Annotated in this window: 55 protein-coding genes (1 of these 55 running past the window's edge); 23 read left to right on the top strand and 32 right to left on the bottom strand. The window is 70.5% G+C overall.

Translation table 11 applies throughout. The features are described from left to right. The first annotated feature begins 64 nt into the window (after positions 1–64). The 4 genes from AQJ84_RS33975 to AQJ84_RS33990 all read left to right on the top strand — a co-directional run bounded on the left by AQJ84_RS33975 (position 65) and on the right by AQJ84_RS33990 (position 3,401). The gene (locus AQJ84_RS33975; RefSeq protein ID WP_157874989.1) at positions 65–1,297 is read left to right on the top strand and encodes a hypothetical protein; all 1,233 of its coding nucleotides are present in this window, start codon (positions 65–67) and stop codon (positions 1,295–1,297) included. 12 nt (positions 1,298–1,309) lie between these two features. Further along, positions 1,310–2,170 carry an immunity 49 family protein gene (locus AQJ84_RS33980; protein WP_030041961.1) on the top strand — a complete coding sequence of 287 codons (861 nt, stop codon included), beginning with the start codon at positions 1,310–1,312 and terminating at the stop codon, positions 2,168–2,170. A gap of 89 nt (positions 2,171–2,259) precedes the next feature. After that, complete coding sequence (locus AQJ84_RS33985; RefSeq protein ID WP_030041960.1) at positions 2,260–3,051, top strand: immunity 49 family protein; 792 nt, start codon at positions 2,260–2,262, stop codon at positions 3,049–3,051. After that, a complete protein-coding gene (locus AQJ84_RS33990) occupies positions 3,048–3,401 on the top strand; it encodes a toxin-antitoxin system YwqK family antitoxin (RefSeq protein ID WP_030041959.1) in 354 nt (117 codons plus the stop codon). The genes AQJ84_RS33985 and AQJ84_RS33990 overlap by 4 nt, the downstream gene beginning before the upstream one ends. Positions 3,402–3,544: 143 nt before the next feature. On the opposite strand, the gene AQJ84_RS33995 is transcribed toward AQJ84_RS33990, so the two are convergent. The 7 genes from AQJ84_RS33995 to AQJ84_RS34025 form a co-directional block, all read right to left on the bottom strand. Continuing rightward, complete coding sequence (locus tag AQJ84_RS33995; RefSeq protein WP_030041958.1) at positions 3,545–6,169, bottom strand: SpoIIE family protein phosphatase; 2,625 nt, start codon at positions 6,167–6,169, stop codon at positions 3,545–3,547. Positions 6,170–6,421: 252 nt separating this feature from the next. Then, positions 6,422–6,883: an ATP-binding protein gene (locus AQJ84_RS34000; RefSeq protein WP_051870049.1), complete on the bottom strand. Its 462-nt coding sequence runs from the start codon at positions 6,881–6,883 to the stop codon at positions 6,422–6,424. 466 nt (positions 6,884–7,349) lie between these two features. Continuing rightward, positions 7,350–7,760 (bottom strand): (deoxy)nucleoside triphosphate pyrophosphohydrolase, encoded by a 411-nt coding sequence (locus AQJ84_RS34005; RefSeq protein ID WP_053192153.1) that lies wholly within the window; start codon positions 7,758–7,760, stop codon positions 7,350–7,352. Between the two features lie 45 nt (positions 7,761–7,805). Then, positions 7,806–7,997 carry an SPOR domain-containing protein gene (locus AQJ84_RS34010; RefSeq protein WP_030041955.1) on the bottom strand — a complete coding sequence of 64 codons (192 nt, stop codon included), beginning with the start codon at positions 7,995–7,997 and terminating at the stop codon, positions 7,806–7,808. A 387-nt stretch (positions 7,998–8,384) separates the two neighbouring features. Continuing rightward, a complete protein-coding gene (locus tag AQJ84_RS34015; protein ID WP_030041954.1) occupies positions 8,385–9,137 on the bottom strand; it encodes a GntR family transcriptional regulator in 753 nt (250 codons plus the stop codon). A gap of 147 nt (positions 9,138–9,284) precedes the next feature. Continuing rightward, positions 9,285–10,499: a DUF4190 domain-containing protein gene (locus AQJ84_RS34020; RefSeq protein ID WP_030041953.1), complete on the bottom strand. Its 1,215-nt coding sequence runs from the start codon at positions 10,497–10,499 to the stop codon at positions 9,285–9,287. Positions 10,500–10,956: 457 nt separating this feature from the next. Beyond that, on the bottom strand, positions 10,957–13,167 hold the full coding sequence (locus tag AQJ84_RS34025; RefSeq protein ID WP_079022707.1) for a DEAD/DEAH box helicase: 2,211 nt from the start codon (positions 13,165–13,167) through the stop codon (positions 10,957–10,959). Positions 13,168–13,317: 150 nt separating this feature from the next. Between AQJ84_RS34025 and AQJ84_RS34030 the strand changes: the two genes are divergently transcribed. After that, positions 13,318–13,737 carry a Uma2 family endonuclease gene (locus AQJ84_RS34030; RefSeq protein ID WP_030041950.1) on the top strand — a complete coding sequence of 140 codons (420 nt, stop codon included), beginning with the start codon at positions 13,318–13,320 and terminating at the stop codon, positions 13,735–13,737. Positions 13,738–13,822: 85 nt separating this feature from the next. On the opposite strand, the gene ychF is transcribed toward AQJ84_RS34030, so the two are convergent. Continuing rightward, positions 13,823–14,911 (bottom strand): redox-regulated ATPase YchF, encoded by a 1,089-nt coding sequence (gene ychF / locus AQJ84_RS34035; protein WP_030041949.1) that lies wholly within the window; start codon positions 14,909–14,911, stop codon positions 13,823–13,825. A 222-nt stretch (positions 14,912–15,133) separates the two neighbouring features. Here ychF and AQJ84_RS34040 point away from each other — a divergent pair, with 222 nt between their 5' ends. Continuing rightward, positions 15,134–15,718 carry a DUF6542 domain-containing protein gene (locus AQJ84_RS34040; RefSeq protein ID WP_030041948.1) on the top strand — a complete coding sequence of 195 codons (585 nt, stop codon included), beginning with the start codon at positions 15,134–15,136 and terminating at the stop codon, positions 15,716–15,718. Between the two features lie 240 nt (positions 15,719–15,958). On the opposite strand, the gene ppgK is transcribed toward AQJ84_RS34040, so the two are convergent. Both ppgK and AQJ84_RS34050 read right to left on the bottom strand, forming a co-directional pair. Further along, positions 15,959–16,705 (bottom strand): polyphosphate--glucose phosphotransferase, encoded by a 747-nt coding sequence (ppgK, locus tag AQJ84_RS34045; RefSeq protein ID WP_030041947.1) that lies wholly within the window; start codon positions 16,703–16,705, stop codon positions 15,959–15,961. Between the two features lie 29 nt (positions 16,706–16,734). Next, entirely contained in the window at positions 16,735–17,745 is a 1,011-nt protein-coding gene (locus AQJ84_RS34050) for a 4-hydroxy-3-methylbut-2-enyl diphosphate reductase (protein ID WP_078632084.1), read from the bottom strand. 224 nt (positions 17,746–17,969) lie between these two features. On the opposite strand from AQJ84_RS34050, the gene xseA reads away from it, so the two are divergent. The 3 genes from xseA to AQJ84_RS34065 all read left to right on the top strand — a co-directional run bounded on the left by xseA (position 17,970) and on the right by AQJ84_RS34065 (position 20,209). Beyond that, positions 17,970–19,178 (top strand): exodeoxyribonuclease VII large subunit, encoded by a 1,209-nt coding sequence (gene xseA, locus AQJ84_RS34055; RefSeq protein ID WP_030041945.1) that lies wholly within the window; start codon positions 17,970–17,972, stop codon positions 19,176–19,178. Positions 19,179–19,187: 9 nt separating this feature from the next. Next, positions 19,188–19,421: an exodeoxyribonuclease VII small subunit gene (locus tag AQJ84_RS34060; RefSeq protein ID WP_030041944.1), complete on the top strand. Its 234-nt coding sequence runs from the start codon at positions 19,188–19,190 to the stop codon at positions 19,419–19,421. Between the two features lie 197 nt (positions 19,422–19,618). After that, on the top strand, positions 19,619–20,209 hold the full coding sequence (locus AQJ84_RS34065) for a malonic semialdehyde reductase (RefSeq protein ID WP_030041943.1): 591 nt from the start codon (positions 19,619–19,621) through the stop codon (positions 20,207–20,209). A 139-nt stretch (positions 20,210–20,348) separates the two neighbouring features. On the opposite strand, the gene AQJ84_RS34070 is transcribed toward AQJ84_RS34065, so the two are convergent. Beyond that, entirely contained in the window at positions 20,349–20,870 is a 522-nt protein-coding gene (locus tag AQJ84_RS34070; RefSeq protein WP_030041942.1) for a DUF4245 domain-containing protein, read from the bottom strand. 126 nt (positions 20,871–20,996) lie between these two features. On the opposite strand from AQJ84_RS34070, the gene glpX reads away from it, so the two are divergent. Next, positions 20,997–22,031, top strand: a complete 1,035-nt coding sequence (gene glpX, locus AQJ84_RS34075; RefSeq protein WP_030041941.1) for a class II fructose-bisphosphatase — start codon at positions 20,997–20,999, stop codon at positions 22,029–22,031. Between the two features lie 112 nt (positions 22,032–22,143). Here the strand turns inward: glpX and AQJ84_RS34080 are convergent, their stop codons facing one another. Both AQJ84_RS34080 and AQJ84_RS34085 read right to left on the bottom strand, forming a co-directional pair. Then, a complete protein-coding gene (locus AQJ84_RS34080; protein ID WP_030041940.1) occupies positions 22,144–22,521 on the bottom strand; it encodes a WhiB family transcriptional regulator in 378 nt (125 codons plus the stop codon). 173 nt (positions 22,522–22,694) lie between these two features. Next, a complete protein-coding gene (locus tag AQJ84_RS34085; RefSeq protein WP_030041939.1) occupies positions 22,695–23,387 on the bottom strand; it encodes a DUF1707 SHOCT-like domain-containing protein in 693 nt (230 codons plus the stop codon). A 165-nt stretch (positions 23,388–23,552) separates the two neighbouring features. On the opposite strand from AQJ84_RS34085, the gene AQJ84_RS34090 reads away from it, so the two are divergent. From AQJ84_RS34090 to AQJ84_RS34105, 4 genes are all read left to right on the top strand, one after another. Next, positions 23,553–25,220 carry a fumarate hydratase gene (locus AQJ84_RS34090; protein WP_030041938.1) on the top strand — a complete coding sequence of 556 codons (1,668 nt, stop codon included), beginning with the start codon at positions 23,553–23,555 and terminating at the stop codon, positions 25,218–25,220. 155 nt (positions 25,221–25,375) lie between these two features. Continuing rightward, positions 25,376–26,788, top strand: coding sequence for a class II fumarate hydratase (locus tag AQJ84_RS34095; RefSeq protein ID WP_030041937.1), 1,413 nt, complete (start codon positions 25,376–25,378; stop codon positions 26,786–26,788). An 83-nt stretch (positions 26,789–26,871) separates the two neighbouring features. Next, positions 26,872–27,561, top strand: coding sequence for a cytidylyl-2-hydroxypropylphosphonate hydrolase (fomD, locus tag AQJ84_RS34100; protein ID WP_030041936.1), 690 nt, complete (start codon positions 26,872–26,874; stop codon positions 27,559–27,561). A gap of 295 nt (positions 27,562–27,856) precedes the next feature. Further along, positions 27,857–29,995, top strand: coding sequence for a SpoIIE family protein phosphatase (locus tag AQJ84_RS34105; RefSeq protein WP_053192151.1), 2,139 nt, complete (start codon positions 27,857–27,859; stop codon positions 29,993–29,995). A gap of 81 nt (positions 29,996–30,076) precedes the next feature. On the opposite strand, the gene AQJ84_RS34110 is transcribed toward AQJ84_RS34105, so the two are convergent. Further along, positions 30,077–32,359 carry a transglycosylase domain-containing protein gene (locus tag AQJ84_RS34110; protein WP_053192149.1) on the bottom strand — a complete coding sequence of 761 codons (2,283 nt, stop codon included), beginning with the start codon at positions 32,357–32,359 and terminating at the stop codon, positions 30,077–30,079. A gap of 233 nt (positions 32,360–32,592) precedes the next feature. Between AQJ84_RS34110 and AQJ84_RS34115 the strand changes: the two genes are divergently transcribed. The 5 genes from AQJ84_RS34115 to AQJ84_RS34135 all read left to right on the top strand — a co-directional run bounded on the left by AQJ84_RS34115 (position 32,593) and on the right by AQJ84_RS34135 (position 37,571). Then, positions 32,593–33,543, top strand: coding sequence for an SPFH domain-containing protein (locus AQJ84_RS34115; RefSeq protein ID WP_030041932.1), 951 nt, complete (start codon positions 32,593–32,595; stop codon positions 33,541–33,543). Continuing rightward, complete coding sequence (locus AQJ84_RS34120) at positions 33,540–33,782, top strand: hypothetical protein (protein WP_030041931.1); 243 nt, start codon at positions 33,540–33,542, stop codon at positions 33,780–33,782. The genes AQJ84_RS34115 and AQJ84_RS34120 overlap by 4 nt, the downstream gene beginning before the upstream one ends. Positions 33,783–34,027: 245 nt before the next feature. Then, positions 34,028–34,552, top strand: coding sequence for a PadR family transcriptional regulator (locus AQJ84_RS34125; RefSeq protein WP_030041930.1), 525 nt, complete (start codon positions 34,028–34,030; stop codon positions 34,550–34,552). Then, on the top strand, positions 34,549–35,238 hold the full coding sequence (locus AQJ84_RS34130; RefSeq protein WP_030041929.1) for an ABC transporter ATP-binding protein: 690 nt from the start codon (positions 34,549–34,551) through the stop codon (positions 35,236–35,238). The genes AQJ84_RS34125 and AQJ84_RS34130 overlap by 4 nt, the downstream gene beginning before the upstream one ends. Continuing rightward, a complete protein-coding gene (locus AQJ84_RS34135; protein WP_053192147.1) occupies positions 35,235–37,571 on the top strand; it encodes an ABC transporter permease in 2,337 nt (778 codons plus the stop codon). The genes AQJ84_RS34130 and AQJ84_RS34135 overlap by 4 nt, the downstream gene beginning before the upstream one ends. Before the next feature lie 46 nt (positions 37,572–37,617). Here AQJ84_RS34135 and AQJ84_RS34140 read toward each other — a convergent pair whose 3' ends face one another. The 4 genes from AQJ84_RS34140 to AQJ84_RS34155 form a co-directional block, all read right to left on the bottom strand. Beyond that, positions 37,618–38,046, bottom strand: coding sequence for a hypothetical protein (locus AQJ84_RS34140; protein WP_030041928.1), 429 nt, complete (start codon positions 38,044–38,046; stop codon positions 37,618–37,620). Between the two features lie 4 nt (positions 38,047–38,050). Further along, on the bottom strand, positions 38,051–38,473 hold the full coding sequence (locus AQJ84_RS34145) for a roadblock/LC7 domain-containing protein (RefSeq protein ID WP_053192145.1): 423 nt from the start codon (positions 38,471–38,473) through the stop codon (positions 38,051–38,053). 51 nt (positions 38,474–38,524) lie between these two features. Then, the gene (locus AQJ84_RS34150) at positions 38,525–39,355 is read right to left on the bottom strand and encodes a hypothetical protein (RefSeq protein ID WP_053192143.1); all 831 of its coding nucleotides are present in this window, start codon (positions 39,353–39,355) and stop codon (positions 38,525–38,527) included. Between the two features lie 170 nt (positions 39,356–39,525). Continuing rightward, positions 39,526–40,479 carry a hydrogen peroxide-inducible genes activator gene (locus AQJ84_RS34155; protein WP_078632080.1) on the bottom strand — a complete coding sequence of 318 codons (954 nt, stop codon included), beginning with the start codon at positions 40,477–40,479 and terminating at the stop codon, positions 39,526–39,528. 135 nt (positions 40,480–40,614) lie between these two features. Between AQJ84_RS34155 and AQJ84_RS34160 the strand changes: the two genes are divergently transcribed. Both AQJ84_RS34160 and AQJ84_RS34165 read left to right on the top strand, forming a co-directional pair. Next, on the top strand, positions 40,615–41,169 hold the full coding sequence (locus AQJ84_RS34160) for a peroxiredoxin (RefSeq protein WP_030041924.1): 555 nt from the start codon (positions 40,615–40,617) through the stop codon (positions 41,167–41,169). Positions 41,170–41,175: 6 nt separating this feature from the next. Beyond that, a complete protein-coding gene (locus AQJ84_RS34165) occupies positions 41,176–41,709 on the top strand; it encodes an alkyl hydroperoxide reductase (RefSeq protein WP_030041923.1) in 534 nt (177 codons plus the stop codon). A 119-nt stretch (positions 41,710–41,828) separates the two neighbouring features. Here the strand turns inward: AQJ84_RS34165 and AQJ84_RS34170 are convergent, their stop codons facing one another. From AQJ84_RS34170 to AQJ84_RS34185, 4 genes are all read right to left on the bottom strand, one after another. Then, positions 41,829–43,151 carry an AI-2E family transporter gene (locus AQJ84_RS34170; protein ID WP_037803391.1) on the bottom strand — a complete coding sequence of 441 codons (1,323 nt, stop codon included), beginning with the start codon at positions 43,149–43,151 and terminating at the stop codon, positions 41,829–41,831. A 122-nt stretch (positions 43,152–43,273) separates the two neighbouring features. Then, positions 43,274–43,960 carry an aggregation-promoting factor C-terminal-like domain-containing protein gene (locus AQJ84_RS34175; RefSeq protein ID WP_225889227.1) on the bottom strand — a complete coding sequence of 229 codons (687 nt, stop codon included), beginning with the start codon at positions 43,958–43,960 and terminating at the stop codon, positions 43,274–43,276. A gap of 419 nt (positions 43,961–44,379) precedes the next feature. Then, the gene (locus AQJ84_RS34180) at positions 44,380–45,705 is read right to left on the bottom strand and encodes a PhoH family protein (protein ID WP_030041920.1); all 1,326 of its coding nucleotides are present in this window, start codon (positions 45,703–45,705) and stop codon (positions 44,380–44,382) included. A 327-nt stretch (positions 45,706–46,032) separates the two neighbouring features. Next, positions 46,033–46,806 (bottom strand): isoprenyl transferase, encoded by a 774-nt coding sequence (locus AQJ84_RS34185; protein WP_053192140.1) that lies wholly within the window; start codon positions 46,804–46,806, stop codon positions 46,033–46,035. A gap of 736 nt (positions 46,807–47,542) precedes the next feature. Between AQJ84_RS34185 and AQJ84_RS34190 the strand changes: the two genes are divergently transcribed. Then, entirely contained in the window at positions 47,543–48,694 is a 1,152-nt protein-coding gene (locus AQJ84_RS34190; protein ID WP_030041918.1) for a winged helix DNA-binding domain-containing protein, read from the top strand. Positions 48,695–48,697: 3 nt separating this feature from the next. Here the strand turns inward: AQJ84_RS34190 and AQJ84_RS34195 are convergent, their stop codons facing one another. Together AQJ84_RS34195 and AQJ84_RS34200 are read right to left on the bottom strand one after the other, a co-directional pair. After that, positions 48,698–49,534: a class I SAM-dependent methyltransferase gene (locus tag AQJ84_RS34195; protein WP_051870047.1), complete on the bottom strand. Its 837-nt coding sequence runs from the start codon at positions 49,532–49,534 to the stop codon at positions 48,698–48,700. Between the two features lie 79 nt (positions 49,535–49,613). Further along, positions 49,614–50,189 (bottom strand): dihydrofolate reductase family protein, encoded by a 576-nt coding sequence (locus AQJ84_RS34200; RefSeq protein WP_030041916.1) that lies wholly within the window; start codon positions 50,187–50,189, stop codon positions 49,614–49,616. A 103-nt stretch (positions 50,190–50,292) separates the two neighbouring features. Between AQJ84_RS34200 and AQJ84_RS34205 the strand changes: the two genes are divergently transcribed. Next, on the top strand, positions 50,293–50,691 hold the full coding sequence (locus AQJ84_RS34205) for a DUF192 domain-containing protein (protein WP_030041915.1): 399 nt from the start codon (positions 50,293–50,295) through the stop codon (positions 50,689–50,691). A 15-nt stretch (positions 50,692–50,706) separates the two neighbouring features. Here the strand turns inward: AQJ84_RS34205 and AQJ84_RS34210 are convergent, their stop codons facing one another. The 8 genes from AQJ84_RS34210 to AQJ84_RS34245 form a co-directional block, all read right to left on the bottom strand. Further along, the gene (locus tag AQJ84_RS34210) at positions 50,707–51,339 is read right to left on the bottom strand and encodes an OmpA family protein (RefSeq protein WP_030041914.1); all 633 of its coding nucleotides are present in this window, start codon (positions 51,337–51,339) and stop codon (positions 50,707–50,709) included. Between the two features lie 8 nt (positions 51,340–51,347). Beyond that, positions 51,348–51,926, bottom strand: a complete 579-nt coding sequence (locus tag AQJ84_RS34215) for a hypothetical protein (protein ID WP_030041913.1) — start codon at positions 51,924–51,926, stop codon at positions 51,348–51,350. A gap of 34 nt (positions 51,927–51,960) precedes the next feature. Beyond that, positions 51,961–52,563 (bottom strand): pilus assembly protein TadG-related protein, encoded by a 603-nt coding sequence (locus tag AQJ84_RS34220; RefSeq protein ID WP_030041912.1) that lies wholly within the window; start codon positions 52,561–52,563, stop codon positions 51,961–51,963. Continuing rightward, positions 52,560–52,757, bottom strand: coding sequence for a Flp family type IVb pilin (locus AQJ84_RS34225; RefSeq protein WP_030041911.1), 198 nt, complete (start codon positions 52,755–52,757; stop codon positions 52,560–52,562). The genes AQJ84_RS34220 and AQJ84_RS34225 overlap by 4 nt, the downstream gene beginning before the upstream one ends. Positions 52,758–52,863: 106 nt before the next feature. Continuing rightward, positions 52,864–53,628, bottom strand: coding sequence for a response regulator transcription factor (locus AQJ84_RS34230; protein ID WP_030041910.1), 765 nt, complete (start codon positions 53,626–53,628; stop codon positions 52,864–52,866). 14 nt (positions 53,629–53,642) lie between these two features. Further along, positions 53,643–55,013 carry a sensor histidine kinase gene (locus tag AQJ84_RS34235; protein ID WP_030041909.1) on the bottom strand — a complete coding sequence of 457 codons (1,371 nt, stop codon included), beginning with the start codon at positions 55,011–55,013 and terminating at the stop codon, positions 53,643–53,645. Between the two features lie 17 nt (positions 55,014–55,030). Continuing rightward, positions 55,031–55,918 carry a DUF5936 domain-containing protein gene (locus tag AQJ84_RS34240; RefSeq protein ID WP_030041908.1) on the bottom strand — a complete coding sequence of 296 codons (888 nt, stop codon included), beginning with the start codon at positions 55,916–55,918 and terminating at the stop codon, positions 55,031–55,033. A 21-nt stretch (positions 55,919–55,939) separates the two neighbouring features. Then, on the bottom strand, positions 55,940–56,651 hold the 3' portion of the coding sequence (locus AQJ84_RS34245; protein ID WP_030041907.1) for a type II secretion system F family protein. It continues 233 nt past the right edge of the window; only the last 712 of its 945 coding nucleotides appear in the window; its start codon lies beyond the right edge, outside the window; its stop codon occupies positions 55,940–55,942.

Below are 56,651 nucleotides of genomic sequence, written 5' to 3' on the forward strand. Positions count from 1 at the left end.
CCGCCCCGACACCACACCTGGCGGCACCGCGGGCCACACACCCGGCGGCACCGCGGGCGACCACATGCCCACGAACGACCTCAACAGCCCACTCCGCAACGGCAACGGCGACACACCGTCAACGGCCGGGACCCACACCGACGGCCCGGGCACGGCCGGCACCCACACCGACGGGCCCGGTACAGGCGGCACCCACACCGACGGCCCGAGCACGGGCGGCACCCACACCGACGGCCCCGGCACGGGCGGCGGCTCCCACGAGCCCCCGTCGACCGGCGGCGCGCACCCGGGGGGCGGCCTGGACGACCTCGGCGGCGCAGGCGACGACGCGCTCGGTGACGCAGGCACGCACGCTGATGGCACACCGCCTCCCGGCCACGCGTCGAGTCCCGAACGGCCCCCCTTCATGCGGGACGGCGACAACCCGTACGGGCCGAGGGGTTCGCTCACCCCGGAGCAGATCAAGGAAATTCAGGTCTACCGCGCGAATCACGAGCCGGGTTACTTCAAGGACCACTACTACTCCGACGGTCGTCGACTCGACACGAAGATTCCTGACGAGAGCGGCTTCGTGCCGGTTCAGATGGACGTCGATCCCGTCACCAAGGTCAAGACGGCGGCGTCCGACGCACCACCCCCCATTCCCGCGAAGTACGTCGACAGCGCCGAACTCAGTCGGGGCCGGCACGAGGTACTGAGCCCGGACACACTCCAGAGGCTGGACGAGGCGGCAGCCCACCGGAGAAGCTCGATCGACTACTCCATGAGCGCCGAGCGACACAGGGATGTCCTCGGCGGCCTGGACGACGCCGACTCGGCGCTGCGCGAGGCCGGCAACGAGTACAAGTCCGCGATGACCGAACGCACGAAGGCGGCCGAAGCCTATGGGGAGGCGATCGCGGAGCATCAGTTCATTCCCGAGCACTACCCGAACGCCACCAAGGAAACGCTGCACGGGCCCGCCAACGGAAATGACCAGTTCGATCAGTTGTGGCGCCGCGAGGACGGCGGGTTCGTCGTCATCGAGGCCAAGTCCAATGTCGCGACCACCATGGGCAAAAGGGATATTCCTCATCCCGACGGCAAGAGAAGCGCCATGCAAGGCTCCAGGGAGTACTTCATGGACATCCTCAAGCAGATGGAAAGCAGGGGCCGAAAGCACCCCAGTGAGGCCCTGCTAGCCAGCGAGTTGAAGATTGCTCTCGCCGAAGGCAAGTTGGACTACGTCCTCATCAAGGGGAAGGCTGACGGAGGCCGGTACGCTGGCTACGAGAAGTACGAGTTCGACATTGGGTGACGGGAGAGTTCTGTGACGGTGAGGGTAACTCGGCATGGCAGCCCCGGACCTGATGACGAGGCATACGCCACGGCCCTGGGCGAAGGACTGACGCGGACGATTGCCGTCCTGGAGCGCTCGCCACGCATGTTCGACGGGGCGATGGGGGGAGCGGACTCCTACCTACGCGCGTGCCTGGCGGTCAATCCCGACGCCTCACGCCTCCGCACGTGGGAGGCCACGGTGACGGCCATGCAGGTCAGCACTGCGGCCTTCGCCGCAGCCATCCGTACCGAGGGCGCGCTTGAGTTCCGCATCGCAGATCAGATGCGGACCATTCAGGCGACCGGTCCGCAGTACTACGCGAATGCCGGAAATTGGCTCTCGGCGTTCTGGCTGTCGATCGTGTGCCGTGAGCAGGCTCGAATGACGCAGCTGTGCGAAATCCCGCTTGATTTTCTGCGCTCTTCCGGGGTGGAGTACGACGAGTACGTCTATCACTGGATCGATGCCCTGCAGACGTACTGGTTGGAGCGTCCGGGACTGGGCGAAAAACTCGTCACCGCTATCGAGATGTCCTCTCCGGAGGTTGCACGAATCGCCGACCGGGAAGCCCTGGACAAGATTCTCTATCAGCCGATCGATCTCTTCCAGCGCTTCCTTCGCAAGGACCACGACGGATTCAACCAGGCTCTGGCCCAGGCCCTGGAACTCCACAAGTCGTTCTGGACGGCGTCCGAGGCCCGTGAAGAAGCCGTCGAGGGCTACCTCGCGCTCGGCCCGCTTGCCATCGCCTGCCTTGCCCATGACGCCGGTTTCCCGATCGACGTCGAATCCGACTACATCCCCAGCCAGCTGCTGAACCGCGCCTGGGTCGGCGAATTCCCGACGTGAGCCGGCCAGGTCACGTTCTGCCGGGTTCCGAGGCCGACGTCTTCTCCCGCCCTCCCCTTCCCACGGGTAACGCGGAAGAAGGCCTCGCCGTGCTCCAGGAGAACGCGCTGGAGCTGATCGACGGTCTTGAGGAGCGCTCAACCAGGCTGGGCGACGCTCAGCGCCTCACACTCACCCTGGCCCAGTCGCGTTGTCTGCTGGACCCACGGGGGGCGATCTTCCCGACGTGGGACGCCTGGGTGAACGCGATGCAGGTCGGCTCCGCCGTGTTCGCCGCCGCGACCACGTCCGAGGAGCGGGTGCAGTGCCGTATCGCGCACAAGGACCGCACGCTCCACGCGACCGGCCCGCAGTGGTACGTGACCCCGGGCGCCTGGATCAGCGCCTTCTACCTGGCCGTGGTGTGCCGGGAACGGGACAGGATCACGGCCCTGTGCCAGGTGCCCCTGTCCCTGCTGCGGGAGAACGGTGAGCGCTTCGAGGGATACCACTACGCCTGGATCGAGACGCTCCAGACCTATTGGCTCGGCGGGCAGGACCTTGTTCCGAAACTGGTGGCCGCCGTCCACGGCACCGAGCCGGAATCCGTCGCGGATCCGGAGACGGTGGGCAAGCTGCTGTACCCGCCGACGGAGATGTTCCACCGCTTCATCCGCAAGGACAACGCCGGTTTCAACCGGGCGCTCGCCAACGCCCTCCAGTGGCACAAGGAGTACTGGACCGAGGAGAGCCGAGCCTTCCAGGCCTCCGGCTTCGTCGCTCTCGCTCCCCTCGCCATCGCCTGCATGGCCCACGACGCCGGCATTCCCGTCGAGGTCGAGTCCGACTACCTGCCCGCGACGCTCGTCGGACGCAACTGGTGCGGCGAGTTCCCCACGTGACGCGGGGCGACGCGCAGCGCATCACTGTCGACGACCCTGAGGTCGACATGGACCTGGCGCAGCGACTGCTGTATCGGGGTCGGCCGTTCACGGGCGAAGTCGAGGAGTATCTGGGCGGTGTCCGCGTCAGCCTGGAGTCCTATGTCGACGGGCTGCCGGACGGTCCTGGCCGGGAGTGGTACGAGGACGGGTCACCCGAGTCGGAGATGACCGTGCGCAAGGGGCGTGCTGTCGGAGTCGCCAAGAGGTGGCATCCGAACGGTGTGCTTGCTTCCGAGCGGGTGTTCTCCGAGGACAACGGGGCGTTGCTCGCCGTTCGGGAGTGGGACGAAGACGGCCTGCCGACATAGACCCGGCGCCGGGACTGAACCTCGAACCGACACCGACTGCGGCACCGGTGCACGGACTCTCGTGCTCCGGTGTCCGGCGCGGACCCCACGCCGCGCTGAGCAGGCCCGCCCACAGTGACGGCCGAGGCCGAGCACGGCGGGCCTCAGAACAGACTCAGCAACGCCTCCGCCGGATCCACCATCCCGTTCTCCCCGTCCGGCAGCGGCAGTTCGAACCAGACCGTCTTGCCGCGCGGTGTCCGGCGGGAGCCCCACGCCGCGCTGAGCAGGCCGACCAGTTGAAGGCCCCGGCCGCCCTCGTCCGTGTCGCGGGCTCGGCGGCGGCGGGGTTGGACCAGGCCGGAGTCCCAGACCTCGCAGACCAGGGTGCGGTCGAGCAGCAGCCTGAGCCTGATCTCACCCTCGCCGTACCTGAGGGCGTTCGTGACCAGCTCGCTGACCAGGAGTTCGGTCGTGTCGACGAGGGGCTCCATGTCCCAGCCGAGCAACCGGCCGCGGGCGTACTCGCGGGCCTTGCCCACGCTGCGCGGCTCGCGCGGCAGCGTCCAGTCGCCGACCGAGTCGGCGGGCAGGCCCTGGACGCGGGCCATCAGGAGGGCGATGTCGTCCTCGCCGTGGTGGGTGTCGAGGGTGTTGAGGACGTGGTCGCAGACGTCCTCCAGGGGGCTGGAGGGGTCGGTAAGGGCTCCGACGAACGCCTGGAGGCCCTCGTCGAGGGGGTGATCGCGGCTTTCGACCAGTCCATCCGTGTAGAGCGCGAGCAGGGCGCCTTCGGGTAGTTCGACCTCCACCTCCTCGAAGGGCTCGCCGCCCACACCGAGCGGCATGCCGGGCGGCACGTCCAGCATCAGCGCCGGCTCGCCGGGTTCGACCAGGACGGGGGGCAGGTGGCCGGCGTTGGCGAAGGTGCACCGGCGGGTGACGGAGTCGTAGACGGCGTACACGCAGGTGGCGAGATACACCTCGGAGAGGTCCGCCTCGCGGGGGCGGCGAGCCGCTCGGGTCGCCTGCTGGACACCGCCGGGAGCCCCGAGGCCCCGGGCGATCTCGTCCAACGCGGAGAGCACCTCCGCCGGTTCGAGGTCCAGGAGCGCCAGAGTGCGGACGGCCGACCGCAGTTCACCCATCGCCACCGCCGCCCGCAGGCCCCGGCCCATGACGTCGCCGACCACCAACGCCGTACGGTGCCCCGGCAGTTCGATCACATCGAACCAGTCGCCGCCGACCTCGCTGGGCCGGTCGGAGGAGGAGTTGCCGGGCAGGTAACGGCAGGCGATGTCGAGGCCCGAGGCCACCGGGTCGCCGGGCGGCAGCAACGACCGCTGCAGTATCAGCGCCCGCTCGTGCTCACGCCGGTACAGCCGGGCGTTGTCGATACATACGGCCGCGCGGGCCGCCAGTTCCACCGCCAGATCCCGGTCCCGGTCGCCGAACGGCTCACTGCCCTTCGTACGGGAGAACTGTGCGAGGCCTACGACGGTGTCGTGGGCGACCATCGGCACGGCGAGCGTGGACTGGACGAGGCCGCCCTCCTCGGCGGGGATGTACTGCGGCCGGGCGGTGCGCAGGGCGTCCGCGCACAGCGAGTTGAAGGGGTAGTGGTGGACCGCGCCGACCGCGACCGGCTTGCCCGAGCCGGCGAACGGGGCGTCGGAGACGGCGCTGGCGAACGCGACCCTGCGCAGTTCCGCGCTGCCGTCGGCGAGGCCGGGCGGGGTCTCGTCGCCGGCCAGCAGCCCCTGGTAGAGGTCGACCGTCGCCAGGTCGCAGAAGCCGGGGACGACGACGTCGAGGAGTTCGCGGGCGGTGGTCTCCAGGTCGAGGGAGTTGCCTATGCGGGCGCCCGCCTCGTTCAGGAGGGCGAGATTGCGCCGGGCGGCGGCGGCTTCGCGGGCGGCGGCGCGGCGGGAGGTGATGTCGGTGCCGAGCCAGGCGATGCCTATGGGGCGGCCGGAACCGCTGTGCACGCGATAGAGGTTGACGGACCAGTGACGGCGCTCGTCCGAACCCGGTACGAAGCCCGTGACGTGCATGTCCGTGATGGAGTCGCCGGTCTCCAGGACCCGGCGCAGGGTCGCCGCGACCCGCTCGGCCTCCGGACGCGGCAGATAGTCGTGGACGCCCTTGCCGCGGTGGTCGTCGGGGCTGCCGCCGAAGACGGAGGCGAACCTCTGGTTGGCGCGGCGCACCCGCAGATCGGGGTCGATCAGCAGAAAGCCGAACGGAGATTGACCGAATATCGACTGCGAGGCGGCAAGGTCGGTCTCGATGCTGCGCAGAGTGCGCACGTCGACGACGATGCAGACGGCGGCCTTCTCGCCGTCCTCGGTCCGCGTCGGCATGACGTACACCTCGGCGAGGCCCTGCCTGCCTCGCTCACCGGACTCGGAGTCCGGCACCCGGAAGGGGACCACTCCGGTCCACTCCCGCCCGTCGAGGATCTCCGCCATCTTCCGCTGGCCCCGCTCACGCAGGTCCGGGTCGATGAACGCGGCGATGGGATCCATGCCGACGGCCCGCTCGGCGGAGATGCCGAGGAGCTGCTCGGCCCGCAGGCTCCACTGGTCGACCAGCCCGTCGGGGCCGATGGAGAAGGACGCGACCTTGATGTAGTCGTAGATCGAGCCGGGCGGACTGCTCTGCCACATGGCGACGCCGGGCGGCGCGTCCTCAGGACGGATCACTGCCGCGGCACCACCCGTGGCCTCCGTCCTCGCGCCGTCCGACGGGTCCTTGGACTCCGTGGCCTTCGCTGGTATCTCGCTCACGCGAACCGTCCCCTCCAGCTCACCGCGTCCGGCACCGGTCACCGGGGGCGGCTGCCCGCAGTATCCAGCACTACGGTGCCGCACAACACGGTGTTCACGATCACAGCACGGTCCCGATGGTTTTCGGTCCGGACCGTGACAACACCTACAGTCTTCTAACCAGCGAACACCTCGTCGAACCACACGTATCGACAACCGTCACCGGCCTGAACCACTTGCTCGACAGAGCGAAAGCGGCCGTACACCGTGGGCTCACCCCGGGACGGCGAGTTCGAACCACACCGTCTTGCCCGCGTCGCCGGGGCGGCTGCCCCAGCGGCGCGAGGAGTGGGCCACCAATTGCAGTCCCCGGCCGCTCTCGTCCTCCGGGCGGGCGACGCGCTCGCGAGGCGGGGTGGGGAGCGGGTCGGAGACCTCCACCAGCAGGACACCCTCCAGACCGGCCGGCCGCACCAGCCGCACACCGATGGGGCCGGTGGCGTGCCGCAGGGAGTTGGTCACCAGCTCGCTGACCAGCAGTGCCGCCAGGTCGGCGACGCAGCCGAGCCCCCAGTCGCGCAGCCGTTCCCGCACGACGGCACGGGCGCCGCGCACAGCGCCCGGGTCCGCCGGGAAGGTCCACTCGGCGCAGTCGCCTTCGGTGTCGATCACGCCGATCACATCCTGGGCCAGCCAATTCACCCATGTCCGGTTTCGTGGGGTTAATGGGCACATACCCGATATGGAGCGGGCAGTACCGCCCACGGGGGCGCACTGTGGCACTAACGGCGTAGAGGCCGACGGGCACACGCCGGCGAGGCAACGGCTGACAAGGGCGGCGACGTGCGACGACGAAGCCGGTGACGCGACGGGCGCGGACCCGAGCTGGCGGTTGGTGGCCGGTGGCTGGTGGCTGGTGGCTGGTGGGGGGACCCGAGCCGGTGGCGGGTGCAGGACCCGAGCCAGGGACGAGTGGGGACTCAAGCCGGTGACGGGTACAGGACCCGAGCCAGGGACGAGTGGAAACTCAAGCCAGTGGCGAGTCGGGAGACCCGAGCCGGTGGCGAGCGGGGACCCAAGCCGGTGACGGCGAGGGCCGAGCCGGTGACCGGCGACCCGCGGCCGGGCAGCGGCCGCGCCGATCAGCGGGCCCCGGCGCCAGCCGCGCCGATCAGCGGGCCCTGGCGTCCAGGCGGGACGATCAGCGGGCCCTGGCGTCCAGCCGCGCCGACGCCTCGCGGACCGCCGGCACGTCCTGGTCCAGCCAGGGCACGTCCCAGACCTCGGGGGCGGTGAGCCAGCGGAGCTCGTCGTGGTCCTGGAGGGGCTTTGGATCGCCCGAGCCGGGGCGCAGACGGGCCGTCCAGACCTGGAGGACGTACGGCGGTCTCAGGGGCCACTCGCCGGGGATCCGCTCCAGCGCCTCGGTCTCGACGCCGAGTTCCTCGCGCAGCTCGCGCACGAGAGCCGCCTCCGGTGTCTCGCCCGCCTCGACCTTGCCGCCGGGCAGTTCCCAGCGCCCGGCGAGATCGGGGGGCGCGCTGCGGCGCGCGGCCAGCAGGCGGCCGCCGTCGAGCAGGGCGGCCCCCACCACCACGATCCGTTCCGTCATGCGCCGGAGCCTACGGGAGCGCAGGGCCCGGCGAGGAGCGCGGGATCAGTCGGCCGAACTGGTTCCGTTCTGACCGATCCGCTCTACCCAGTAGAGCTGCTTGTGTCCGCGACCGTCGAGGCTGTCCGCGATCTTCTGGGCCTCGGCCCTGGTCGCGTACCTGCCCACTCGGTAGCGGTTGCCGTTGTCGTCCTGCCGTATGACGAGCCAGGGAAGAGTGATCGTGCCGTCGTTCACCGCGCCCCTCCACTTCCCGTCCGCGGCCTGTGCCGCGCCCCACCCGATAAGGAAACCGCAATGCGCATATGCCCGAGCCTACGCCCTACCTTTACGCAGCGAACACGCCTTTTCACAAAGAGGTACGCAACCGGCCAGGACAGACAGGCACGCCAGGGGGCGCGCGCCATCGAACGCGCCCCCGTTACCCATGGACGCATCCGGTCGGCGGGACGCCCGGGGCATCCACGCCGACCTGCGAGAACGGCTGAATTCGAACGCCGTACGAAGGTATACCGGTTGAGCGCTCACCGAAGGCAACTACCGGGAGGGCGTGCGCCACTTCACATCCGGCGCACCGGAAGTCGTCCGGAACGAGGGCTGCTTCACCGGCGATCGGGCGGAGAACTACTTCACCGGCAGGTGGTAGGCGACCTGGTACCGGTCGGCCGGGATCACCACGTCGGCCGTCTCCACGGGGCGGCCGGAGGCGTAGTAGGTGCGCTGGACGACGAGGACGACATGGCCGGGTACGCCACCGAGGGCGTGGAGCTCCTCGGCGAGGCCGGGGCGGGCGCCGACCTCCTCGGTGACGTTGTCGACCACCACGTCGATGGCGGCCATCCGCTCGACGACGCCCATGCCGCCGAGCGGGCCCTCCTCGGGCAGCATCACGGGCGTACGGCCGGTGAGGGCGAGGGGCTCCCACGAGGTGGAGAGCATCATCGCCTCACCGGCGTCCCGGAAGACGTACTTGGTGCACATCACCCGGTCACCGGGCCTGATGGCGAGCCGCTCGGCGACGGCGACGCTCGCCTCGGCCTGCGCGCTGCTGGACTCCCAGGTGCCGCGCGTCTCGCCGTCGGCCTGCTCCTGCCGGAAGGGCGTCGCCCCGCCGGCCGGGCGGTAGCCGGAGCGGGCGATGCGCCGGGGCACGGGCCGCTCGCGCACGTAGGTGCCGGACCCGGAGCGGCCCTCGACCAGCCCTTCGGCCATCAGCACCTTGCGCGCCTCGAGCGCGACGGTGTCCGAGACGCCGTACTCCTCGCGGATTCTGGCCTGGGACGGCAGACGGGTGTGCGGCGGCAGCGAACCATTGACGATCTTCTTGCGGAGATCACCCGCGACACGCAGGTACGCCGGCTGCTCACCGAATGTCACTGGCCGCTCCCATCAGGTTGTACAGACAGCAACAGCGTGGCAACCGTGGGTTCTACCGTGCAAGCAAAGGCCAGAGAATCACTCGATGTGATGACATGTTCCCGCGCAGGGCTTTACGCAGGCACTTTCTCCCCGCTATAGCCGCCGTCACACCTCCAGGTCGGCACCCGATCCGCCGAGGTCCCCGCCGGTGCCGCCCTCCAGGTCCGCCGGCGGGGTGGTGGCCAGCCCCAGAGCCTTGCGTGCGGTGACCGACAGGCCCTTGTCCTCCTTCTCCAGGGCCTCGCCATAGTGCAGGTAGAAGGCGTCCACGTCAGCGGCGTCGGCGGCCTTCTGCCACAGCTCCTGCAGTGCCTCCGTCTCCTTGGCGACGGCCTCGACCGGCTTCTGGGCGTCGGCTGGCCAGGAGTAGCCGCGCAGCATGCCGGTCTCCTCGGCGAGCCCGCTCACCATGCGCCCGGCCCACTCCTTGTTTGCCTCGAGATCGTCCTCGGGGAGGACCTCGGGCACCGACTCCATGGCCGCCTGCTGGGCGTTGACCGCCTTCAGGTAGACGACCTGGTCCGCGTCGAGCGTCGTCCCGTCGTTGCGCAGCGAACCGCCCTCCATGGCGGCGTCCGAGTCGGCGTTGCCGAAGGCGCAGGTGATCTCGTGGTCGCCGTAGCCCCAGCTCTCCTCGGACGGCACGACGTAGTACACGTCGACGTCCTCCGGTACGGCCCACAGGTCCATGGCGTAGGCGGAGCGGAGCTCGTAGCACCTCTCCTCGGCGGTGTCGGTGACCTCGGCGTCACCGGGGAAGCCGCCGCTCGGCAGCTTGACGACCGCGAAGACCTCGCCGTCGTGCGCACCGGCGCAGGGCACCTCGTCGAGGTCGTACGTCGAACCCTCCAGGCCGGTCGGGGAGTCGAAGCACTCCCCCTTGGCCGGTGAGCTGCTGCTCGCCGCGTCCTTGAAGCCGTCCCAGAACTCCGACGCGCCGTTGGTGGCGAGCACCACCACCCACAGGGCGAGCCCCAGGGAGGACAGCACGGAACCGGCGATGGCCATGCCCCGCCCGCGCTCGCCCTTCTTCTTGATCTGCACCAGCGCGATCACCCCGAGGACCAGCCCCACGACCGGCAGGCAGCACAGGATGCCCAGGACGAGGGAGGCGATGGCGAGCCCGTTGACGGGCGCCGGCTGGTTGTACGGGCTGTAGCCCTGTCCCCAGGTCTGGTAGGGCGGCGGCGCGTAGGGTCCGCCGTAGGCAGGGCCGTACGGGCCCTGCGGGGTGGGCGGAGGCGGCGGGTACTGGCCCTGCGGGTACGGCCCTTGGGGTTCCTGAGGCTGGTAGGGCCCAGGGGGCGGAGGTATGGACACGGTTACCGTGCTTCCTGGTTCGGGCGGCGGGGCCGGGACGAAGACCGCGATGATGACGATGACCGTACAGAACTGACGTACGACAGGGCGCATGTTAAACGCGGTGCGGGCGGGGGTGTAACGCCGGTCACGAAGGCGACGATCCGGGCGGCGAACGGACTGACCGCGAGGTGGGCGAGGGCCGGTGCGGACGGCAGGTCGCCGCCGTCCTTCGGGTCGCCGACCGGGCGTATGGCCGCTGCCGGATTTTCTGGTGGACGGGGGCTCGGAGGCGGTGCGGCAGGGGTCGGCCCGGGCACTTGGCGTGCCGGCCGGACCAAGCGGCCTCGGGGACCGGGGAGTTGCCGGCCGCGCCGGCGGGCGTCCCGGGTGGGCGGTCGGCCGTGGGACTCTGGACCACCGGTGGCGTGAAGGGGCTTGGCGCGGGCGCCTGTTGACCGATTCGGAAGGCTTGGCCTCAGGTGCGCTCGGCCAGTCTGTGCTGCTCCTCCTCCACGATGCGGCGGGCCAGGCCGTCGTCCGACACGTCGACCGCGTCCGGGGTCGCGTCCGCGCTGTCGCTCCGCCGGGCGTACGCGTCGAAGAGGCGCTTCTTGCTCTCCAGGATGTGCAGCAGACGGTCGTCCACGCTGTCCGTGGCCAGCAGGCGGTGCACCTGGACCGGACGGACCTGGCCCATGCGGTGGGCGCGGGCCACGGCTTGATGTTCCAGGGTCGGCTTGACCTGCGGTTCGCACAGGACGACCACGGAGGCGGCCTGCAGGTTGAGGCCGACCCCGCCGGCCTCGATCTGGCACAGCAGCACCGCGTGCCCGTCGGCCGCGGTGAAGTCGTCGACCAGGCGCTGGCGGCGGGCGGCCGGGACGCCCCCTGATATCGGCCCGAACACACCGGCGCCCAGGGTGTCCCCCACCTTTTCCAGGACGTCGCGGAAGTACGAGAACACGACCACCTTCAGGCCGTTCTCCGTGGCCTCGGCGACGAGTTCGCGCAGCCGCTGGAGCTTGGCGGACTTCTCGGGGTCGGCGTACGCGGCCCGGCGCATCGCCATGAAGTTCCCCGCGGCGACCGCCGCCCGGTACGCGTCCTGGTCGGCGACGCTGAACTCCTCCCACTCGTCGACCTGCAGCAGTGCGGGCAGTTCGGTGAGGACGTCCTGCTGGTTGCGGCGCAGGTACGCGGGCGCCACCGCCTTGCGGAAGGTGTGGGGGCCGGCGACCGCGTCGCTGTCGCGGATCACGGGGACCAGGTCGGGCTGGAGGTAGCGGACCAGGGTGCGGAACTCCTCGACGCGGTTCTCCATCGGGGTGCCCGTGAGGAACAGGACGCGGTCGCAGTGGGCCGTCCACGACGCGACCGACCTGGCGCGGCGGGTGTCGGGGTTCTTGACGTAGTGGGCCTCGTCGACGACGAGCAGGCCCGGCTCGACGCCGTCCGGCCGGGGCAGGGTGTGCAGCACGTCGAAGGTGGTGACGGCGACCCCGCCGCGCTCGCGCCACTCGGCGTAGGCGTCGGTCCGGTCCGGTCCGTGGACCGGCAGGGCTCTGAGGGTGCTGCGCGAACGGACCTCGCGGGTCCAGTTGATCAGCACGCTGGCCGGGCACACGACCAGGAAGTGGCTGTGCCCCTCGGCCGCGAGGTGGGCGAGGGCGGCGACTGCCTGGACCGTCTTGCCGAGCCCCATCTCGTCACCCAGCACGACCCGTCGCTGGACGAGCGCGAAGCGGGCGCCGAAGGACTGGTAGCCGCGCAGCGAGACCCGGCGGTGGGTGTCGTCGAGCGGCTGGGCGTGCACCCGCTCGGCCAGCTCCGACGGCACGAACCCCTCGGCGGCCGCCACGTCCGTGCGGTGCGCGGAGACCTCGGCGAGCTGGCTGTAGTACTCCGCGGAGCGCAGCTCGAAGTCGACCCAGGCCTCGATCTCGGAGGCCGGTTCGCGCAGCAGGTCGGCCGAGGCCTGCGCCAGCCGCAGCCGTACGTCCGTCTCCGCCGCCTCGGCGGTGAGCTCGCGCAGCTCCACGATCGCCGCGAGCGCGGCTTCCCGGCGGCGCCGGCCGGTGAGGGCCAGGCGCACCCGCCCGGTCGCCGGAAGGGCCGCGGGCAGCAGCTCGCCGAGCCGGCCGTGCAGCCGCTCGGCGGCGTCGAGAGCGCGCCGCAGCTCGGGGCCTGCCTCGACCAGCCGGTACAGCGCGAGGACCAGCGCGGCCGTGCGGGGCTCGGGGCGGTCCACGTCGATCCGCACCGAGACGGTCTCCTCGACCGCCCGCGCGATCTGCCGTGCCGCGGCGAGCGCCTGGTCCGCGGTCTGGGCGCCGACGCCGGGAATCTGCCGCAGGTCGAACCGGCCCGCCTCGTACACCGCGCGCACCGAGCCGAGTCCCGCCGCCTCGATGGCCGTCAGCCGCAACCGCCCCTCGGTGACGTCCTTCAGTCGCGCGACCGGGATGGAGTCGAGCTCCTTGGCCACGAGTTCGTCCCTGAGGGGCTTCAGGGACGAGCGGACCGCGTCGAGAGCGCGGGTGTGGTCGGCACGCAGGGTGCAGGCGGCGTCGTACAGCCGCGCGCCCTGAGCGTGCAGTTCCCGGGCACGGCGGCCCACGGGCGCGGGGACGCCGTACGGCCTCCCCTCCCGGATCCTCGCGGACCCGGCCTCCTCGACCTCGGCCATGGCGCCCCTCGCGTGCCGTCCTCCCCGACACCGGCCATGGTCGCACCCGGCACTGACAACGCGCCCGGCCCCGCACAGGCGGTGCGGGACGCCGGTCTCGCCGTGGGCGATCTCGTGGCCCGGGCCCCGCCGCATCGCTACGGTTGGGCCGTGACCGCACTGCCCGACTGGATGCGCCCGCCGCGCGCGGAAGGCTGGTTCGCGGAGGACCTGGACCGCCTCCCCGAGGCACCCCGCCACACCGAGCTGATCGACGGAGCCCTCGTCTTCATGCTGTCGCCCCAGCGGTGGTGGCACGGCAACCTCGTCACCATGCTCGCCGTTGCCGTCTCACCCGAGTCCGCGCACCGGGATCGCACGGTCAAGCTCCGCAAGTACGCAGAAGCAGGCATCCCCCACTACTGGTGCGTCGAGGACGAGAACGGCGCCCCCGTCGTCCACGTCTACGAACTCGACGAACCGACCGGCGTCTACGCGCCCGCGGGCATCTTCCGGGGCAGTCTGAAGCGCCCCGTCCCCTTCGAGATCACCCTGGACCTCGACAAGCTCACCCCGCCCAGGCCCGCCTAGAAGCGGGCGCCGAGGCAGCGCGGGAACACGAACAAAAGGGGGGCGGGCTCCGTGGAGTCCGCCCCCTTTCGGTCTGCTCGAACAGCTACACGTTGAAGCGGAACTCCACCACGTCCCCGTCCTGCATCACGTACTCCTTGCCCTCCATACGCGCCTTGCCCTTCGCGCGGGCCTCCGCGACCGAGCCGGTCTCCACCAGGTCGCCGAAGGAGATGACCTCCGCCTTGATGAAGCCCTTCTGGAAGTCGGTGTGGATGACGCCGGCGGCCTCGGGGGCGGTGGCGCCCTTCTTGATGGTCCAGGCGCGGGATTCCTTGGGGCCGGCCGTCAGGTACGTCTGGAGGCCGAGGGTGTTGAAGCCGACGCGGGCGAGGGTGGCGAGGCCGGGCTCCTCGGCGCCGACGGACTGGAGGAGTTCCATCGCGTCCTCCTCGTCGAGCTCGGCGAGGTCCTGCTCCAGCTTGGCGTTGAGGAAGATCGCCTCGGCGGGGGCGACCAGGGCACGCTGCTCGGCCTTGAAGTCGTCGTCGACCAGCTCGTCCTCGTCGACGTTGAAGACGTAGAGGAACGGCTTGGTGGTGAGCAGGTGCAGGTCGTGCAGCAGCTCCTCGTTGCCCGAGCCCTGGACGATGCCGGCCGAGAACAGCGTGTCGCCCTTCTCCAGGATCTCCTTGGCCTCCTCGACGGCCTTCACCTTCGGGGCGATGTCCTTCTTGATCCGCGACTCCTTCTGGAGGCGCGGCAGGACCTTCTCGATGGTCTGGAGGTCCGCGAGGATCAGCTCGGTGTTGATCGTCTCGATGTCGTCCTTGGGCGAGACCTTGCCGTCGACATGGACGACGTTCTCGTCCTTGAAGGCGCGGATGACCTGGCAGATCGCGTCGGACTCCCGGATGTTCGCGAGGAACTTGTTGCCCAGGCCCTCACCCTCGGACGCGCCACGCACGATGCCCGCGATGTCGACGAAGTCGACCGTCGCCGGCAGGACGCGCTGTGAGCTGAAGATCTCCGCCAGCTTCGTCAGGCGGGCGTCGGGGACGCCGACCACGCCGACGTTCGGCTCGATCGTGGCGAACGGGTAGTTGGCCGCCAGCACGTCGTTCTTGGTCAGGGCGTTGAACAGGGTCGACTTGCCGACATTCGGCAGTCCGACGATTCCGATCGTGAGCGACACGGTGCGACTTCCCGGAGTGAGAGGGCTGGCGTGAGGGGACCGGAGGCGGGTCCCTGTCGGCGAGCCCTGGGTTCTGCCGTGACGACAGGGCCCAGGGGGCCGATCCACCAGTCTACGGCGTGCCCGCCCCCGTCCCGGCGACGTATCGAACGCTTGGCCAAGGTCCGGCCGACGGCGTGTCTGAGGGGCGATTCGACACATAAACCGACCTAAGTTTGTCCGGTGGAGCAACACAGGACTCGACCCCCGCAGTACGGAACGCGACGCGGTGCGCCGCCGCCCCTGCCGCCGCAGGCGGCGCGGGGCGCGAAGTCGGGCAGAGCCGGTTCGGCGCCGGCACGGGACGGTGTGCCGCCCCGGCGTCCGGCATCGGCACGCCCGGCCGGGCCGCCGATCGTCCAGGCCGTGCGGCGGCTGCCCAATCCCCGGCTGACCGGGCTCGGCGGCGGGCTGTTCTGCGGGGCACTGATGTTCGCCCTCGGCTTCCTCGACCAGCTGCTGTTCGGGGCGTCGCTCACGGTGTACGGCGTGCTGTTCCTGCCGGTGTGCGCGGTGACCGCCCTCTGGATCCGCCGGGGGGATCTGGTGACCGCGCCGATCGTGGTGCCGATCGCCTTCGCGGTGGGGCTGCTGCCCGTGGCCGAGAGCGGGAACGGGGTCGGGGGCCGGCTGATGGGCCTGTTCACGGCGCTCGCCACACAGGCCGGGTGGCTGTACGGGGGAACGCTCGTGGCCGGTCTGATCTCGACGGTGCGGAAGATCCGCCTGATGAGCCGCCGGGCCGGCACACAGCGTCCTCCCGCCTGACCGCCCTGCCATGGGCCGTCCGGCGGGTCGTCCCGCGGACGCGGGATCCGGTGCGCAGGCCGACGGCGGTGTCTTCGGTTGCCGACTCCCCGCTCCCGGCCGTGCTCGACCGGGAGGCCCGTCGCGTCGACGGGCCCTGCTCCGCCCTGCGGCCCGACCCACCAGACCGTGCCCGACCGCGTCGACGAAGCGCCCGCCGACGCCCACCGACGCCCTGCGGCCCGATGCGCCGGACCGGAGCTAGTGCCCCTGAGCCGCGTGCATCGCCGCCCCCACGATCCCCGCGTTGTTCTGCAGCTGGGCCGGGACGATCTCCGCCTTGATGCCCTCGATGTGGGGCAGGAACTTCTGCGCCTTGCGGCTGACGCCGCCGCCGATGATGAACAGCTCCGGCGAGAACAGCATCTCGACGTGGGCGAGGTACTTCTGGACGCGGTGGGCCCAGTGCTCCCAGGTGAGGTCACCGTCCTCCCTGGCCTTGCTGGACGCGCGCTTCTCCGCGTCGTGCCCGTGCAGTTCCAGGTGGCCCAGCTCGGTGTTGGGGACGAGGACGCCGTCGACGAAGAGGGCGCTTCCGATGCCGGTGCCGAAGGTGAGCAGGACGACCGTGCCCTTGCGGCCCTGGCCGGCGCCGAAGTTCATCTCGGCGACGCCCGCCGCGTCCGCGTCGTTGACCACCGTGACCGGGAGGCCGCCCAGGCGGTCGCCGAACAGGGTGCGCGCGTTGGTGTCGATCCAGCTCTTGTCCACGTTGGCCGCCGTACGGATCGTCGATCCGCCGGTGACCACGCCCGGGAAGGTCAGCCCGACCGGGCCGCTCCAGCCGTAGTGCTCGACGACCTCCCTGACGCCGTCCGCCACCCGGTCGGGTGTTGCCGGGTGCGGAGTGAGCACTTTGAAGCGCTCCTCCGCGAGATCGCCCTTGTCCAGGTCCACAGGGGCGCCCTTGATCCCGGATCCACCGATGTCCACACCGAAGATCTGCATGGCTCTACGTTACGACGGACGACTGACAGTCACTCCTCCGAGGTACCCGTACGTTCCGCGATCAGCGCCGCCGCCTCGTCGCGCAGGTCGCGGCGGAGCTCCTTCGGCAGGGAGAAGATGATGGACTCCTCGGCGGCCTTGACCAGCTCGACGTCCTCGAAGCCGCGCTGCGACAGCCACTCCAGGACCTGCTCGACCAGGATCTCCGGCACGGACGCGCCGGAGGTGACGCCGACCGTGGACACTCCCTCGAGCCAGGACTCCTCGATCTCGTCGGCGAAGTCCACGAGGTAGGCCTCGCGCGAGCCCGCGAGCTTGGCGACCTCGACGAGCCGCTTGGAGTTGGAGGAGTTGCGGGAGCCGACCACGATGACCAGCTCGGCCTCGGCGCCCATCTGCTTCACGGCCAGCTGACGGTTCTGCGTGGCGTAGCAGATGTCGTCGCTCGGCGGGGAGATGAGCTGCGGGAACTTCTCCTTGAGGGCGTCGACGGTCTCCATGGTCTCGTCGACGGAGAGGGTGGTCTGGGAGAGCCAGACGACCTTCGACTCGTCACGGACCTCGACCTTGGCGACGTCGGAGGGGCCGTCGACCAGCTGGATGTGCTCGGGGGCCTCGCCGGAGGTGCCGATGACCTCCTCGTGGCCCTCGTGCCCGATCAGCAGGATGTCGTAGTCCTCGCTCGCGAAGCGGACGGCTTCCTTGTGGACCTTGGTGACCAGCGGGCAGGTCGCGTCGATGGTGGCGAGCCGGCCCTGCCGGGCCTCCTCGTGGACGGCGGGCGCGACCCCGTGCGCCGAGAACATCACGATGTTGCCCGGGGGCACCTCCTCCGTGCGTTCGACGAAGATGGCGCCCTTCTTCTCCAGCGTCTGGACGACGTACTTGTTGTGGACGATCTCGTGCCGGACGTACACCGGAGCGCCGTACTGCTCCAGGGCTTTCTCGACGGCGATCACGGCGCGGTCCACTCCCGCGCAGTAGCCACGGGGGGCGGCGAGCAGGACACGGCGGCCAGGCGAAGCAGTCATGCACCCCATCGTAAGGCCGCGTTCGGCACGTCCGAGATCTCCTGTGTGACGGGTTGGTGGGGAGACGGACGAGGCGCGGGAGGGACAGGGGCGGGAGGACTACGGCAGGGGCGGGACGACCACCGGGGGGACGGGCGCGCAAAAGCGGCGCCGGAAGGCCGCGCGGTGGCCGACCGCGGCGGGTGGCCACGCGGCGGCGGTCTGTTGTCGTACCCGGCCGTTACCCTCGCCGCATGGCTGTCAACAACTCCGCGGAATCGCCCCTGCCCGTCGGTGAGGTGTCCCGGCTCATCGGTGGGTGGATCGACCGGCTCGGTGCCGTGTGGGTGGAGGGGCAGATCACTCAGCTGTCGCGGCGGCCGGGCGCCGGGGTCGTGTTCCTGACCCTGCGTGATCCTTCGCACGACATCTCCGTCGGCGTCACCTGTTACCGGCAGGTGTTCGACGCCGTGGCGGACGTGGTCAGCGAGGGCGCCCGGGTCGTCGTGCTCGCGAAGCCGGAGTGGTACGCGCCGCGGGGGCAGTTGTCCCTGCGGGCCGCCGAGATAAGGCCGGTGGGGGTCGGGGAACTGCTCGCCCGGCTGGAGCAGTTGAAGAAGTCCCTGGCCGCCGAGGGGCTGTTCGCGACCGAGCGGAAGAAGCCGCTGCCCTTCCTGCCCCAGCTCGTCGGGCTGGTCTGCGGGCGGGCTTCGGCCGCCGAGCGGGACGTGCTGGAGAACGCCCGGCACCGCTGGCCGGCGGTCCGCTTCGAGGTGCGCAACGTGGCCGTGCAGGGCGTGCACGCGGTGCCGCAGGTCGTGCAGGCCGTGAAGGAGCTCGACGAGATCGACGAGGTGGACGTGATCGTCGTCGCGCGGGGCGGCGGCAGCGTGGAGGATCTGCTGCCGTTCTCCGACGAGCAGCTCATCAGGGTCGTCGCGAGCTGTCGTACGCCCGTGGTGTCCGCCATCGGGCACGAACCCGACACGCCGCTCCTCGACTACGTCGCCGACCTGCGCGCCTCCACGCCGACCGACGCCGCCAAGAAGGTCGTCCCGGACGTGGGCGAGGAGTACGAGCGCGTACGGCTGCTGCGGGACCGCGCGCGGCGGTGTGTGCGGGCGTTGGTCGACCGGGAGGAGCGCGGGCTGGCGCACGCGCTGGCCCGGCCGGTGATGGAGGATCCGCACCGCGTGATCGACGAGCGGGCCGATCAGGTCTCGTCCCTGCTCGACCGCGGCCGGCGCACCCTCGGCCACCATCTCGACCGCGCCGACTCCGAGCTGACGCACACGCACGCGCGCGTGGTGGCCCTCTCCCCCGCCGCCACCCTCCAGCGGGGGTACGCCGTGCTGCAGAAGACCGATGGTCATGTCGTCCGCGACCCCGGCGAGGTCACGGGGGACGAGGTGCTGCGGGCACGGGTCGCCGAGGGTGAGTTCGTCGTTCGAGTCGATGCATAGGGTGGGCGAATGAGCAGCAAGGTGGATGAGGCGCTCGGCTACGAGCAGGCGCGGGACGAGCTGATCGACGTCGTACGGCGGCTGGAGGCGGGCGGTACGACGCTGGAGGAGTCCCTCGCGCTGTGGGAGCGCGGCGAGGAGCTGGCGAAGGTGTGCCGGCGCTGGCTGGAGGGTGCGCGGGCGCGGCTGGACGCGGCGCTCGCCGAGGAGGCGGGGACGGCGGAGGACCAGGGGGACGCCTAGGGACCGTCCGGGCTCCCGGCCGCGACCGTGCCGGGCGGGGCCGGCCTCCGTCCCCGCCCGGGACCGCCGCCGCCCACCCTGTGAGACGGATCACCACCATCCGACTTTGGTTGAAGGTTGAACTTCATCTGGCGTACGGTCGGTGACGTCAGCTGGTCCGGTCCCCGGATCCGACGTCTTCCCGAGAAGGTTTCCGTATGCCCCTCGTTCTTGACCCCGCCGCCCAGGACCTCCTGTTCCGTGAGGCCCGCACGGCGAACACCTTCACCGACGAGCCCGTGACCGACGAGCAGGTGCAGGCGATCTACGACCTGGTCAAGTACGGTCCGACCGCCTTCAACCAGACCCCCCTGCGGGTCACCCTCGTCCGCTCCCCCGAGGCCCGCGAGCGCCTGGTCCGGCACATGGCCGAGGGCAACCAGCCCAAGACCGCCGCCGCCCCGCTGGTCGCGATCCTCTCCGCGGACAACGAGTTCCACGAGGAGCTGCCGGCCCTCTTCCCGGCCTTCCCGCAGGCCAAGGACCTCTTCTTCAGCGAGCGCCCGGCCCGCGAGGGTGCCGCCGCGCTGAACGCCGCCCTGCAGGCCGCGTACTTCATCATCGGCGTCCGTGCCGCGGGCCTCGCCGCCGGCCCGATGACCGGCGTGGACCTCGAGGGCGTCCGCAAGGAGTTCCTGGACGACGACCACACCCCGCTGATGGTCGTCAACATCGGCAAGCCGGGCGAGGACGCCTGGTACCCGCGCTCCCCGCGTCTGGCGTACGACGAGGTCGTCACCACCGTCTGAGCGGACGGCGAGCTCTCACGAGCCACAGGGAAGGCCCCCGGCGATCACGCCGGGGGCCTTCTTCGCGTCTTCGCGCGCACGGGGCCTGCTGCGAACTCACGGAGCCACAAGGCTCAGGAGAACTCCGGAGCCGCGCGGCTCACGCCATCTTCAGCGCCCCGGCCATCTCCGCCAGCCGGCCGAACGTGCCCGTGCCCGCCACCACCGTCGTCGCCCCGTCGCCCTCGTGCACCAGCGCGTCGTAGCGGCCGCCCGTGTAGTGCGTCCAGGTCCGGCCGTCGATCTCCTGGGTCTTCTTCGTCGCCGTGGCGCCCTGGCTGGCGTCGTCGATGAACGCCGAGGGCTTCTGAGTCGACTGCTCGATCTGGACGTACTCCCCGTCGGGCGCGTGGAAGCCCAGATGCCAGGTGTCGAAGTCCTCGCCCTGATAACGGACGGAGGTCGCCTTCCAGTCCGCGGACAGCCCCTCGGGCGCGGCCACCGGATACGGGGCGGCTCGGCGCGCGGTGAGCAGCTCGACCCGGTAGTCGACCGTCTTGATCTCCGGAGCCGAGTCGTCATGCGGAATGAAGAGGTAGATGACACCCGCCATGAGGGCGATCAGGCCCAGGGAGAGGATCATGTCCCGGACCGTCTTCTGCTTACCGTTCGAACCTGCCACGCCCCTATCGTCGCAGGTGCCCTGGTCCGCTCATCCGTGGGGCCCCCTGCTCATTTTGTCTGCCTGACGATAGAGTCTGGCCCACACCCTCATCCGGCCGTCGTCGTATCAGAAAGGTGCGCCTCGATGACCGAGCATCATCATCTGCCGTCCGAACTCGAAGTCCCCTCCGAAGCTCCCGACCGCAACCTCGCCCTGGAACTGGTCCGGGTGACCGAAGCGGCGGCGATGGCCGCGGGTCGCTGGGTCGGACGGGGCGACAAGAACGGCGCCGACGGTGCCGCGGTACGGGCCATGCGGACCCTCGTCTCCACCGTCTCGATGAACGGCGTCGTCGTCATCGGAGAGGGCGAGAAGGACGAGGCCCCGATGCTCTTCAACGGAGAGCGCGTCGGCGACGGCACCGGGCCCGAGTGCGACATCGCCGTCGACCCGATCGACGGCACCACGCTGACCGCGAAGGGCATGACCAACGCCATCGCGGTGCTGGCCGCCGCCGACCGCGGCTCGATGTTCGACCCGTCCGCCGTCTTCTACATGGACAAGCTGGTCACCGGGCCCGAGGCCGCCGACTTCGTCGACATCAACGCGCCCGTGTCCGTGAACATCCGCCGGGTCGCCAAGGCCAAGCGGTCCACGCCCGAGGACGTCACCGTCGTCATCCTGGACCGGCCGCGGCACGAGGGCCTCATCGACGAGGTCCGGGAGACCGGCGCGCGCATCAGGCTGATCTCCGACGGCGACGTGGCCGGCTCGATCCTGGCGCTGCGCGAGGGCACCGGCGTCGACCTGCTGCTGGGCGTCGGCGGCACGCCGGAGGGCATCATCTCGGCCTGTGCCGTGAAGTGTCTGGGCGGCACCATCCAGGGCAAGCTGTGGCCGAAGGACGACGAGGAGCGCCGGCGCGCGATCGACGCGGGGCACGACCTGGACCGCGTGCTCATGACCGACGACCTGGTGTCCGGGGAGAACGTGTTCTTCGTCGCGACCGGCATCACCGACGGCGAGCTGCTGCGGGGCGTGCGGTACCGGTCGGAGACCGCGACGACCGACTCGATCGTGATGCGGTCGAAGTCGGGGACCGTGCGCAAGATCAACTCCGAGCACCGGCTCAGCAAGCTGCGGGCCTACAGCGCCATCGACTTCGACCGCGCCAAGTAGGGGCGCCCGTCGGGGCAGGCACGGCCCGCCTCCCGAGCGGCAGGGCCTGGCGAGCACAGAAGCAGAAGCAGAGGGGCGCCCCCGGTGCGGTGGGGGCGCCCCTCTCCTCGTGTCAGCCTGCTGCCGCTATGCGGTCCGTCGCCCTCACCGCCTTGTTCAGCTCCACCTCGCGGCGGCGGCGCCTGGCCAGGACCACGCGGCGTTCGGCGGCGGTCAGGCCGCCCCAGACCCCGTACGGCTCGGGTTGCAGGAGCGCGTGCTCGCGGCACTCGACCATGACGGGACAGCCGCCACAGACCCGCTTCGCGGCCTGCTCCCGGGAGAGACGGGCGGCCGTGGGCTCCTTGGAGGGTGCGAAGAACAGGCCGGCCTCATCGCGCCGGCACACCGCCTCGGTGTGCCAGGGTGCGTCTTGGTCCCTGTCCCGCACTGGCACCCGCTGGGCCGGAACGGCAGCTACCTGCAGGGACGAATGCGGCGGTTGCAGCACGGTCTACTCCTGACGACGGCTTCGCGAGCGAGCGACGATGCGACAAGGCCTACCCGCTGTGCGCGCGCCTATGCACTGAGTTCCCAACCGCTGGATTCCCAGGGCCCTTACGCGCTCTCACGCCCGTCCGAGAGTGATCCTTTCGGCCGCGCACGCCCCCGCATTCACGACCGTCAATGATCCAGGTGCCTGCGCAAAGTCCTGTCGACCTTGCGGTGCACCCGGTCCAGGATGTCCGCGACGAGCTTGCCGCGCCTGGGCCTGCCCTCGATGTTGCCGAGCACGGCCCAGCCGTCGACGTAGACGGCCGGGGCGTCCGGATCCGACGCGTCCAGACTGTCCACCTCGAAGTTGCCGAGGACCCCGCCGCCGGTGCCGTGCAGCGACACGTTCTCCGGGACGCGCACCTCGACGCTCCCGAAGACCGAGATCGCCCTGATGACCACCTGCCGGTACTCGAAGATCGCCTCGCTGAGGTCGATCTCGACGCTGCCGAAGACGGCGTAGGCGTGGATACGGCGGCCCGCTCGCCAGCGGCCCTTGCGGACGGCGCTGCTGAACACCGCGACCACGTTGTCGTCCGGGTCGTGCGGGATCGCGTCGGTGGGGCGGCTGGGGGCCGGGGTGTACAGCGGGGTGGTCCGGCGCTCGTGGGCGGCCGGCAGGTCCTGGATGAAGACCTCCAGCTCGCCCACCTTCTTGGCCGCCAGCACCCCCTCGACGCGCTCGGCGTGCTCGTCGGCGGTCAGGCGGCCCTCGGCGAGGGCCTCGCGCAGGATGTCGGCGACGCGGTCGCGGTCGGCGTCCGACGCGCGCAGCTCGGCCGGGGTCCGCACCTGCGGTTCGGTGTGCTTCTGAAGGTCCACGACAGCAGCGTACCCAAACGCGATAGATCGCGACTAGGCCTGTGGACAACCCGGATCCGGCCAACTGAGGATTACCTCACAAGACCGCCGTCAGCGACAGGTTCTACGCTGGTGGGCGCTGCCAATGGAGGCCAGCGGCCGTCTGTCGAGTGAGGAATGGGCGAGATGCCTGAGTTCGCGTACACCGATCTGCTCCCCATGGGAGAGGACACCACCCCCTACCGGCTGGTGACCTCCGAGGGTGTCTCCACCTTCGAGGCCGACGGGCGGACGTTCCTCAAGGTCGAGCCGGAGGCGCTGCGCAAGCTCGCCGAGGAGGCGATCCACGACATCCAGCACTACCTGCGCCCGGCCCACCTGGCCCAGCTGCGCCGGATCATCGACGACCCCGAGGCGTCGGGCAACGACAAGTTCGTGGCGCTGGACCTCCTGAAGAACGCGAACATCGCGGCCGCGGGCGTGCTGCCGATGTGCCAGGACACCGGCACGGCGATCGTCATGGGCAAGCGCGGACAGAACGTGCTGACCCAGGGCGGCGACGAGGAGGCGCTCAGCCGCGGCATCTACGACGCGTACCTGAACCTGAACCTGCGCTACTCCCAGATGGCTCCGCTCACCATGTGGGAGGAGAAGAACACCGGCTCCAACCTCCCGGCGCAGATCGAGCTGTACGCCACCGACGGCGGCGCCTACAAGTTCCTCTTCATGGCCAAGGGCGGCGGCTCCGCCAACAAGTCCTTCCTCTACCAGGAGACCAAGGCCGTCCTGAACGAGGCCTCCATGATGAAGTTCCTGGAGGAGAAGATCCGCTCGCTGGGTACGGCCGCCTGCCCGCCGTACCACCTGGCGATCGTCGTCGGCGGCACGAGCGCCGAGTACGCCCTGAAGACGGCGAAGTACGCCTCCGCCCACTACCTGGACGAGGTCCCCGCCGAGGGCTCCCCGCTCGGTCACGGCTTCCGGGACAAGGAGCTGGAGGAGAAGGTCTTCGAGCTGACGCAGAAGATCGGGATCGGCGCGCAGTTCGGCGGCAAGTACTTCTGCCACGACGTACGGGTGGTGCGGCTGCCGCGGCACGGAGCTTCGTGCCCCGTCGCCATCGCCGTGTCCTGCTCCGCCGACCGGCAGGCCGTCGCGAAGATCACCGCCGAGGGCGTCTTCCTCGAGCAGCTGGAGACGGACCCGGCGCGGTTCCTGCCGGAGACGACGGACGAGCACCTCGACGAGGCCGGCGACGTCGTAAGGATCGACCTGAACCAGCCGATGGACGACATCCTGGCCGAGCTGACGAAGTACCCGGTCAAGACCCGGCTCTCCCTCACCGGCCCGCTGGTCGTGGCCCGTGACATCGCGCACGCCAAGATCAAGGAGCGGCTGGACGCGGGCGAGGAGATGCCGCAGTACCTGAAGGACCACCCGGTGTACTACGCGGGCCCGGCCAAGACCCCCGAGGGGTACGCGTCCGGTTCCTTCGGCCCGACCACGGCCGGCCGCATGGACTCCTACGTCGAGCAGTTCCAGGCCGCGGGCGGCTCCAAGGTGATGCTGGCCAAGGGCAACCGTTCCGCCCAGGTCACCAACGCGTGCGACACGCACGGCGGGTTCTACCTCGGCTCCATCGGCGGCCCGGCCGCCCGTCTCGCCCAGGACTGCATCAAGAAGGTCGAGGTCGTCGAGTACGAGGAACTCGGCATGGAGGCCGTCTGGAAGATCGAGGTCGAGGACTTCCCGGCGTTCATCGTCGTCGACGACAAGGGCAACGACTTCTTCCAGGATCCTGCTCCGGCGCCGACGTTCACGACCATTCCGGTCCGGGGGCCGGGTCTGGCGTAGCGCCTGCGGGGTGCGGCGGGGGCGGATATCGCCCCCGCCGCTCCTCCCCGTCCCGTCCCCCCAGGGGCTCCGCTCCCTCGACCGGGGTGACACGTCGGCTCTACGGGGAACAGTGGTCGCGTCGCGAACGCTGTGAGACGTGGAGGTGATCGTCGATGAGCGACGAGCAGGAGCAGGGTCCCGGGAGCGGGTACCGCATCGAGCACGACTCCATGGGCGAGGTGCGGGTTCCCGCCCACGCCAAGTGGCGGGCCCAGACCCAGCGGGCCGTGGAGAACTTCCCGGTCTCCGGGCAGCGGATCGAGCGGGCCCACATCGAGGCGCTCGCCCGTATCAAGGGAGCCGCGGCGAAGGTGAACGCGCGGCTCGGGGTGCTCGACAAGGACGTCGCCGAGGCGATCCAGGAGGCGGCCGGGGAGGTCGCCGAGGGCCGGTGGGACGAGCACTTCCCCGTGGACGTGTTCCAGACCGGGTCGGGGACCTCGTCCAACATGAACACCAACGAGGTCGTCGCCACGCTCGCGACCGAGCGGCTGGGCCGGGACGTGCACCCCAACGATCACGTCAACGCCTCGCAGTCGTCCAACGACGTCTTCCCCTCCTCCATCCACATCGCCGCCACCGCCGCCGTCACCCGCGACCTCATCCCGGCGCTCGACCACCTCGCCGCCGCGCTCGGACGCAAGGCCGAGGAGTTCTCCGACGTCGTGAAGTCGGGGCGGACCCACCTCATGGACGCCACCCCGGTCACCCTTGGCCAGGAGTTCGCGGGGTACGCGGCGCAGGTCAGGTACGGGATCGAGCGGCTCGAGGCGTCCCTTCCGCGGCTCGCCGAGCTGCCCCTCGGCGGGACCGCCGTCGGCACCGGGATCAACACGCCGCCCGGCTTCTCCGCCGCCGTGATCGAGGAGGTCGCCCGGGCCACCGGGCTGCCGCTCACCGAGGCCCGCGACCACTTCGAGGCGCAGGGCGCCCGGGACGGGATCGTCGAGACCAGCGGGCAGCTGCGGACCATCGCCGTCGGGCTCACGAAGATCGCCAACGATCTGCGGTGGATGGCGTCCGGGCCGCGCACCGGGCTCGCCGAGATCTCCCTGCCCGACCTCCAGCCCGGGTCCTCGATCATGCCCGGGAAGGTCAACCCGGTCATCCCGGAGGCCGTGCTCATGGTCGCCGCGCAGGTCGGCGGGAACGACGCGACCGTCGCGATCGCCGGCGCGGCCGGCAACTTCGAGCTGAACGTCATGCTGCCCGTGATCGCCAAGAACGTCCTGGAGTCGATCCGGCTGCTCGCCAACGTGTCCCGGCTGCTCGCCGACCGGACCGTCGACGGGATCGTCGCCCACCGGGACCGGGCCCGCGAGTACGCCGAGTCCTCGCCGTCGGTGGTGACGCCGCTCAACAAGTACATCGGGTACGAGGAGGCCGCGAAGGTGGCCAAGAAGGCGCTGGCGGAACGGAAGACCATCCGTCAGGTCGTCCTGGAGAGCGGGTACGTGGAGCGCGGCGACCTCACCGAGGAACAGTTGGACGAGGCGCTGGATGTCCTGCGGATGACGCACCCGTAACCGATCGCGCCCGCCGGGCGCCCGGCGCGTGAACCGTGACGCGTACCGCAGCGTCGTATGCCTATGGCACCTAATATCTGTCCATGGCAGACGGTGGAGCGGTGAGAGCGGAAGCGGGCGGGTCGGCGGTCTTCTGGGCGCCCGGGAGTCAGATCCTGTGGCGTTACCGGGAGAACGGTGGCGCGCGCTTCCACATCGCCCGGCCCGTCACCGTGGTCCGCGACGACAGCGAGCTGCTCGCCGTGTGGATGGCGCCCGGCACCGAGTGCGTGAAGCCGGTGCTCGCCGACGGTACTCCGGTGCACGTGGAGCCGTTGGAGACCCGCTACACCAAGCCGCGCGGCGTGCAGCGGGACCGGTGGTTCGGGACCGGGGTGCTGAAGCTCGCGCGGCCGGGTGAGCCGTGGTCGGTGTGGCTGTTCTGGGATCCGGGCTGGCGCTTCAAGAACTGGTACGTGAACCTGGAGGAGCCGCTGACGCGTTGGGAGGGCGGGGTGGACTCCGAGGACCACTTCCTGGACATCTCCGTACATCCCGACCGCAGTTGGCACTGGCGGGACGAGGACGAGTTCGCGCAGGCCCAGCGGGACGGGCTGATGGACGCCCAACTGGCGCGGAGGGTGCGGGAGGCCGGCCGCTCGGCGGTGGAGGTGATCGAGGCCTGGGGGCAGCCGTTCTCGGACGGCTGGCAGCACTGGCGTCCCGATCCGTCCTGGAGTGTCCCGGTCCTGCCGGAGGACTGGGATCGTACGCCCGCGCACATGTCGTCATGAGACCCTTGATGCGCCCCCGGGCAAGAAACGTAGGATCGTCCTCCGCAAGGGCGCGCAGTGACAACTACCGGAGCACGCGCTGGGCTTGACCGATCGTCACCGAGGGGCGGCAGGACGTGAGCGAGGGGTACGAGGGCAACACCGGCGTGAGCGGCACTGCTCGCGCCGGTGGCACAGGAACAGCCTCTGACCACGCGGGAAACCCGTTCCTGGGACACGTATTCCGGGTATCGGGTTCTCGGCGGGACGAACTGCACGCGCGGCGTGCAGCCCCATACGGACGGATTCGACACGCGTGACGGAGCAGCCGACCTCCTTCGAACGCCCCCAGACGGGCGTCGACCCCGCGGATCCCCGCGGGGCGCTCCTGCGTCCCCCGGCGCCTTCGCACCCGCGCAGTGCCGATACGCCGTCGCACGCGCCCGGCGCCGGCGGCTTACCGGCACAGGCGCGCGCCGGTGAGACGCCGCCCGCAGGCCCCGGCACGACGACTTCGAGCGGTAAGGACACCAGAGCCGTAGGTACCGATCCCGAGCACTCCCAGTCCGCGGCCGCCGAGCCCATGGGAGCCCCTCCCGCGCAAGCGGATTCGAGCGTGGGGGAGCACCGTCCGCGCCCCGTCCCCGAGGCGATCCCGGCCCAGCCGGGCCTCGAGCAGGACCGTTCCCAGACCGGAGGCCAGGAGCGCCGTACCGGACAGGGGATGGTGTCGAACCGGCCCACGCCGATGCGGCGGGACGGGGACCGGCTGCGGTTCGTCGGCGCCGCCACCCGCCGGATCGCCCGCGGCATCGACCTGGACGAGATCGTGATGGGGCTGTGCCGGGCGACCGTGCCGACCTTCTCCGACGCGATCCTCGTCTATCTGCGCGACCCGCTGCCGGTCGGCGACGAGCGGCCCACCGGGCCCCTCGTGCTGCGGCTGCGCCGCACCGACCGGATCCCCGAGGAGCGGGACACCGACGGCGGCTTCAGCGCCGTGTTCCAGCCGGAGCCCACCGAGCTGGAGACGATCGGCACCGAACTGTGCGAGGTGCGCCCCGGCAGCGCGCTCGCCGAAGTGCTGCGCGGGGTACGCCCGGTGTTCACGGACACCCAGGACGTACGTGCCGCGCTGACGGAACTGCTGGGCGAGGGCGGCGACTTCGTCGTACCCCCCGGACAGCGCGCGATCCTCGCCCCGCTGCGCGGCCGGCGCCGGGTCATCGGTGCCGCGCTGTTCCTGCGACGCCCCGAGCGCCTCGCCTTCGAGCCGGACGACCTGCTCGTGGCCGCCCAGCTCGCCACGCACAGCGCGCTGGGTATCGACAAGGCGGTGCTGTACGGCCGTGAGGCGTACATCGCGGACGAGTTGCAGCGCACCATGCTGCCGGAGACGCTGCCGCGGCCCACCGGCGTACGGCTGGCGTCCCGCTACCTGCCGGCCGCCGAGACCGCGCGGGTCGGCGGTGACTGGTACGACGCGATCCCGCTGCCGGGCAGCCGGGTGGCGCTCGTGGTGGGTGACGTCATGGGGCACTCCATGACGTCCGCGGCGATCATGGGGCAGCTGCGGACCACCGCGCAGACCCTCGCCGGGCTCGACCTGCCGCCGCAGGAGGTCCTGCACCATCTCGACGAGCAGGCCCAGCGCCTCGGCACCGACCGCATGGCGACCTGCCTGTACGCCGTCTACGACCCGGTCTCACACCGCATCACCATCGCCAACGCCGGACATCCCCCGCCGGTCCTGCTGCACCTGGGCGGCCGGGCCGAGGTGCTGCGGGTGCCGCCGGGCGCGCCGATCGGGGTGGGCGGCGTCGACTTCGAGGCCGTGGAGCTGGACGCGCCGGCCGGAGCGACCCTGCTCCTCTACACGGACGGGCTCGTCGAGTCGCGGCTGAGGGACGTGTGGACCGGGATAGAGCAGCTGCGCGAGAAGCTCGCCGCCACCGCGCAGCTCACGGGCCCCGACCATCCGCCGCCCCTCGAGGCGCTGTGCGACGAGGTGCTCGACATGCTCGGCCCGGGCGACCGGGACGACGACATCGCGCTGCTCGCCGCCCGCTTCGACGGGATCGCGCCGAGCGACGTGGCGTACTGGTTCCTGGAGCCGGAGGACGCGGCGCCCGGCCGGGCCCGGCGGCTGGCCCGGCGGGCGTTGTCCCGCTGGGGCATGGAGGAGCTGACCGACTCCGTGGAGCTGCTGGTCAGCGAGGTCGTGACGAACGCCGTGCGGTACGCGTCGCGGCCGATCACGCTGCGGTTGCTGCGGACGGACGTGCTGCGCTGCGAGGTCGGTGACGATGTGCCGCAACTGCCCCGGCTGCGGCAGGCGCGGGCCACGGACGAGGGCGGACGTGGGCTGTATCTGGTGAACCGGCTGGCCAGGCGGTGGGGGGCCACACGGCTCAGCACCGGCAAGGTGGTGTGGTTCGAGCTGAACCGAGGCTGACACCGGCCAGGAGAGCGAAGGGCGCCCGGCGGTCTGCCGGGCGCCCTTTCCTGTCGCTGCGGTCCTCCTCGGGACCCGTCCCTACTGGTCGTCTCTCGGATCGAACGGGTCCGTCGGGTCGATCTCCGCCGGCGGGGTGGTCGTCGGAGTCGGGGCGGGCTCGGTCGTCGGGGTGGGCGTCGGAGTCGGGGACGGCGGCTTGGTCGTCGCGGGCTCGGTCGTCGGGGGCTCCGAGGTGGGGGCCTCGGTGGTCGGCTCCTTCGACGGGGTCCGCGTCGGGGTCCGGGTCGGGGTCGGCGACCTCGTCGGCCGGACCGCCGCGCCCTGGGTGGTGTCCAGGTCGAACTTGGTGTCCGAGGCCGTCACGCCGAACATGTACGCCGCCCAGATCTGCGCCGGGAAGCCACCGCCGTCGACGCGGTCGAGGCCGGCCGCGCCGTACATCTTGGTCTGGGCGTGGGTCTTCTCGTCCTCGCCGAACAGGCCGACCGAGGTGACCAGGTCCGGCGTGTAGCCGGTGAACCAGGCCGACTTGTTGTCGTCGGAGGTACCCGTCTTGCCGGCGACCTGCTGGCCGTCGCGCTCCGTGTTGTCGCGCACGGCCTTCTGGGCCGTTCCGTCGTCGACCACGCCGGTGAGCACCGAGGTGACCGTGTCGGCGGCCTCACGGCTGATGACCTGGTCGCCGATCGGGTCGGGCATCTTGACCAGGCGGGTGTTGTGCTCGGCCGACTTGACGATGGTCGGGCTGACCTTCCTGCCGTGGTTGTCGAGGGTGGCGTAGACGCCGGCCATCTGCAGGGGGCTCGCGCCCATGGTGCCGAGGGTCTGCGCGGGCACCGCCTTGAGGTCGGCGGTCTCCATGCCGAGCTTGCCGGCCACCTCCAGGACCTCGTCCATGCCGACGTCGACGCCCATCTGCGCGAAGACGGAGTTGATGGACTTGTTCATCGCCGTCTGGACGGTGACGTCGCCGTAGTTCTGGTCGTCCTCGTTCTCCGGCGCGAAGGCGATGTCGCTGCCCTCGACGGGACGCTTGCTGGTGCCGTCGTAGACCGTGCTCGCGGTGATCGGCTTGTCGTCCTGGGTCCGGGCCTTGTCCTCCAGCGCGGCGGCGAGGATCACCGGCTTGAACGTCGACGCGGGCTGGTAGTCGGCACGGGTCGCGTTGCTGAGGTAGTGCTTGTAGTAGTCGACGCCGCCGTACAGGGCGACGACCTTGCCCGTCTCGGGATCGACGGAGACCGCGCCGGCCTGGATGTCCTTGTCGACGGACCGCTTGTCGCCGTCCAGCTTGCTGGTCAGCTGGGCCTTGACGGCCTTCTCCAGCTGGGCCTGCTTCTTCTTGTCGATGTTCAGGGTGATGGTCCAGCCCTGGTCCACGACCTGGGCCTCGGCCTCGGAGCGCGAGATGCCCTGTTCCGCCATCAGCTGGTCCTCGACCTGCCGGTTGGCGAGGTCGACCAGGTAGCCCTTCTGGCCGTCCAGGCCGGGGGCGCCCTTGGGCTCCTTCGGCACCGGGAACTTCATGGCGTCGCGCTTGGCCTTGTCGAGCCAGCCCTCCTCGACCATGTTGTCCAGGACGTAGTTCCAGCGCTCCGTGACCAGGGCCCGGCCGGTCTTGTCGGCGACCGCCCAGTCGTACTGGCTGGGCGCCTGGAGCAGCGCGGCGAGGTAGGCGCCCTGCGCGACCGAGAGGTCCTTGGCGTCGACGCGGTAGTAGGCCTGGGCGGCGGCCTGGATGCCGTAGGCGCTGCGGCCGTAGTAGCTGGTGTTGATGTAGCCCGCGAGGATGTCGTCCTTGGACGTCGTACGGTCCACCTTCAACGAGATGACCAGTTCCTTCAGCTTGCGCGTGACGGTCTGGTCCTGGTTCAGGTAGTAGTTCTTGACGTACTGCTGGGTGATCGTCGAACCACCCTGCTTGCCCTTGCCCGACAGGGTGTTGATCAGACCGCGGGCGGTGCCCTTGAGGTCGACGCCGGCGTCCGTGTAGAAGCTCTTGTTCTCCGCAGCGACGAACGCGTACCGGACGGGCTCGGGGACCTCGCTGAGCTCCACGATCTCGCGGTTGGTCTCGCCGTCGCGGGTGAGGATCTTGCCGTCGCTGTACTTGTAGACGTTGCTCTGCTGCTGGGCGGCCGCGTTGCCCTTGGGGATGTCGACCATCATGTACAGCGCGATGAACGCGCCGATGCCGAGCAGGCACAGGCCGAAGAAGGTGCCGAGGATCTTCTTCCAGGTGAAGAGCCTGCGTATGACGCTCTTCCCGGACGTCCCGCCCGCAGCCGACGAGCGGCGGCTCTTCGGCGCCGCGCGGCGGCCACCGCGCTGCCGCGCCCGTCTCTCTTCCGCTCGTCCCATGAGTCCGCTCGCTCCGCTTCCTTCTCGGCTGTCACACAGGTTCGTGGCTCAGGTCAGCTCAGAAAGCTAACACCGCTGTATATGACAAAGGGCCTTCGATCCCGTCTTTTACGGACGTGACAATCAGCACCTGTCCCAAAGGAACCGACCCCTGAGAGGGGCGAAGGGTTGCCGGACGCGGTAAAGTGATATCACTTAGCAAGCGACAAGCTAGTGAAACGGGGGGACCACCCATGTCCGCGAACACCACCACGAACGACTCCGCGACCGCCGCCGACGTACCACGGATGCCCGACCCACGCGTCCGGGAGTTCGCCGCTCACAGCATCGGCGGGGCGCTCGCACTGCTGCTGGGCCTGACCGGCCTGCTGGTCGGCATCGGTATGGTCGTGACCGCCTCGGCGTCGACGATCCCGGGCGGCGCCCAGGCCGCGCTGTTCATCGCCGGATTGCTGCTCGCGCTCTCCGCCTTCATCGCGATGTGCGGCCTGAACACGGTGGCGCCGGGCGAGGCCCGGGTGGTCCAGCTCTTCGGCCGCTACCGGGGGACGATCCGCGAGGACGGACTGCGCTGGGTGAACCCGTTCACCTCCCGGGAGAAGATCTCGACCCGCGTCCGCAACCACGAGACCGCGGTGCTCAAGGTCAACGACGCCTACGGCAACCCGATCGAGCTCGCCGCGGTCGTGGTGTGGCGGGTGGAGGACACCGCGCAGGCCTCCTTCGAGGTGGACGACTTCCTGGAGTTCGTCTCCACGCAGACCGAGGCGGCCGTGCGGCACATCGCCATCGAGTACCCCTACGACGCCCACGAGGAGGACGGCCTCTCGCTGCGCGGCAACGCCGAGGAGATCACCGAGAAGCTCGCCGTCGAACTGCACGCGCGCGTGGAGGCGGCCGGTGTCGCCATCATCGAGTCCCGCTTCACCCACCTCGCCTACGCCCCAGAGATCGCCTCGGCGATGCTCCAGCGGCAGCAGGCCGGGGCGGTCGTCGCGGCGCGGCGGCAGATCGTGGACGGCGCGGTGGGCATGGTCGAGGCGGCACTCGCCCGGATCGCCGAGCAGGACATCGTGGCGCTGGACGAGGAGCGCAAGGCGGCGATGGTGTCCAACCTGATGGTGGTGCTGTGCGGCGACCGGGCACCGCAGCCGGTCCTCAACACGGGAACCCTCTACCAGTGACGGATCCGTCCGAGGGCCCGGCCCCTCAGCGCCGGCCGCAGCAGCGCAAGCAGGTGCTGCTGCGGCTGGACCCCGCGGTGTACGAGGCGCTCGCCCGGTGGGCCGGCGACGAACTGCGCTCGGCCAACGCGCAGATCGAGTTCCTGCTGCGACGCGCCCTCAAGGACGCCGGCCGCCTGCCGGGCGAGACCGGCCCGCTCCCCCGCCGGGGGCGACCCCCACGCGAGCCGGACGCGTAGGGCGAGCCCGGACCGTCCACCGACGGCGACGCCACGACGGGGCACCTGTACGGCCCGGCCGACCCTCCGGCCCTCGCCTCCCGGCCCTGCCCGTGACCCCCGGCCTCCGACCCCTGCCCGTGACCCCCGGCCCCCGTGTAGCAGAACCGTGACAATGGGCCCCCACCTGCGCCTCGACACGCGCCGCCAAGGTCTGCGCACCGGGCGTATACATGCGGGGTATACACGGTATGTACAGTCCTCTCATGTCCATCGGTCACACTCTCCTGGGACTCCTGGAGTCCGGCCCCCGTCACGGTTACGACCTGAAGCGGGCCTTCGACGAGAAGTTCGGTCACGACCGGCCGCTGCACTACGGCCAGGTCTACTCGACGATGTCCCGTCTCCTGAAGAACGGCCTCGTGGAGGTCGACGGGATCGAACCCGGCGGCGGACCCGAGCGCAAGCGGTACGCCATCACCGAGGCCGGCATCACCGACGTACAGCGGTGGCTCGCCACACCGGAGAAGCCCGAGCCGTACCTCCAGTCGACCCTGTACACCAAGGTCGTCCTGGCGCTGCTCACCCGGCGCGACGCGGGCGACATCCTCGACAACCAGCGCGCCGAGCACCTGCGGCTGATGCGGATCCTCACCGACCGCAAGCGCAAGGGCGATCTCGCCGACCAGCTCATCTGCGACCACGCGCTGTTCCACCTCGAGGCGGACCTGCGCTGGCTCGAACTGACGGCCGCGCGGCTGGACAAGCTCGCCGAGGTGGTGGCCCAGTGACCGCTCCCGCCGGTTCCCTGCTCACGGCCGACGCGCTGCGCAAGGCGTACGGGCCGACCGTCGCACTCGACGGTGCCGAGTTCTCCATCCACGCCGGTGAGGTCGTCGCCGTGATGGGCCCGTCCGGGTCCGGCAAGTCGACCCTGCTGCACTGTCTCGCCGGGATCGTGACGCCCGACTCGGGGTCGATCACGTACAACGGGCGCGAGATGGCGACCATGAACGACGCCCAGCGCAGTGCGCTCAGGCGCAGCGAGTTCGGGTTCGTCTTCCAGTTCGGGCAGTTGGTACCCGAGTTGACCTGCGTGGAGAACGTGGCGCTCCCGCTCAGACTGAACGGCGCCTCCCGCAAGGCCGCCGAGCAGGCCGCGCTCACCTGGATGGAGCGGCTGGAGGTCGACGACCTGCGCAAGAAGCGGCCCGGAGAGGTGTCCGGCGGGCAGGGGCAGCGGGTCGCCGTCGCGCGGTCCCTGGTCACCGACCCGCGCGTGCTGTTCGCGGACGAGCCGACCGGCGCCCTCGACTCCTACAACGGCGAGCGGGTGATGGAGCTGCTCACCGACGCCGCCCGGTCCACCAACGCCGCCGTCGTGCTGGTCACGCACGAGGCCCGGGTGGCCGCCTACTCCGACCGCGAGATCGTCGTACGGGACGGGAAGTCCCGGGACATGGAGCGCGTCGTATGAATCTGAGGCAGTGGTCGAGGGACCTTGCCATGGGGGTCAGGTTCGCGTTCGCCGGCGGGCGCGAGGGGTGGATCCGGGCCACGCTGACGGCTGTCGGCGTCGGGCTCGGGGTGGCGCTGCTGCTGCTGACGACCGCCATCCCGAACGCGCTGGCGCAGCGGCACGACCGCGGGGACGCGCGCACCGACATCACCTACCAGGAGACGCCCATACCGAAGGCGGCCGACACGCTCCTGGTGGGCAGCGCGGGGACGACCTTCCGGGACATGGACATCCGGGGCCGGCTGCTGGAGCCCGAGGGACCGCGGGCTCCGCTGCCGCCGGGGTTGGACGAGTTCCCGGCGGTGGGCGAGATGGTCGTCTCCCCCGCGTTGAGGAAGGTGCTGGAGTCGGCCGACGGGAAGCTGCTGCGGGAGCGGCTGCCGGACCGGATCACCGGCACGGTGAGCCAGGACGGGCTGGTCGACCCGTCCGAACTCACCTTCTTCCGGGGTGGAGCCGATCTCGCCGCCCGGGGGATCGACGGGGGCACCATCGCCCGGATCGACCGGTTCGGCGACCCCCAGCCGAGCACCGAGCGGACCGACCCGGTCCTGCTGCTGCTGATCCTCGTGGTCTTCGTGGTGCTGCTGATGCCGGTGGCCGTGTTCATCGCCGCGGCCGTGCGGTTCGGCGGCGAGCGGCGCGACCGGCGGCTGGCGGCCCTCAGGCTGGTGGGCTCCGACAGCCGGTCGACCCGGCGGATCGCCGCCGGTGAGGCACTCGCGGGCGCGGTCCTCGGACTGCTCCTCGGCGCGGGCTTCTTCCTGGCCGGCCGTCAGCTGGCCGGCTCGATCGTGGTGTGGCGGGTCAGCGTGTTCCCGAGCGACCTGAACCCCTCCCCCGCGCTGGTCCTGCTGGTCGGCCTCGCGGTACCGGCCGCCTCCGTGCTCGTCACGCTGTTCGCGCTGCGCAGGGTGGTCATCGAGCCGCTCGGAGTGGTGCGTACGGCGAAGCCCGCGCGCCGCCGGCTGTGGTGGCGGCTGCTGCTGCCGCTGGCCGGGCTGGCGATGCTCTACCCGATGGTCGGACAGGGGCGCGACGGCGGCGACTTCAACCAGTACCTGGTCGTCGGCGGAGTCATCATGCTGCTCGTCGGTGTGACCACGCTGCTGCCGTGGATCGTCGAGGCGGTGGTCGGCCGGCTCGGCGGGGGCGGCGTGGCCTGGCAACTTGCCGTACGCCGACTCCAGTTGAGCAGCGGTATGGCGGCCCGCATGGTCAACGGCATCGCGGTCGCGGTGGCCGGGGCGATCGCGCTGCAGATGCTGTTCGCCGGCGTGGAGAGCGACTACACGAAGGACACCGGCTACGACGTCACCCGGGCGCAGATGCAGGTGACGATCCGCGAGGAGGTGCCGCTCGGCCAGGCCTCCGAGAAGTTCCGGCAGACCGAGGGCGTGCGCGAGGTCTACGCCTACTCCGAGGGGTACGTCGGTGAGCGGCGCAAGGATGCGCAGCTCACCTCCCAGGTCACCGTCGGGGACTGCGCGTCACTGCGCGAGGTGGCACACCTGCCCTCGTGCCGGGACGGTGACGTGTTCACCGTCCGGGGTGCCGACTACGACACCGACACGGCGAAGATCGCGAAGACCGGCCGGACGCTGTACTTCGACACGTCCTTCACCAACGGCCCGAAGGGTGCCGAGATCCCCTGGGTGCTGCCCTCGGAGCTGAAGCGGGCGCAGGCCCGCACCGACCCGACGGGATGGAAGCGCGGCGGGCTGCTCCTCACCCCGAAGGCGGTGCCGGCCGCGGCCGCTCCGGCGCTGGACGGGCAGCTGTACCTCGGACTCGACGAGACCGTGCCGGACGTGGCCGACCGGGTGCGCAACACCGCGGCGGCCATGGACTCGTTGAGCGAGCCCATGGTCTGGCACTCGGCCGAGCAGACCGACCGCTTCACCGCCATCCGCACCGGCCTGTTCGTCGGCGCCGCGTGTGTGCTGGCGCTGATCGGGGCGAGCCTGCTGGTGTCGCAGCTGGAGCAACTGCGCGAGCGCAAGAAGCTGTTGTCGTCCCTGGTCGCCTTCGGCACCCGGCGGCGCACGCTGAGCCTGTCGGTGCTGTGGCAGACGGCGATCCCGATCGCCCTCGGTCTGCTGCTGGCCTCGGTGGTGGGGCTGACACTGGGCGCGGTCCTGCTGCGGATGACGGACACGACCGTCCGGGTGGACTGGCCGAGCGTGCTGTCGATGACCGGCTTCGGTGCCGCGGTCGTCCTGGTGGTGACGCTGCTCAGCCTGCCGCCGCTGCTCAGGCTGATGCGGCCGGACGGGCTGCGCACGGAGTAGCCGAGGCCCGTGGGCCCCTCCCCGGTGAGGAGGGGCCCACGGGGGGTCACAGGCTGTACTCCCGGATCACCCGCCGGACCTGCGCGAACAGCATGCCCACGTTGACCGACTTGCGGCAGACGACCACCGCGACGACGTCCTGCTGCTCGTTCATCCGCACGAACAGGTGCGTGAGGTTCTCGCTGTTGACCAGGATCTCCTGGAAGAAGTGGTTGTCACCGGCACTCCCGCGGCGCTCCTTGAAGACGTCCTCGATCATCACGACCGTGCGGCCCTGGAACAGGTCGAGGGTCGCGCCCGCCAGCAGGTCGAGGACCTCGGGCGGGTGGTTGTCGACGGTCTCGTACGACAGCAGCATGCCGGTGGACATGTCGACCACGCCGGAGGCGACACAGTCGGGTGCGTCGGTGCGCAGGGACTTGACCAGGCCCATCACCTGGTCGGAGAAACCGGGGGTCATACGCTTCGTCGCCATCCCTTCAGACTCCTTCGGCTGCCTTCTCAGGTGCGGTGTCGACGGCGGTGTCGACTGCTCGGTCGGTGAGGATCAGGTCGATCCGGCGCAGGGCCGGCTGGGTCGCGCGATGCAGATGGTCGACGTCGATCCCCTCGTCGCCCAGGACGACCATCAGCGCGGTGTCGCCGACGGCGTAGAAGGCGGCGCAGCCGTGGCTGCCGTAGGTCACCGTCCGGCGCAGGGCGCCGCGGGCGGTCGCCTCGGAGGTGCGGCGGGCGAGGCCGAGCCCGGCCGCGGCGAGGGCGGCGAGGCCTTCGGGGTCGATGGAGTCGGCGGTGTCGGCGGCGATCAGCAGTCCGTCGGCGGCGGCCAGGGCGGTGTCGGTGACGCCGGCGACCTGTTCGCGTAAGCCGCGCATTTCCAGCGCGAGGGCTTTGTGATCCATGTACTCGACTCCCCTATTCCTGTTCGCATCTGATCGGTTTTCTGGTTTCGGTCATTTGGGGATTCCGTTCCGGATCCGGAAGAAGCCGCCGGGTTTGCGACGGGGCAGTTCGGTCCCCGCCGGAGGCGTCGGGGGGACCGGTTCGGCGGGCGGCGGCCGCCGGCGGACGCCCTGTCCGTCGGGGGACATACGCAGGACCGGGAGCGGCGCGGGCGTGCCGGGCAGCTCCAGGAGTCCCTCGGCGAGCATCCGGGCGACCTCGACGGTGACGGTGTAGACCCCCCTCCCGGTGCGGAAGGAGAGGTCGCGGGCGGTACGGCGGCCGTCGGCGTGGGCGAGCAGTTCCAGGCGCAGGGCGCTCGGGTTCCCGCCCCTGCCGCCGCTCGCGGGTACCGGCCGGTCCCGGTCGGGCCGTACCGGATGCGGCAGTCCGGCGACGGCGGCGAGCTTACGGGCCGCCTCCCGCAGCAGCCGCGCGGGCTGCTCACCCACCGGGACCTGCGCGAACGGCTCCGCGACGAGGGCGCGTTCACAGCCCTCCACCCGGCCCGCGACGATCGCGAAGGCCGCGTCGTGCAGCGCCATCGAGCAGACCACCCGCAGTTGGGCGGCCCCCGCGTACCCGTGCGCCACCAGGGCGGTCGCCGGCCAGCGCGAGCCGCCGGACTCCCGCACCAGCTCGGCCCACTGCTCGCCGCTGACCCGCCCGGAACGCAGCAGCAGCGCCTCGGGGCCGGGAGCGCCCGGGGACTCGACGGCGACGACGAGTCCGTCCCGGAAGTGAAAGGTGCCGCCGGGCGATCCGGCGATCCGCAGCTCCCCCGTGAAGCCCTCGTGCCCGCAGGCGGTCAGGGCCGGCGCGAGCGGTTCGTAGCCCGACATCACACCCCTCGGCCTTTTCGCACACACGCCTGACGCGTAGCGCTGAGGGAGGAATGTGTATCAGGCCGGGCGCATATTCCCGGCGCGGAATTCCGAGCTGTCCCCGACTGACGGAAGTTGCGTCTTCCCGCTGCTCGAATGCCTTTGTACGAGGCTCATTTGAACGGTTGTCAGACGCCTGTGCCCGTCTCCCACACCCGTACGGGCAGCGGCCGCAGCGCCTGCCGCAGCGCGGTCGTCAGCTCCTCGTACTCCACTCCTCGGGCCGCCCCCGCGCGCATGGCGAAGGCGATGCGGCGGGTGGGGGCCGGTTCGGCGAAGGTGCCGGTGAGGAGCTGGTTGCTGCGGGTCGTCTCGACCTTGACGGCGGTGCGAGGGAGCAGGGTGACGCCCAGGCCGCCCGCGACGAGCTGCACCAGGGTGGACAGCCCGGCCGCGGTCGTGGTCACCGGCGCGTCCGCGCGGCCGGCCTCCCGGCAGATGTCCAGCGCCTGGTCGCGCAGGCAGTGCCCCTCGTCCAGAAGCAGCAGGTTCAGCTCCCTCAGTACCTCGCGCGCGATGCCCTCGCGGCCGCCGAGGGAGTGGTCGAGAGGGGTGACGAGCACGAAGTCCTCGTCGAACAGGGGCAGTTCGACGACGCCGGGGACGCCGAGCGGGACGGCCAGGAGCAGCAGGTCCAGGCGCCCGCTGGTGAGCCCCTCGATCAGGTTGGCGGTCTGCTCCTCGTGGACCTGGAGGTCGAGGTCGGGATAACGGTCGTGGACGAGCCTGAGCACGGTGGGCAGGAGGTAGGGCGCGACGGTCGGGATGACCCCGAGGCGCAGCGTCCCGGTGAAGGGCGCCCGGACCGCCTCCGCCTCCTCCAGCAGTGCCCCCACCTCGTCCAGCACCGCCTTGGCCCGTACGGCGAGCCGCTCGCCGGGGGGCGAGAGCAGCACCTTGCGGGTGGTGCGCTCCAGCAGGGTGACGCCGAGGGTCTCCTCCAGCGCGGAGACGGCGCCCGAGAGGGCGGGCTGACTCATGCCGATCGCCGCGGCCGCGTCCCGGAAATGGAGGTGCTCGGCGACGGCGGCAAACGCCCGCAGCTGGGCGAGGCTGGGCTGCCTTTTCTTACCCACGGTCACTGATAGACACCTCCGATCAACTCGACCGAGTATAGCTATTTCTACAATCAATGCACCCTGTGCCACGATCGACAACGTCCAACCCATGGGAGACGCCCGGGCAATTGGGGCGTTTCCTCGCTGCAAGGAGAGCGTGTGCTCACTGTCGGTGACAAGTTCCCCGAGTTCGATCTGACCGCCTGTGTCTCGCTGGAGAAGGGCAAGGAGTTCCAGCAGATCAACCACAAGACCTACGAGGGTCAGTGGAAGGTCGTCTTCGCGTGGCCCAAGGACTTCACCTTCGTGTGCCCCACCGAGATCGCCGCCTTCGGCAAGCTGAACGACGAGTTCGCCGACCGTGACGCCCAGGTCCTCGGCTTCTCCGGCGACTCCGAGTTCGTCCACCACGCCTGGCGCAAGGACCACGACGACCTGCGCGACCTGCCGTTCCCGATGATGGCCGACTCCCGGCACGAGCTGATGCGGGACCTCGGCATCGAGGGCGAGGACGGCTTCGCCAAGCGCGCGGTCTTCATCGTCGACCAGAACAACGAGATCCAGTTCTCCATGGTGACCGCCGGTTCCGTCGGCCGTAACCCCAAGGAGGTCCTGCGGGTGCTGGACGCCCTGCAGACCGACGAGCTGTGCCCGTGCAACTGGAGCAAGGGCGACGAGACGCTGGACCCGGTCCGGCTGCTGTCGGGGGAGTGATCTGACGTGTCCCTCGACTCCCTGAAGTCCTCGGTGCCGGACTACGCCAAGGACCTGAAGCTCAACCTGGGCTCGGTCATCGGCAATTCCGACCTGCCGGCGCAGCAGCTGTGGGGCACGGTCCTGGCGACCGCGATCGCCTCGCGCTCCCCGATCGTGCTGCGCGAACTGGCGCCGGAGGCCAAGGCGAACCTCACGCCGGAGGCCTACGCGGCGGCGAAGTCCGCCGCCGCGGTCATGGCGATGAACAACGTCTTCTACCGCACCCGTCACCTGCTGTCGGACCACGAGTACGGCAACCTGCGGGCGGGCCTGCGGATGAACGTCATCGCCAACCCCGGTGTCGACAAGGTCGACTTCGAGCTGTGGTCCTTCGCGGTCTCCGCGATCAACGGCTGCGGGATGTGCCTCGACTCCCACGAGCAGGTCCTGCGCAAGGCGGGCCTCGACCGTGAGGTGATCCAGGAGGCCTTCAAGATCGCCTCGGTGATCCAGGCGGTCGGCGCGACGCTGGACGCGGAAGCGGTCCTGGCGGAGTAGCTCCGCTGCGGCTTCCGGGCCCCGTTCACCACTTGTGGTGGCGGGGCCCTTCGGCTTTCGCCCCCGCCGCCCCTGCCCGTCCCGTCCTCAGGGGGCTCTGCCCCCTGGACCCCCGCTCCTCAAACGCCGGAGAGGCTGTCCTTGCCGGCTGTCGGGGGTTCGGATCCCTTCTCCATCGCCGTGGCACCGTGCGGTTTCGGGGACTGCCTCAGCGCGGCCTCGTGGGCGTACGTCCGCAGGTAGCCCACCACCGTGTTCGTCACCGCGACCAGCGGCACCGCCACCACCGCGCCGCCGATACCGGCGACCAGGCCGCCCGCGGCGACCGACAGGACGACGGCGAGCGGGTGGACGCGGACCGCGCGGCCGAGGATGAACGGCTGGAGGATGTGGCCCTCGATCTGCTGCACCGCCAGGACCACCGCCAGCACCATGACCGCCGTGAAGACGCCCTGGGTCACGAGGGCGACCACCACCGCCAGCGCACCCGACACGACCGCGCCGACGAGCGGGATGAAGGCGAACAGGAAGATGAAGACGGCGAGCGGGACGGCCATCGGGACGTCCAGGAAGTAGATGCCGAGGCCGATGAAGATGGCGTCGATCAGGGCCACGATCACCGTCCCGCGGACGTATGCCGTGAGGGTCCGCCAGGCGCGGGGCCCCGCGCCCGCGAGGGCCGGCCGGGCAGCCGCCGGAGCCAGCTTCAGCGTCCACTCCCAGATGCGCCGGCCGTCGTAGAGGAGGAACAGCGTCGAGAAGACCGCCAGCAGGATGCCGGTCAGTGCCTCGACGACGACGGTGACGCCCTCCAGGCCCGCGGAGGTGATCTGGTCGGTGTTCGCGCCGACCGCCTCGCGCAGGTTCTCCGCGATGTCGTTGATCTGCTTGTCGGTGACGTGGAAGGGGCTGTTGAGCAGCCACTTGCGCAACTCGTCGATGCCGTCCTGGATCTGGTCGGAGAGATTGTCGATGTTCTCCATGACCTGCCAGGTCACGAACCAGCCGATCAGGCCCATGATGACGAAGCCGAGGATCGCGGTGAGGGCGGTGGCCACGCTGCGCGGGAGCCCGAGCCGCCGCAGCCGCCCCACCGTCGGCTGGAGCAGCGCCGTGATGAGCAGTGCCGCGACGAACGCCAGCACCACGAGCTGTACGGCGCTGATGATCCGCATGAGGACCCACAGCGTGCCCGCGAGGACCAGCAGGCGCCAGCCCGCCTCGGCTGCGACCCTGACTCCCCAGGGCACGGCCTGGGCGGGGTCCGGGCGCTCCACGACGATGACGGGCTGCGGGGTCGGCGGTACCGGGACGGAGGGCAGGTCCCGCTCTTCCGCCTCGGCGTGCTCCCGCTCGGCCTCGGCCCGACGCTGTTCGAACCGCTCACCCATTTCGGTGAGTCGGGCCCCGACCCGGCCGAGCCACCCTGGCACTTGCGACATGATCCGTCCTCTTCCCCCGTCTCTCCCCACCACTCCCCCTGGCGTCGTCGCACCGACCGTACATGGCGAAAGCCCCTCCCCCTAGGACGGGGAGGGGCTGCGCGAGGTTGAGCTGTGTCGGCTCAGTACCAGTGGTTGGCCTGCCAGAACGTCCAGGCCTCACAGGGGCTGCCGTAGCGGCTGTCCATGTAGTTGAGGCCCCACTTGATCTGGGTGGCCGGGTTGGTCTGCCAGTCGGAACCGACCGACGACATCTTGGAGCCCGGCAGGGCCTGGAAGAGACCGTAGGCACCGGAGGAGGCGTTGACGGCCTGGTAGTTCCAGCTGGACTCGTGGTCCACGATGTTGCTGAAGCACTGGTACTGACCGCTCGGCACCATCGACTGCGCCATCGCCTGGATCTGCGCGATGGTGTAGGAGCTCTGGACCGGGAAGCTCGACGAGCTCCGGCTGGCCTTGGCCGCCTTCGCCTCGGCGCGCTCCTTGGCGTCCTGGGCCGCCTTCTCGGCGGCTTCCTTCTTGTCGATCGCGGTCTGGGCGGCAGCCTTGCGTGCCGATTCCTCCGCCACCTTCTTGGCGCTCGCGTCCGCGGCGATGGCCTGCGTGTCCGCCTGCTGCGTCAGGGACGCCGTCTGGACCTCGGCCTGCTGACCCGCGGGTATGTCCGCGAGGAGCGTCGAGTCGGCTGCCGTCGTCTCGGCGTCGTTGATCTGCGCGGTGCTGCCAGAGGCAACGCCGACGACGCTTCCGACAGCGGTGACCGCGGTGGCGGAGGCCACTGCGAATCCCCGGACCGAAATCGGGCTCACACGGTTTCCTTCCAGCATCGTCCGCTTCGGTGACCCTGGCGGACGCAATCGTGCCCCTGGCACTGGCCTCCCCACTGCGCGGTCACGGGAGGCGCGGGCCCGGTGGGCAACTCCCTTGCGAGGAGCGCCGCGTGAGAACTCGGGCGGCATACGACGAAGGTATGGAGTTGGATGTGGTGCTTCTGTGGTGCCGTACCGCTGGGGGCACAGGTGTGTCGTATGCGGGGCCTGACAGGAGTGAGACTCTGCCGTAACCGGACGCCGCAAGGCAATTCCGAGTTGCGTGTGAAAGCTCACATGCCGTTTGGACCTGGGGATTTCGAGAAACCTCCACACGCGAAGGCGCCGCCCGGCTAGGCTCACTGCCTTTCCGGACGGCGCCAACTGTCGCGTAACCACCCCTGAATGGGGCGTGAGGGTCAGACCTGGCCGTCCTCCAGCATTTCGGTCACAAGGGCCGCGATCTGGGACCTCTCGGACCGGGTCAGCGTGACGTGCGCGAAGAGCGGATGCCCCTTCAGCTTCTCCACGACGGCGACGACTCCGTCATATCGACCGACCCGCAGATTGTCCCTTTGTGCGACATCGTGGGTCAGAACGACCCGCGAATTGGCGCCGATCCGGGACAGAACGGTCAGCAGTACGTTCCTTTCCAGTGACTGCGCCTCGTCCACGATCACGAACGCGTCGTGCAGGGAGCGGCCGCGGATGTGGGTGAGCGGGAGCACTTCCAGCATCCCGCGCGCGGTGACCTCCTCGATGACCTCGCGGCTGGTGACCGCGGACAGGGTGTCGAAGACCGCCTGGGCCCAGGGGCTCATCTTCTCGGCCTCGGAGCCGGGGAGATAGCCGAGCTCCTGCCCGCCGACCGCGTAGAGCGGGCGGAAGACCATCACCTTCTGGTGCTGGCGGCGTTCGAGGACGGCCTCGAGACCCGCGCACAGCGCGAGCGCCGACTTGCCGGTGCCGGCCCGGCCGCCCATGGACACGATCCCGACGTCCGGGTCGAGGAGCAGATCGAGGGCGATGCGCTGTTCGGCGCTCCTGCCCTTGATGCCGAACACCTCACGGTCGCCGCGCACCACCCGGACGTTGCCGTCGGGCGTGACCCGGCCGAGGGCCTTGCCGCGCTCCGACTGGATCATCAGGCCGGTGTGGACCGGAAGGTCGGCGGCCTCGGGCACGTAGGCACGCCCCTCCTCGAAGAGGGTGTCCACCTGTTCGCCGGACAGCGTCAGCTCGGACATGCCGGTCCAGCCGGAGGAGTCCGTGATGGCGAGTTCGGCGCGGTACTCCTCGGCGAGGAGACCGACGGACGAGGCCTTGATCCTGAGCGGGAGATCCTTCGACACGACTGTGACGTCGAACCCCTCGGCCTGCAGATTGCGGGCGACCGCGAGGATGCGGGAGTCGTTGTCCCCCAGGCGGTAGCCGCTGGGCAGCACGCTGGGGTCCGAGTGGTTGAGCTCGACACGGACGGTCCCGCCGAGATCCCCGATCGGGATGGGGGCATCGAGGCGGCCGTGCCGGACGCGGAACTCGTCGAGCAGGCGCAGTGCCTGCCGGGCGAAGTAGCCGAGTTCGGGATGGTGCCGCTTGGCCTCCAGCTCCGTCACCACGACGATGGGGAGCACTACCTCGTGCTCGTCGAAGCGGTTCAGGGCGTTCGGGTCGGCCAGCAGGACGCTGGTGTCGAGAACATAGGTGCGCCGGTCTGGCTTGTGGCGCTTTGTGCTGGTCACCACGGAAGGACGTACCCCCTCGGATGAGGTCGGGGAGCGACGGAGTGGAGCTGGACCGGTTCACGGCCGCCCTGCACGGGCCGAGAACCGGCCCTCCGCGTCGTCGTCCGCGCAGTCACCGCACGGTCGGGCTGGTGCAAAGGGCCTCCCGGGCGGGCGGCCCCGTGCCACCCGCTGAGATACGACACCCGTGGTTCGGGCGTCGACCTGCTTGGCTTATGCCCTCGAACACGCGGTGCCATGCCAGTACGGACGGCGGCGCGCTGGTGAACTCCTTGTTACTTCCGCCCCAAACGGGGTAAACGGTCGCCCCTCGACGCCCGTGGTGCCTCAGCCGCCGTAGCGGCGGTGGCGCGCCGCGTAGTCACGCAGGGCGCGCAGGAAGTCGACCTTGCGGAAGGCCGGCCAGAAAACCTCGCAGAAGTAGTACTCCGAGTGGGCCGTCTGCCAGAGCATGAATCCGGACAGTCGCTGTTCGCCGCTGGTACGGATCACCAGGTCGGGATCGGGCTGGTCGCCGGTGTAGAGGTGACGGCCGATCGTGTCGACGTCGACCGACTCGGCGAGGTCCTCCATCGAGACGCCCTTGTCGGCGGCGTCGAGGATCATCGAGCGGACCGCGTCGGCGATCTCCTGGCGACCGCCGTAGCCGATGGCGACGTTGACGAGTATTCCGTCGACCTTCTCGGTGGTCTGCTCGGCTTCCTTGATGGTGCGCTGCATTCCCTCGGGCAGCAGGTCGAGCGTGCCGACGTGGTGGACGCGCCACCGGCCGTCGGCGGCCAGGGAGCGCACGACGTCCTCGATGATGCCGAACAGCGGGACGAGTTCTTCCTGCGGCCGGTCGAAGTTGTCGGTGGAGAACAGCCAGAGGGTGACGACCTCGACGTCCGTCTCCGTGCACCAGCCGAGGAATTCCTCGATCTTGTCGGCGCCGGCCCGGTGCCCCTGCGCGGTCGTGGAACCCGCGGCCTTCGCCCAGCGCCGGTTGCCGTCCATGACGACACCGATGTGCTTGGGCACCTGGGCGTGGTCCAGGTGACCTTCCACCCGGCGTGCGTACAGCCTGACGAGCAGGCTGCGCAGCTTGTCGCGCAGGTTCACGTGATTGTCAGCCCCTCCGAACGGTGGCGGTCCCCGCGGACCGAAGGGTATCGCGGGCGTGTCCTGTGGAGTGCGGGCGGGTTCGAGCGCCCTGTGTGGGCCCCCCGTTGTTCGCACCGCTCGGGTGGGCGCGGTCCACGTCCCTCGCGGGTGACCGCGACGCCCGCTCGGTCTGAGATCGCCCCTCCACGCCCTTCACGGGTGCCCGCTGTGGGCAGAAAAAACGGGCCGGTCCGTGGGGGGGAGACGGACCGGCCCGAGGGGGGGTTTCCACCATAACCCTTCGTAAGTGATGCTGCGTGCATCGGCGTGCCACAACTACTCTCCGGAGTCGGGCGGCGACGGCCCGGTGGCCGTCCGGGGGCCTCTTCGGGGCCTGTTCATGGCCAAAACGCAGCGGATTCCCAGGCGAATCGGGCGGGATGCGAGGGGATCCGGGAGGTTCGGTGCGCTTCCCCCTCCCGGGTGACACCGGGGGCGCGTACGCCTTTGACGCGGCACCGCGCGGCCCCCTCCACCGCGCGGTACCGCCCCGCGCGGCTTTGCTCACGCGAATTACCTTGGTCCGAACTTACGTGAAGCGCCGCGTTGAAGCGAGTCACCTGCGATAACAATGTGGAAACCCCGTGGAGCCATGGATATACGGGGTGAAGCTCCGTGAATGGCCGTTTCCCCCCATCCACGACCCAAACGAACTAGGTCACGACCTGACCTCATTGCGGCCTACGGTCGATGTATGACCGTGAGAATCACGTGGGACCAGGCCAGTGCACGGCGGCTGGAACGTCAGTTCCTGGCCACTCCTGCCGAGGGGGCCACCGCGGCCTCCGAAATCGTCGGGGCCATGCTCGCCGCGCACGCGCAGGTGCTGTCCGCGGCGGAGGTGTCGATCGGGGTGCGTGGCACCGGCACGACGCGGGCGGACGTGCGCGCGGCTCTGTGGGAGGAACGCTCCCTGGTGAAGACGCACGGTCCGCGCGGGACCGTCCATCTGCTCGCCGCGCGTGAACTGCCGCTGTGGAGTACCGCGCTGACGGCCGTACCGTCCGGGGCCGGCCCGTTGCCGCCGGACGCCCGGGTCACCGAGGAGCAGGCGGCGCAGATCGTGGCGGCTGTCGGGGAGGCCCTGGACGGCGTCTGCCTCACCGTGGACGAGCTGACCGACGCGGTCGTCGCGCGTACCGGCTCCTGGGCCGGCGACCCCGTGATGCCGGCCTTCCAGGAGCTGTGGCCGCGCTGGCGGCAGGTGATGCACCGGGCCGGCCAGTCGGGGGCCCTGTGCTTCGGCCCGAACCGGGGCCGCAAGGTCACCTACACCCGTCCCCCGCACTTCGTCCCGCTGCCGCCCCAGGAGGCGACGCGCGAGCTCGTACGGCGCTACCTGCGCGCCTACGGCCCCTCGACACCGGCGTACTTCGCCAAGTGGCTCGCGGCACCGGGCGGCTGGGCCGGGGCGCTGTTCGGTGAGCTCGCGCGGGCGGGCGAGATCGAGGAGGTCGTCTTCGAGGACGCGCCGGCCTGGGTGGCGGCCGGCGACACCGCCTTCCCCGACGAACCGGTCCGGGGTGTGCGGCTGCTCCCCTATTTCGACGCGTACGGCATCGCCGTACAGCCCCGCGAACTGCTGTTCCCGGGAGCCGCGTACCGGCGGGCGCTGGCGGGCGGCCAGGCCGGGAACTACCCGGTCCTGCTCGTCGACGGCGTGGTGGCCGGCGTGTGGCACCAGCGCCGCCAGGGACGCCGTACGACCGTCACGGTGGAGCCGCTGGGGCGCCTGACGGCGCGGCAGCGACGGGAGTTGGGCGAGCAGGTGGAGCGGGTGGGCGACGTGCTTCAGGCGAAGGCGGAGTTGGTGGTCGGGCAGGTGACGACGGGGCCGCACGCGTGAGCGCTACCGCCGCGGCTTGCGGACGTCGAAGAGGTGACGGCTGCTGTACGCGACGAAGGGCCCCTCGGACTCGATCTGCTCGTGCAGCGCGCGCAGTCGGGGCTCGTAGGCCTCGACGGTGAAGCCGGGCACCATCCAGACGACCTTGCGCAGGAAGTGGACGACGGCGGCGATGTCGTGGAACTCCATGCGCAGGCGCTCGGCGCGCAGGTCGACGACCTCCAGGCCGGCGGCCTCGGCGGCGGCACGTTCGCGGTCGGGGTGGCGGCCGGAACTGATGTCCGGCCCCTGGGGGCCGAGGAAGTACTCGACGAGCTCGAAGACGCTGCGCGGGCCCACGTGCTGGGCGAAGTAGGTACCGCCGGGCTCCAGTACGCGGGCGATCTCCGGCCAGTTGGGGCTGACCGGGTGGCGGCTCACCACGAGGTCGAAGGTGGCGTCCGCGAACGGCAGCGGCGCGTCCTGTGGCGAGGCGACGACGGCGACGCCGCGCGGGCGGAGCAGGGCGGTGGCCTTGGCGACGTTCGGCGGCCAGCCTTCCGTCGCGACGGTGAGCGCGGGGGCCTTCGGAGCGGCGCCCAGGGCGAAGTCCAGGACCTCCCCACCGCCGGTCTGGAGGTCGAGCGCGGCGGTCGCCACGGCCAGCCGGTCTGCCTTCGAGCGCGCGTAGCCCCAGGAGGGGCGCGCCTCGGTGGCCCGTCCCTCGAACCAGGAGAAGTCCCAGCCCTCGGTGGGGACGGCGGCGCCCTCGGCGACGAGGTCCTCGAACCCATGCCTCTCGGGCGGCGTCGCGCGGTGCTCCGTCGTGCCGTGCCCTGTCGTGCCGTTCCGCTCAGCCATGGGGTGATCGTCGCAGGGCGCCGCCGGCGGGCGCCTCTGATTTTTCGTGCGGGCGGCCCGCGACCGGAAAGGCCAACGGTCACCGGTCGGCGGCGCGGTCCCGCTCGTGGCACAGGAACACGACGCCGTTGCCGAAGGTGCGGGACCCGGTGAGCCTGAGGTCCGCCGGGGAACCGGACGTCGGGAAGAGGGGGCGGCCGGCGCCGAGGAGGACGGGATGGACGTAGAGGCGGAACTCGTCGACGAGGTCGTGCCGGAGGAAGGCCGCGGTCAGGTCGGCACCGCTGAGCCCGAGGTCACCGCCCGGCTGTGCCTTGAGGGCCCTGACCTCCTCGGGTACGACGTCCCGCACGATCGTGGTGTTCCATCCGGCGTCCTCCAGCGTCCGCGAGTACACCACCTTGGGGATGTCCCGCCAGATGGTGGCGAACTCGGTGGTGACGGCGCTCGCCTCGGGGTCGCTGTCGGCGGTGGGCCAGAACCCGGCCATCAGCTCGTAGGTCACGCGGCCGTGCAGGAGGCCGCCCATCGCCGCGACCATGTCGTTGGCGTGCCGGTGCACTTCGTCGTCCACCCGGTGCCAGCCGATGTCGTGGCCCGGGCCCTCGAAGTAACCGTCCAGGGACACGGACATCATCAGGACGATCTTCCGCACGGCGACCCCGCCTCGTCAGTCGTGGCATTTGTGACAGTTCGCGACCACGGTAGCCGCCGTTTCGCGTATGAAGGGGGAGGCACAGAGGGAGGGTGATCCGGGCATGGGGCGTGGACGTTGGCGCGACGGGCGGGGGCAGCTGGTCGTTCTCGGGGAGCGGGACCCGGTCCGCGTCCCACTGGAGATCGCCGCCTCCTACCGGGCCCGGACCCGAGGGCTGTTGGGCCGGGACGCGGTGACCGGTGCGCTGCTGCTCACCCCTGCCAACAGCGTGCACACGTTCCGGATGCGCATGCCGATCGACGTGGCGTACCTGGACCGGAGCCACAAGGTCGTCGCCGTACGCACCATGCGGCCCGGGCGACTGGGGCTGCCGCGGGTGCGGGCCCGTCATGTGCTGGAGGCGGAGGCCGGGGCGATGGCGGGGTGGGGGCTGCGGGTGGGAGTGAGGGTCGAGGTGGAGACGGAGGCCGAGGCGGAGCCGGGTGGTGTCCTCGGGTGACCCATCGCCCCAGGCTCAGCCCTCCGTCCGCGGGAAGGACACCTCCACCCGCCGGTTCTTCTTGCGGCCGGACTCTGAGGCGTTCGAGGAGATCGGGTACTGCTCGCCGTAACCGCGCACCTCGAAGGTGAGGTTCGGGTCGTTCATCTCCTGGTCGAGGACCTCCTGTACGGCGTTGGCGCGCTGCTTGGACAGGACGTCGCCGTGGGCGGAGGAACCGAGGTTGTCCGTGAAGCCGAAGACGCGGATCTTCGTGGCGTTCTGCGCCTTGATCTCCTCCGCGATCGCGAAGATGCGTGCCTTGGCCTCCGCGCTCAGTTTGGCGCTGTCCTTGCCGAACAGCACCTCCGCCTGCAACGCGAACTTCACGTCCGCGTTGGTGTCCTCCCGGCGTTCGTCGCCGCTCTGCTCCTCGACGACCTGCTTGATGTCCAGCACCTTCGCCTCGGCGAGGGTCGCGCCCTCGGGGAGCTTGAGGTCCGGGTCGTTGGCGTCGACGTTGACGGGAGCGGCGGCGGTGGCCTCGGTGCCCGGGGGCACGCTGGGACTGTCGTCGGCGCGAGCGGTCGCCGCCGCGAAGAGGTTCGTGGCGATGAGGACGGAGGCGGCGGTGAGGGTGAGGGTGAGGCGGGGGGCCGTGGGGTTCATGGTGGGCCTCACCCAGAGATCTTGATGCTGGCGGAGGCGAATGTAGGCAGTTGGAAGGTGACTTCGGCCGTGTTCGTCGGTGGCGCGGGGAATTGCATGAAAACTGGGATGGACGCACCGGCGTCGATCCTCGGCATGCCCGTGGTCGTCAGAGGGCGGCCATCCGTGTCCCGCAGCACGTAGTAGCGCTTCTTCGTCGCGGAGTCCACCAGGGTCGCTCCGCCCAAAGAGGCTCCGTGCCTGATGATCTCGGTCTCGTCGCCCGCCGTCCGCACGGAAACCCGCGTCGCCTCGTCGCCATCGTTCTTCAGCTCACCGCTGACCGTGACGAATCCTCCCGAGTCCCTCTGCGCGGCGGCGATCTGGAGGATCAAGCCGTCTTCGCCCTTGAGTTCAGCCAGAAGTTCATCGCTTCCCTCCTGAGTGCTCGGGTTGGACCCGCCGTTCTGTGAAGCGGACGCCGACGCCGTCGGCTTCTTGTCGTCGTCACCTCCTCCGCCGCAGCCGGCCACGCCGACGGCCAGCCCGACCGCAACGGTCGCCGCGACCATCCCCCTACGGGCCCTGGCAGTGCACCGAATGCTCATCTCTCCGCTTCCTTCATCACTCGTCGTTCGCTCGTCAGTCGGCCAGATGGACGTCGAAGAGGTCCGGGGGTTCCGGCAGTGTGGTGAGGTCCTCCGGATCCAGCTTCCAGATTCGGTCGTCCTCGCACGTGAGCTCAGGCAGTACGTCGTCCCCGGCATCATCCCCGGGGGGCTCGAACGTGCACAGCGATTCGATCACTGCGGTGGCCGAGGCCTTCGAGTGGCGTTCCTCCGTGCCTGGCACGATGGAGTCGCCGACGGACTTGTTGGTCGTCACCTCGACCGTGTATTCCAAAGGCGTCGGCCAACCGCAGGCATTCACACCGGCATCGTTCTGGGCGGCAAGCGCGTTGGCACGTCCGCAGGAGTTGACGAGTCCCGGCACTTCGCCCTCGAAGATGTCCCACCACTTCGTGGGATCGCTGACGTCCTGAACCCACTTGGCCGCTAGTTGGTCCCGGGTGTCCAGGGCCGCCGCCAATGCAGCCGCGTCAGCGGCTGTCTGGGCGCCGTTCCGGTTCGCCGCGGCCTGGCCGACCGCGAGGTACGCGAACGCGAGAAGGAGCAGACCCGCCACCACCGTGATGTAGATGGGGAAAGCCTGCCCTGCGTCGCCGCGCTCAGATGGTCGGTTCAAGCACCGACGACTTCGTCGACCTTGTCCACGATCGCGTCGTAGATCGTCTGCCCGATGTCCGTCCCCGTGATCGCCAGCACGATCGCCACCACCACCGCGATGATCCCCAGGTACTCCACCGCGGTCTGTCCCCGGTCGTCCCGGGCGGCGCGAGTCCGAAGGTACGTGATGGTCGTGTTGATCCAGTTGCTCATGGTGTTCCCCTCCGACGGCGGCCGACCGGCAAGCGATGGGCCCAACGTAAGCGGAGACACCCCGTCCTGCCGAGGGCCCGTGGGCCCAATTCCGGGTCGCCACAGGTCACCCCAGCCCTCGGTACGAACTCGGCGCCGTGCCGAGCCACTTCGCGGCGGCCTGGGAGCGGCTCGTGCTGTGGAGTTTGGCGAAGATGCGGTTGATGTGGTTCTTGACCGTCTTCTCGCTGATGAAGCAGGCGGCGGCGATCTGCTGGTTGTTCATCCCCGACGCGATGAGGTCCATGATCTCCGCCTCCCTCGTACTCAGCCGGAACCGCAACCTCGACGACTGTCCCACATATGGTTGCAGTTGCGAAAGCCGTTTGGAGGAAATACGGGGAGACGGGATGCCCCGTAACACGAAATCGCCAGGTGGCATGCCTAGTTGGGCATTCAGCTGCGGAAGCTGCGCTTCCGGATTTTCGTATGCAGTCGCATTTTCTCCCGCCGCTGCCGCCCACACCGCGGTGACCAGTTGGTTCACCGTGAACTCGCCGTGGACCAGGTATCCGCCGGCGCCCCGGCGGCGGGCCTCCTCGACGATCTCCGGCTCCGCGCTGTACGTCAGCATCAGGACGGGGGCGATCTCCACCAGGTGTGGGAGGGCCGAGAGGCCGTCCATGCCGGGCATGCGGACGTCCAGGAGGACCACGTCCGGGCGGTGGTCGCGGGCCGCCGCGCAGGCCTCGTGGCCGTCGGCCGCCTCCGCGACGACCGTGATGTCCGGGCGGCCGGAGAGCAGGGCGGTGAGGCCTGCCCGTACCACGGGGTTGTCGTCCGCCACGACGATACGGAGCGGGGTGCGGCGTGACGGTTGTCGGTCCGGCATCTGTCGGCCTCCTCTCAGGGGGTGGTGGGTGGGGTGAGGGTGACGGCTGCCAGGGGGAGTTCCACGAGGATCTCCGTGCCGCGCGGATGGCCGCCTCGGCCGATGTCGATGCGGGCGCCGACGGAGGTCGCGCGCTCGACCATGCCGACCAGACCGAAGTGGCCCGACCGGCGCAGGTGTTCGAGGGTGGTGTCCGGGGGCAGGCCGCGTCCGTCGTCGTGGACGCTGATGCGCAGGAGGTCGCCGTCGACCCCGGCGCGTACGTCGACGTGCGTCGCGGCCGCGTGACGGTGGGCGTTCTCCATGGCCTCCGTGGCGATGGTGAGGAGTTGGCGGGCCACGGCGGGCGGGAGCAGAGGCGGTGGTCCGGCGTCCGTGCCGGTCCGGTGGTACGTGGCCGGGAGGGCCGTACGGGCCGTGAAGTCCGCGGTGCGGGCGGCCAGTTCGGTGAGTACGTCCGTGGCGTGGGCCGGGTCGGACTCACGGCGCAGGTCGGCGAGGAGTTCGCGGGACTCGGCGGCGGCGCGACGGGCGGCGCGGGAGACGAGGTCGGCCTGCTGCCTGACCCGGGCCGGGTCCATGTCCGCGGACCCCGCCAAGTGGGCCAGACCGTCCGCCGCGAGGGCCACGCCGTGCAGGGTCTTGGCCACGGAGTCGTGCATCTCCCGGGCCAGCCGTGCACGTTCGGCGCCGACCGCCTCGGTGACGGCGAGGCGCGCCTTGACCGCGGCCAGCGCCTGGGTCGCCGTACCGAAGCGGAGCATGAGGTTGCGCAGGGTGGAGCCCCACGCGCCGGTGATGACGCAGATCCCGGGGAGCAGGAGCCGCTCGGCCGGGCCGATGTGCGAGCCGCCCTCCAGGGTCGCGTGGACCAGCAGCAGGATCAGGGACTGGGCCGAGGCGAAGACGGCCGCGCCACGCCAGCCGTAGAGGATGCCGGCCAGGAGCGGGGTGCAGACGCTGACGTAGGCGAGGGTGGTGTCGGGGCCGGCGGAGACCAGGAGCAGCGAGGCGAGGAGGGTGTCCGCGGCGAGGAGGGTGGGGTGGCGCAGGAGGAGGGGACCGAAGCGCTCCCAGTCGCGGAAGAGGACGTACGACGTCATGAAGGTGACGACCACGGCGGCGCCGACCAGGCGGACGCCGAGGCCGGGGCCGGCGTTGAGGAGGGCGGCGGGGGCGGCCAGGGCGATCATGGCGAGGCGGAAGCCGAAGACCTGGCGGCACATCGCCTGGAGGGCGTTGACCTGGACGTCGATCGCGGGTGCGGGTGGGGTCGGGTGTGTGCTGCCCCCCGTACCCTCCGCGACGCCCTCGTCGTCGGGTGCGGGTCGCCCATGTGAGGGCCGAGCGCCGTCGGCGTCCGCCCGTCCACGTCCCGTCACCATGACCATCACCCGCCCCCCTACTCCCCCGTGATGGAGCCGAAGTCCGTCCCCGAGCCCAGCAGCAGTCCCGCGCCGAGCAGGATCATCGTGGCCGGGACCATGAACGTCGTGATCATCATCGTGGCCTTGGGGACGGCGCGGGCGGCCTTGCGGCGGGCGTTCTGGGCGTCGGTGCGGCGCATGTCCTTGGCGAGGGCGACGAGGGTGTCGACGATGGGTGCGCCGAGTTCCTCGCCCTGCTGCAACGCCGTCACGAACATGGCCACCTGCTCGGAGTCGTTCCTCCGGCGCAGTTCCGCGAAGGCCTGGCGGCGGCTCATGCCGAGGTCCATCTGGCGCAGGGTGATGCGCAGTTCGTCGGCCCAGGGACCCTCGTACTTCGACGCCACCCGATCGAGTGCCTGACGGAAGCCCAGTCCCGCGCTCACCACCACGGCCAGCACGTCGAGGAAGTCCGGCAGGGTCCGCTCGATGACGTCCTTGCGGATCCGGATCGCCGACCAGATGCCGACCTCCGTCCAGAACGCGCCGAAGGCCAGCAGCAACAGGGCCACCAGCAGGTCGCCGCGGAGCAGGAACACCAGGAAGCCCAGGCCGCCGAGGAAGCCGTAGACCGCCCTGCGGGCCGCGTAGCGGTCGATGGTCAGGCCGCCGGGGTTGCCCGCGAGGTCGATCTTGCGGCGGTACCTGGCGACCTGCTTGGGGCCCATCAGCCGCAGGACCGCGGGGGCGTAGCGCATGCCCATGCGGTCGATCAGCGAGTCCACCGCGCCGGTGCGGGTGGCGCCGACCTCCAGGGCCAGCACCAGGTCACCGGGCAGCTTCGCGTCGGCCCGGTACATGCGGATGCCGGCGAAGACGCCCCACACGGCGAGGCCCATCAGCAGCGCGAGCAAGAGTGCCATCCGTCCGTCCTCCTCAGCCGCTCAGACGTCGATGCGGGACAGGCGGCGGATGAGGACGAAGCCCACCGCGTACAGGCCGAACGCGATGATCACCGCCGCCTGGCCGACCGGTGAGCCCGTCATGCGGTCCAGCGCGCCGTCCTTCACGCCGTTCATCAGGAACAGGGAGCCGACGCCCAGGACCGGGACCGCGTACGACGTCATGCTCACCTGGGAGAGCTGGGTGCGGACCTCGCGCCGGGTCTCCTTGCGCTCCTCCAGCGTCTCCGTCAGGTTCCGCAGGGCGCTGACGACCTGACCTCCGGCCCGGTTGGAGAGGACCAGGGTCGTCACCAGGACTACCAGCTCACGCGAGGGCAGCCGCTCCGCCATCTCGCCCAGCGCGTCGTCCATCGTCGCGCCGACCGCCAACTGGTTGGCGACCTTGGCGAGTTCCTCGCCCGCCGGTGCCTCCAGCTCCTCCGCCGCCATCCCGACCGCGGTGCGCAGGGCGAGGCCGGCGTGGGTCGCGTTGGCCAGGATGCGCGCGAGTTCGGGGAGTTGGTTGATGAACCTCTCGATGCGTTTCTGCCGCTGCCAGTTGAGGAACTGCACGGCCGCCCAGATCCCCAGCAGGCCGGCGATCGGGCCGAAGAAGGGGGCCAGGGTGGCCTGGCCGACCAGCCACAGGCCGGCGACCGTGGCGAGCATCGCGGCGAAGAACTCGCCGGGGGTAATGTCCAGGCCGGTCGCC

The sequence above is a fragment of the Streptomyces resistomycificus genome, assembly GCF_001514265.1.
Lineage (GTDB): Bacteria > Actinomycetota > Actinomycetes > Streptomycetales > Streptomycetaceae > Streptomyces > Streptomyces resistomycificus.

Bases quoted from the DNA above. Each gene is read 5' to 3' on its own strand.
- AQJ84_RS33975 (WP_157874989.1), top strand. From the start codon at position 65: ATGCCCACGAACGACCTCAACAGCCCACTCCGCAACGGCAACGGCGAC.
- AQJ84_RS34000 (WP_051870049.1), bottom strand. From the start codon at position 6,883: ATGTGCCCATTAACCCCACGAAACCGGACATGGGTGAATTGGCTGGCC.
- AQJ84_RS34005 (WP_053192153.1), bottom strand. From the start codon at position 7,760: ATGACGGAACGGATCGTGGTGGTGGGGGCCGCCCTGCTCGACGGCGGC.
- AQJ84_RS34025 (WP_079022707.1), bottom strand. From the start codon at position 13,167: ATGGCCGAGGTCGAGGAGGCCGGGTCCGCGAGGATCCGGGAGGGGAGG.
- ppgK (WP_030041947.1), bottom strand. From the start codon at position 16,705: ATGCAGATCTTCGGTGTGGACATCGGTGGATCCGGGATCAAGGGCGCC.
- AQJ84_RS34050 (WP_078632084.1), bottom strand. From the start codon at position 17,745: ATGGGGTGCATGACTGCTTCGCCTGGCCGCCGTGTCCTGCTCGCCGCC.
- xseA (WP_030041945.1), top strand. From the start codon at position 17,970: ATGGCTGTCAACAACTCCGCGGAATCGCCCCTGCCCGTCGGTGAGGTG.
- AQJ84_RS34060 (WP_030041944.1), top strand. From the start codon at position 19,188: ATGAGCAGCAAGGTGGATGAGGCGCTCGGCTACGAGCAGGCGCGGGAC.
- AQJ84_RS34065 (WP_030041943.1), top strand. From the start codon at position 19,619: ATGCCCCTCGTTCTTGACCCCGCCGCCCAGGACCTCCTGTTCCGTGAG.
- glpX (WP_030041941.1), top strand. From the start codon at position 20,997: ATGACCGAGCATCATCATCTGCCGTCCGAACTCGAAGTCCCCTCCGAA.
- AQJ84_RS34090 (WP_030041938.1), top strand. From the start codon at position 23,553: ATGCCTGAGTTCGCGTACACCGATCTGCTCCCCATGGGAGAGGACACC.
- AQJ84_RS34095 (WP_030041937.1), top strand. From the start codon at position 25,376: ATGAGCGACGAGCAGGAGCAGGGTCCCGGGAGCGGGTACCGCATCGAG.
- fomD (WP_030041936.1), top strand. From the start codon at position 26,872: ATGGCAGACGGTGGAGCGGTGAGAGCGGAAGCGGGCGGGTCGGCGGTC.
- AQJ84_RS34110 (WP_053192149.1), bottom strand. From the start codon at position 32,359: ATGGGACGAGCGGAAGAGAGACGGGCGCGGCAGCGCGGTGGCCGCCGC.
- AQJ84_RS34115 (WP_030041932.1), top strand. From the start codon at position 32,593: ATGTCCGCGAACACCACCACGAACGACTCCGCGACCGCCGCCGACGTA.
- AQJ84_RS34125 (WP_030041930.1), top strand. From the start codon at position 34,028: ATGTCCATCGGTCACACTCTCCTGGGACTCCTGGAGTCCGGCCCCCGT.
- AQJ84_RS34135 (WP_053192147.1), top strand. From the start codon at position 35,235: ATGAATCTGAGGCAGTGGTCGAGGGACCTTGCCATGGGGGTCAGGTTC.
- AQJ84_RS34140 (WP_030041928.1), bottom strand. From the start codon at position 38,046: ATGGCGACGAAGCGTATGACCCCCGGTTTCTCCGACCAGGTGATGGGC.
- AQJ84_RS34145 (WP_053192145.1), bottom strand. From the start codon at position 38,473: ATGGATCACAAAGCCCTCGCGCTGGAAATGCGCGGCTTACGCGAACAG.
- AQJ84_RS34150 (WP_053192143.1), bottom strand. From the start codon at position 39,355: ATGTCGGGCTACGAACCGCTCGCGCCGGCCCTGACCGCCTGCGGGCAC.
- AQJ84_RS34170 (WP_037803391.1), bottom strand. From the start codon at position 43,151: ATGTCGCAAGTGCCAGGGTGGCTCGGCCGGGTCGGGGCCCGACTCACC.
- AQJ84_RS34190 (WP_030041918.1), top strand. From the start codon at position 47,543: ATGACCGTGAGAATCACGTGGGACCAGGCCAGTGCACGGCGGCTGGAA.
- AQJ84_RS34195 (WP_051870047.1), bottom strand. From the start codon at position 49,534: ATGGCTGAGCGGAACGGCACGACAGGGCACGGCACGACGGAGCACCGC.
- AQJ84_RS34205 (WP_030041915.1), top strand. From the start codon at position 50,293: ATGGGGCGTGGACGTTGGCGCGACGGGCGGGGGCAGCTGGTCGTTCTC.
- AQJ84_RS34210 (WP_030041914.1), bottom strand. From the start codon at position 51,339: ATGAACCCCACGGCCCCCCGCCTCACCCTCACCCTCACCGCCGCCTCC.
- AQJ84_RS34215 (WP_030041913.1), bottom strand. From the start codon at position 51,926: ATGAGCATTCGGTGCACTGCCAGGGCCCGTAGGGGGATGGTCGCGGCG.
- AQJ84_RS34225 (WP_030041911.1), bottom strand. From the start codon at position 52,757: ATGAGCAACTGGATCAACACGACCATCACGTACCTTCGGACTCGCGCC.
- AQJ84_RS34230 (WP_030041910.1), bottom strand. From the start codon at position 53,628: ATGCCGGACCGACAACCGTCACGCCGCACCCCGCTCCGTATCGTCGTG.
- AQJ84_RS34235 (WP_030041909.1), bottom strand. From the start codon at position 55,013: ATGGTGACGGGACGTGGACGGGCGGACGCCGACGGCGCTCGGCCCTCA.
- AQJ84_RS34240 (WP_030041908.1), bottom strand. From the start codon at position 55,918: ATGGCACTCTTGCTCGCGCTGCTGATGGGCCTCGCCGTGTGGGGCGTC.